This is a genomic window from Nonomuraea sp. NPDC050153 (genome assembly GCF_044460125.1).
Taxonomy (GTDB): domain Bacteria; phylum Actinomycetota; class Actinomycetes; order Streptosporangiales; family Streptosporangiaceae; genus Nonomuraea.
Genome location: NZ_JBITJQ010000036.1, coordinates 56,575 through 112,677 on the forward strand (window position 1 = coordinate 56,575; position 56,103 = coordinate 112,677).

General features: G+C 70.5%; 54 protein-coding genes, 1 other RNA gene and 2 pseudogenes (2 of these 57 cut by a window edge). 32 read left to right on the forward strand and 25 right to left on the reverse strand.

What is annotated here, in order from left to right:
• Nucleotides 1-133, reverse strand: partial view of a PucR family transcriptional regulator gene (locus ACIBQ1_RS50595; protein WP_397289214.1) — the beginning only. It extends 1,025 nt beyond the left edge of the window; the window shows 133 of its 1,158 coding nt (coding positions 1-133); its start codon is at nt 131-133; the stop codon falls past the left edge of the window.
• A 106-nt stretch (nt 134-239) separates the two neighbouring features.
• Here ACIBQ1_RS50595 and ACIBQ1_RS50600 point away from each other — a divergent pair, with 106 nt between their 5' ends.
• Both ACIBQ1_RS50600 and ACIBQ1_RS50605 read left to right on the forward strand, forming a co-directional pair.
• On the forward strand, nt 240-2,342 hold the full coding sequence (locus tag ACIBQ1_RS50600; protein WP_397289216.1) for a M6 family metalloprotease domain-containing protein: 2,103 nt from the start codon (nt 240-242) through the stop codon (nt 2,340-2,342).
• A 117-nt stretch (nt 2,343-2,459) separates the two neighbouring features.
• A complete protein-coding gene (locus ACIBQ1_RS50605) occupies nt 2,460-4,940 on the forward strand; it encodes an ATP-binding protein (RefSeq protein WP_397289218.1) in 2,481 nt (826 codons plus the stop codon).
• Nucleotides 4,941-4,974: 34 nt separating this feature from the next.
• On the opposite strand, the gene ACIBQ1_RS50610 is transcribed toward ACIBQ1_RS50605, so the two are convergent.
• Nucleotides 4,975-5,847, reverse strand: coding sequence for a hypothetical protein (locus ACIBQ1_RS50610; RefSeq protein ID WP_397289220.1), 873 nt, complete (start codon nt 5,845-5,847; stop codon nt 4,975-4,977).
• Between the two features lie 73 nt (nt 5,848-5,920).
• Here ACIBQ1_RS50610 and ACIBQ1_RS50615 point away from each other — a divergent pair, with 73 nt between their 5' ends.
• Entirely contained in the window at nt 5,921-6,703 is a 783-nt protein-coding gene (locus ACIBQ1_RS50615) for a tyrosine-protein phosphatase (RefSeq protein ID WP_397289221.1), read from the forward strand.
• A 27-nt stretch (nt 6,704-6,730) separates the two neighbouring features.
• On the opposite strand, the gene ACIBQ1_RS50620 is transcribed toward ACIBQ1_RS50615, so the two are convergent.
• Both ACIBQ1_RS50620 and ACIBQ1_RS50625 read right to left on the reverse strand, forming a co-directional pair.
• Complete coding sequence (locus tag ACIBQ1_RS50620; protein ID WP_397289223.1) at nt 6,731-7,771, reverse strand: Gfo/Idh/MocA family oxidoreductase; 1,041 nt, start codon at nt 7,769-7,771, stop codon at nt 6,731-6,733.
• Between the two features lie 193 nt (nt 7,772-7,964).
• Nucleotides 7,965-8,864, reverse strand: coding sequence for a proteasome assembly chaperone family protein (locus ACIBQ1_RS50625; protein ID WP_397289226.1), 900 nt, complete (start codon nt 8,862-8,864; stop codon nt 7,965-7,967).
• Between the two features lie 642 nt (nt 8,865-9,506).
• Between ACIBQ1_RS50625 and ACIBQ1_RS50630 the strand changes: the two genes are divergently transcribed.
• Complete coding sequence (locus tag ACIBQ1_RS50630; protein WP_397289228.1) at nt 9,507-10,427, forward strand: hypothetical protein; 921 nt, start codon at nt 9,507-9,509, stop codon at nt 10,425-10,427.
• A gap of 8 nt (nt 10,428-10,435) precedes the next feature.
• Here ACIBQ1_RS50630 and ACIBQ1_RS50635 read toward each other — a convergent pair whose 3' ends face one another.
• A complete protein-coding gene (locus ACIBQ1_RS50635) occupies nt 10,436-12,541 on the reverse strand; it encodes an ATP-binding protein (RefSeq protein WP_397289230.1) in 2,106 nt (701 codons plus the stop codon).
• Between the two features lie 649 nt (nt 12,542-13,190).
• On the opposite strand from ACIBQ1_RS50635, the gene ACIBQ1_RS50640 reads away from it, so the two are divergent.
• Genes ACIBQ1_RS50640 through ACIBQ1_RS50655 form a run of 4 tightly spaced genes read left to right on the forward strand, consistent with a single transcriptional unit; the run spans nt 13,191 to nt 15,698 of the window.
• On the forward strand, nt 13,191-13,502 hold the full coding sequence (locus tag ACIBQ1_RS50640; protein WP_397289232.1) for a hypothetical protein: 312 nt from the start codon (nt 13,191-13,193) through the stop codon (nt 13,500-13,502).
• Complete coding sequence (locus tag ACIBQ1_RS50645) at nt 13,435-13,947, forward strand: DUF6879 family protein (protein ID WP_397289234.1); 513 nt, start codon at nt 13,435-13,437, stop codon at nt 13,945-13,947. Before ACIBQ1_RS50640 ends, ACIBQ1_RS50645 begins: the two co-directional genes overlap by 68 nt.
• A 9-nt stretch (nt 13,948-13,956) precedes the next feature.
• The gene (locus ACIBQ1_RS50650; RefSeq protein ID WP_397289236.1) at nt 13,957-14,589 is read left to right on the forward strand and encodes a helix-turn-helix domain-containing protein; all 633 of its coding nucleotides are present in this window, start codon (nt 13,957-13,959) and stop codon (nt 14,587-14,589) included.
• The gene (locus tag ACIBQ1_RS50655; RefSeq protein WP_397289238.1) at nt 14,586-15,698 is read left to right on the forward strand and encodes a protein-L-isoaspartate(D-aspartate) O-methyltransferase; all 1,113 of its coding nucleotides are present in this window, start codon (nt 14,586-14,588) and stop codon (nt 15,696-15,698) included. Before ACIBQ1_RS50650 ends, ACIBQ1_RS50655 begins: the two co-directional genes overlap by 4 nt.
• Nucleotides 15,699-15,912: 214 nt before the next feature.
• Here the strand turns inward: ACIBQ1_RS50655 and ACIBQ1_RS50660 are convergent, their stop codons facing one another.
• A complete protein-coding gene (locus ACIBQ1_RS50660; protein WP_397289240.1) occupies nt 15,913-16,830 on the reverse strand; it encodes an NADP-dependent oxidoreductase in 918 nt (305 codons plus the stop codon).
• A gap of 155 nt (nt 16,831-16,985) precedes the next feature.
• On the opposite strand from ACIBQ1_RS50660, the gene ACIBQ1_RS50665 reads away from it, so the two are divergent.
• From ACIBQ1_RS50665 to glpK, 5 genes are all read left to right on the forward strand, one after another.
• Entirely contained in the window at nt 16,986-17,888 is a 903-nt protein-coding gene (locus ACIBQ1_RS50665) for a helix-turn-helix transcriptional regulator (RefSeq protein WP_397289242.1), read from the forward strand.
• A 74-nt stretch (nt 17,889-17,962) separates the two neighbouring features.
• The gene (gene cpt / locus ACIBQ1_RS50670) at nt 17,963-18,496 is read left to right on the forward strand and encodes a chloramphenicol phosphotransferase CPT (protein ID WP_397289244.1); all 534 of its coding nucleotides are present in this window, start codon (nt 17,963-17,965) and stop codon (nt 18,494-18,496) included.
• A gap of 94 nt (nt 18,497-18,590) precedes the next feature.
• Nucleotides 18,591-19,040 (forward strand): GNAT family N-acetyltransferase, encoded by a 450-nt coding sequence (locus ACIBQ1_RS50675; RefSeq protein WP_397289246.1) that lies wholly within the window; start codon nt 18,591-18,593, stop codon nt 19,038-19,040.
• Nucleotides 19,041-19,130: 90 nt separating this feature from the next.
• Complete coding sequence (locus tag ACIBQ1_RS50680; RefSeq protein WP_397289248.1) at nt 19,131-19,940, forward strand: MIP/aquaporin family protein; 810 nt, start codon at nt 19,131-19,133, stop codon at nt 19,938-19,940.
• A 25-nt stretch (nt 19,941-19,965) separates the two neighbouring features.
• Nucleotides 19,966-21,474 (forward strand): glycerol kinase GlpK, encoded by a 1,509-nt coding sequence (gene glpK / locus ACIBQ1_RS50685; protein WP_397289250.1) that lies wholly within the window; start codon nt 19,966-19,968, stop codon nt 21,472-21,474.
• A 3-nt stretch (nt 21,475-21,477) separates the two neighbouring features.
• On the opposite strand, the gene ACIBQ1_RS50690 is transcribed toward glpK, so the two are convergent.
• From ACIBQ1_RS50690 to ACIBQ1_RS50700, 3 genes are read right to left on the reverse strand one after another with little or no spacing between them, the layout of a single operon-like run.
• The gene (locus ACIBQ1_RS50690) at nt 21,478-22,365 is read right to left on the reverse strand and encodes an ABC transporter permease (protein ID WP_397289252.1); all 888 of its coding nucleotides are present in this window, start codon (nt 22,363-22,365) and stop codon (nt 21,478-21,480) included.
• Nucleotides 22,362-25,019 carry a CocE/NonD family hydrolase gene (locus ACIBQ1_RS50695; RefSeq protein ID WP_397289254.1) on the reverse strand — a complete coding sequence of 886 codons (2,658 nt, stop codon included), beginning with the start codon at nt 25,017-25,019 and terminating at the stop codon, nt 22,362-22,364. Before ACIBQ1_RS50695 ends, ACIBQ1_RS50690 begins: the two co-directional genes overlap by 4 nt.
• Before the next feature lie 60 nt (nt 25,020-25,079).
• Nucleotides 25,080-25,487, reverse strand: coding sequence for a PaaI family thioesterase (locus tag ACIBQ1_RS50700; RefSeq protein WP_397289256.1), 408 nt, complete (start codon nt 25,485-25,487; stop codon nt 25,080-25,082).
• Nucleotides 25,488-25,619: 132 nt separating this feature from the next.
• Here ACIBQ1_RS50700 and ACIBQ1_RS50705 point away from each other — a divergent pair, with 132 nt between their 5' ends.
• The 3 genes from ACIBQ1_RS50705 to ACIBQ1_RS50715 all read left to right on the forward strand — a co-directional run bounded on the left by ACIBQ1_RS50705 (nt 25,620) and on the right by ACIBQ1_RS50715 (nt 27,858).
• On the forward strand, nt 25,620-25,742 hold the full coding sequence (locus ACIBQ1_RS50705; protein WP_397289258.1) for a hypothetical protein: 123 nt from the start codon (nt 25,620-25,622) through the stop codon (nt 25,740-25,742).
• Between the two features lie 71 nt (nt 25,743-25,813).
• Nucleotides 25,814-26,602, forward strand: a complete 789-nt coding sequence (locus tag ACIBQ1_RS50710; protein ID WP_397289259.1) for a class I SAM-dependent methyltransferase — start codon at nt 25,814-25,816, stop codon at nt 26,600-26,602.
• Between the two features lie 74 nt (nt 26,603-26,676).
• Nucleotides 26,677-27,858, forward strand: a complete 1,182-nt coding sequence (locus ACIBQ1_RS50715; RefSeq protein WP_397289261.1) for a hypothetical protein — start codon at nt 26,677-26,679, stop codon at nt 27,856-27,858.
• On the opposite strand, the gene ACIBQ1_RS50720 is transcribed toward ACIBQ1_RS50715, so the two are convergent.
• The 5 genes from ACIBQ1_RS50720 to ACIBQ1_RS50740 all read right to left on the reverse strand — a co-directional run bounded on the left by ACIBQ1_RS50720 (nt 27,816) and on the right by ACIBQ1_RS50740 (nt 32,731).
• Nucleotides 27,816-28,847, reverse strand: a complete 1,032-nt coding sequence (locus ACIBQ1_RS50720; RefSeq protein WP_397289263.1) for a copper resistance D family protein — start codon at nt 28,845-28,847, stop codon at nt 27,816-27,818. The genes ACIBQ1_RS50715 and ACIBQ1_RS50720 overlap by 43 nt on opposite strands.
• Nucleotides 28,844-29,515: a copper resistance protein CopC gene (locus tag ACIBQ1_RS50725; RefSeq protein ID WP_397289265.1), complete on the reverse strand. Its 672-nt coding sequence runs from the start codon at nt 29,513-29,515 to the stop codon at nt 28,844-28,846. The genes ACIBQ1_RS50720 and ACIBQ1_RS50725 overlap by 4 nt, the downstream gene beginning before the upstream one ends.
• 173 nt (nt 29,516-29,688) lie before the next feature.
• The gene (locus ACIBQ1_RS50730) at nt 29,689-30,648 is read right to left on the reverse strand and encodes a diiron oxygenase (protein WP_397289266.1); all 960 of its coding nucleotides are present in this window, start codon (nt 30,646-30,648) and stop codon (nt 29,689-29,691) included.
• A 63-nt stretch (nt 30,649-30,711) separates the two neighbouring features.
• A complete protein-coding gene (locus tag ACIBQ1_RS50735; RefSeq protein WP_397289268.1) occupies nt 30,712-31,311 on the reverse strand; it encodes a TetR/AcrR family transcriptional regulator in 600 nt (199 codons plus the stop codon).
• 82 nt (nt 31,312-31,393) lie between these two features.
• Entirely contained in the window at nt 31,394-32,731 is a 1,338-nt protein-coding gene (locus ACIBQ1_RS50740; RefSeq protein WP_397289270.1) for a sensor histidine kinase, read from the reverse strand.
• A 159-nt stretch (nt 32,732-32,890) separates the two neighbouring features.
• On the opposite strand from ACIBQ1_RS50740, the gene ACIBQ1_RS50745 reads away from it, so the two are divergent.
• The 3 genes from ACIBQ1_RS50745 (at nt 32,891) to ACIBQ1_RS50755 (ending at nt 36,626) form a co-directional block, all read left to right on the forward strand.
• A complete protein-coding gene (locus ACIBQ1_RS50745) occupies nt 32,891-34,057 on the forward strand; it encodes an acyl-CoA dehydrogenase family protein (protein WP_397289271.1) in 1,167 nt (388 codons plus the stop codon).
• A complete protein-coding gene (locus ACIBQ1_RS50750) occupies nt 34,054-35,070 on the forward strand; it encodes an acyl-CoA dehydrogenase family protein (protein ID WP_397289273.1) in 1,017 nt (338 codons plus the stop codon). The genes ACIBQ1_RS50745 and ACIBQ1_RS50750 overlap by 4 nt, the downstream gene beginning before the upstream one ends.
• A 68-nt stretch (nt 35,071-35,138) precedes the next feature.
• The gene (locus ACIBQ1_RS50755; protein WP_397289275.1) at nt 35,139-36,626 is read left to right on the forward strand and encodes an AMP-binding protein; all 1,488 of its coding nucleotides are present in this window, start codon (nt 35,139-35,141) and stop codon (nt 36,624-36,626) included.
• Here ACIBQ1_RS50755 and ACIBQ1_RS50760 read toward each other — a convergent pair.
• The 7 genes and pseudogenes from ACIBQ1_RS50760 to ACIBQ1_RS50790 form a co-directional block, all read right to left on the reverse strand.
• Entirely contained in the window at nt 36,608-37,729 is a 1,122-nt protein-coding gene (locus ACIBQ1_RS50760; RefSeq protein WP_397289277.1) for a C45 family autoproteolytic acyltransferase/hydolase, read from the reverse strand. The genes ACIBQ1_RS50755 and ACIBQ1_RS50760 overlap by 19 nt on opposite strands.
• 35 nt (nt 37,730-37,764) lie before the next feature.
• On the reverse strand, nt 37,765-38,721 hold the full coding sequence (locus ACIBQ1_RS50765) for a helix-turn-helix transcriptional regulator (protein WP_397289279.1): 957 nt from the start codon (nt 38,719-38,721) through the stop codon (nt 37,765-37,767).
• A 17-nt stretch (nt 38,722-38,738) separates the two neighbouring features.
• Nucleotides 38,739-39,635, reverse strand: a complete 897-nt coding sequence (locus ACIBQ1_RS50770; RefSeq protein ID WP_397289339.1) for an NADP-dependent oxidoreductase — start codon at nt 39,633-39,635, stop codon at nt 38,739-38,741.
• Between the two features lie 9 nt (nt 39,636-39,644).
• A pseudogene (locus tag ACIBQ1_RS50775) lies at nt 39,645-40,538 on the reverse strand (zinc-binding dehydrogenase); the annotation flags it as partial.
• A gap of 57 nt (nt 40,539-40,595) precedes the next feature.
• Nucleotides 40,596-42,026 carry an Nramp family divalent metal transporter gene (locus ACIBQ1_RS50780; RefSeq protein WP_397289281.1) on the reverse strand — a complete coding sequence of 477 codons (1,431 nt, stop codon included), beginning with the start codon at nt 42,024-42,026 and terminating at the stop codon, nt 40,596-40,598.
• Nucleotides 42,027-42,092: 66 nt separating this feature from the next.
• Nucleotides 42,093-42,839, reverse strand: coding sequence for a GNAT family N-acetyltransferase (locus tag ACIBQ1_RS50785; protein WP_397289283.1), 747 nt, complete (start codon nt 42,837-42,839; stop codon nt 42,093-42,095).
• A gap of 42 nt (nt 42,840-42,881) precedes the next feature.
• Entirely contained in the window at nt 42,882-44,327 is a 1,446-nt protein-coding gene (locus ACIBQ1_RS50790) for a flavin-containing monooxygenase (RefSeq protein ID WP_397289285.1), read from the reverse strand.
• Between the two features lie 94 nt (nt 44,328-44,421).
• Between ACIBQ1_RS50790 and ACIBQ1_RS50795 the strand changes: the two genes are divergently transcribed.
• The 4 genes from ACIBQ1_RS50795 to rnpB all read left to right on the forward strand — a co-directional run bounded on the left by ACIBQ1_RS50795 (nt 44,422) and on the right by rnpB (nt 47,636).
• Nucleotides 44,422-45,222 (forward strand): Nif3-like dinuclear metal center hexameric protein, encoded by an 801-nt coding sequence (locus tag ACIBQ1_RS50795; RefSeq protein ID WP_397289287.1) that lies wholly within the window; start codon nt 44,422-44,424, stop codon nt 45,220-45,222.
• A 2-nt stretch (nt 45,223-45,224) separates the two neighbouring features.
• Complete coding sequence (locus ACIBQ1_RS50800) at nt 45,225-45,965, forward strand: zinc ribbon domain-containing protein (protein ID WP_397289289.1); 741 nt, start codon at nt 45,225-45,227, stop codon at nt 45,963-45,965.
• Entirely contained in the window at nt 45,962-47,212 is a 1,251-nt protein-coding gene (locus ACIBQ1_RS50805) for a bifunctional RNase H/acid phosphatase (protein ID WP_397289291.1), read from the forward strand. The genes ACIBQ1_RS50800 and ACIBQ1_RS50805 overlap by 4 nt, the downstream gene beginning before the upstream one ends.
• 36 nt (nt 47,213-47,248) lie before the next feature.
• Nucleotides 47,249-47,636: RNase P RNA component class A (rnpB, locus tag ACIBQ1_RS50810), an RNA gene on the forward strand.
• 29 nt (nt 47,637-47,665) lie between these two features.
• Here rnpB and ACIBQ1_RS50815 read toward each other — a convergent pair.
• Complete coding sequence (locus tag ACIBQ1_RS50815) at nt 47,666-48,292, reverse strand: site-specific integrase (protein ID WP_397289293.1); 627 nt, start codon at nt 48,290-48,292, stop codon at nt 47,666-47,668.
• 64 nt (nt 48,293-48,356) lie between these two features.
• On the opposite strand from ACIBQ1_RS50815, the gene ACIBQ1_RS50820 reads away from it, so the two are divergent.
• The 5 genes and pseudogenes from ACIBQ1_RS50820 to ACIBQ1_RS50840 all read left to right on the forward strand — a co-directional run bounded on the left by ACIBQ1_RS50820 (nt 48,357) and on the right by ACIBQ1_RS50840 (nt 50,331).
• On the forward strand, nt 48,357-48,488 hold the full coding sequence (locus ACIBQ1_RS50820; protein WP_397289295.1) for a hypothetical protein: 132 nt from the start codon (nt 48,357-48,359) through the stop codon (nt 48,486-48,488).
• Nucleotides 48,489-48,648: 160 nt separating this feature from the next.
• Nucleotides 48,649-48,894 (forward strand): annotated as a pseudogene (locus ACIBQ1_RS50825) (bifunctional DNA primase/polymerase); the annotation flags it as partial.
• Complete coding sequence (locus ACIBQ1_RS50830) at nt 48,798-49,652, forward strand: bifunctional DNA primase/polymerase (protein ID WP_397289341.1); 855 nt, start codon at nt 48,798-48,800, stop codon at nt 49,650-49,652. The pseudogene ACIBQ1_RS50825 and the gene ACIBQ1_RS50830, both read left to right, overlap by 97 nt.
• Nucleotides 49,649-50,011, forward strand: a complete 363-nt coding sequence (locus ACIBQ1_RS50835; RefSeq protein ID WP_397289297.1) for a hypothetical protein — start codon at nt 49,649-49,651, stop codon at nt 50,009-50,011. The genes ACIBQ1_RS50830 and ACIBQ1_RS50835 overlap by 4 nt, the downstream gene beginning before the upstream one ends.
• A 5-nt stretch (nt 50,012-50,016) precedes the next feature.
• A complete protein-coding gene (locus ACIBQ1_RS50840; protein WP_397289299.1) occupies nt 50,017-50,331 on the forward strand; it encodes a hypothetical protein in 315 nt (104 codons plus the stop codon).
• A gap of 146 nt (nt 50,332-50,477) precedes the next feature.
• Here the strand turns inward: ACIBQ1_RS50840 and ACIBQ1_RS50845 are convergent, their stop codons facing one another.
• Nucleotides 50,478-50,975, reverse strand: coding sequence for a hypothetical protein (locus tag ACIBQ1_RS50845; RefSeq protein ID WP_397289301.1), 498 nt, complete (start codon nt 50,973-50,975; stop codon nt 50,478-50,480).
• Nucleotides 50,976-51,386: 411 nt separating this feature from the next.
• On the opposite strand from ACIBQ1_RS50845, the gene tsaD reads away from it, so the two are divergent.
• From tsaD to ACIBQ1_RS50860, 3 genes are read left to right on the forward strand one after another with little or no spacing between them, the layout of a single operon-like run.
• Nucleotides 51,387-52,427 carry a tRNA (adenosine(37)-N6)-threonylcarbamoyltransferase complex transferase subunit TsaD gene (gene tsaD, locus ACIBQ1_RS50850; protein WP_397289303.1) on the forward strand — a complete coding sequence of 347 codons (1,041 nt, stop codon included), beginning with the start codon at nt 51,387-51,389 and terminating at the stop codon, nt 52,425-52,427.
• Nucleotides 52,424-52,948: a peptide deformylase gene (gene def, locus ACIBQ1_RS50855; RefSeq protein ID WP_397289306.1), complete on the forward strand. Its 525-nt coding sequence runs from the start codon at nt 52,424-52,426 to the stop codon at nt 52,946-52,948. The genes tsaD and def overlap by 4 nt, the downstream gene beginning before the upstream one ends.
• Before the next feature lie 14 nt (nt 52,949-52,962).
• Entirely contained in the window at nt 52,963-53,625 is a 663-nt protein-coding gene (locus ACIBQ1_RS50860; RefSeq protein ID WP_397289308.1) for a hypothetical protein, read from the forward strand.
• 127 nt (nt 53,626-53,752) lie between these two features.
• On the opposite strand, the gene ACIBQ1_RS50865 is transcribed toward ACIBQ1_RS50860, so the two are convergent.
• Together ACIBQ1_RS50865 and ACIBQ1_RS50870 are read right to left on the reverse strand one after the other, a co-directional pair.
• Nucleotides 53,753-54,898: a HoxN/HupN/NixA family nickel/cobalt transporter gene (locus ACIBQ1_RS50865; RefSeq protein WP_397289310.1), complete on the reverse strand. Its 1,146-nt coding sequence runs from the start codon at nt 54,896-54,898 to the stop codon at nt 53,753-53,755.
• Nucleotides 54,899-55,029: 131 nt separating this feature from the next.
• Entirely contained in the window at nt 55,030-55,878 is an 849-nt protein-coding gene (locus tag ACIBQ1_RS50870) for a MucR family transcriptional regulator (protein WP_397289312.1), read from the reverse strand.
• A 106-nt stretch (nt 55,879-55,984) separates the two neighbouring features.
• Between ACIBQ1_RS50870 and ACIBQ1_RS50875 the strand changes: the two genes are divergently transcribed.
• Nucleotides 55,985-56,103 carry the 5' end (the start) of an MFS transporter gene (locus tag ACIBQ1_RS50875; protein ID WP_397289313.1) on the forward strand. Its footprint extends 1,060 nt past the window's final position, so the window shows 119 of its 1,179 coding nt (coding positions 1-119); the start codon lies at nt 55,985-55,987; its stop codon lies off the right edge, out of view.

A 56,103-nucleotide genomic window follows, 5' to 3' on the forward strand; every position in this document is an offset into this window, starting at 1 on the left:
AGTCGCGGCGGATGTCGTCCATGGCGCCGTTCTGCTCGCTGTAGGCCACGACGCGTTGCACGCGGTCCTCAAGCAGGAGAGGGCGGCCGAGCCGGTCGGCGAGTTCGTCCACGGTCCGCTGGAGATCCGCCACAACAACACCTTTACGTGGATATTTCGACAATTGTCGGAAAGTCAGCTACCGCTCTTCCCTACAACTGATCGGTGATCTCCGTCAATATCGTCTATACCGTCAATCCGTGATTGCCCCGAAGAAGCTGCTGAAGGGTTTGCTGGCGGCCATCGTGCTGATCCCGGTGAGCCTTATGGCGACCCCTGCTTCCGCAGCACCCCCCAGCGATCCCGAGTATCCGTGGCGGCAGAACCACTGGCCGCAAACGCAGCCCTGGCAGCTCGACGAACCCGCCGACGCCCAGGCCCTGCGCTCCCGCCCAGCCGGCGGCATCAAGCCGATCGATCCGCAGAACTGGGAAAATCCCGACAACATGACGTGGGCGGACTACAAGCAGCCGCCCGGCACCAAGTGGAACGACCCCGCCGTCAAGGGGTCCAAGCGCACGTTCAAGGGCGCGCTCGTGCTGCTCGACTACCCGAACCAGCCGTTCGTGGTGACGCAGCCCCAGGGCTCGACGATCTACGCGAACCCGAGCGCCGAGGCCCACGACGTGCCGCGTGACCAGGTGGCCAAGTTCTACCAGGACTTCCTCAACACCCCCAACGCCCTCAACAAGGGTCACACCATCCACGAGTACTGGATGGAGGACTCGGGCGGCAGGTACGGAGTGGAGCTGACCGGGTTCGGGCCCTACACGCTGACGGGCAAGGATCACGAGTACGCGATGGAGTTCCAGGCGGGCACCGGCTGCCCGGCCGGCGACTCCTGCAACAAGAACCTGCGTACCGAGGGCAACGCGGCCTGGATCGCCGCCGTCGGCGAGGAGGTGGCCAAGCAGTTCGACTTCGTCTTCTACCTGAGCGCGGGCCAGGACGAGTCGGCCACCTGGCAGGAGTTCGGGATGATGAAGTTCCCGACCAAGGAGGACGTGCCGGACGAGTGGGGCCCGCCGGACCCCGCGCTGCCCAACTGGGTGGCCACCCGTTACGTCCCCTGGACCTCGTGGCAGGCCGGCTCCAACTTCTGGCCGAACGCCCGCTTCGGCGTCGACTCGGTCCAGGCCGAGAGCTCGGGCATGGCCGTCTACGCCCACGAGCTGAGCCACATCATGGGCATCGCCGACAACTACAACAACCCGTACGGCGTGCCGCCGCGCAGGGCGTACACGGGCGTCTGGGAGATGCTCAGCCGCGGCAGCTTCAACGGCCCGGGCGGCCCGCACTCCCGCTGGCTGATCCCGCCGACCGCCGGCGCGTCCATGGGAGCCCAGCACATGCTCCGCAACAAGATCAAGCTGGAGATGGTGGACGAGCAGAACGTCCTGCGCCTCTCGCGGGAGGCGCTCGACGAGTCGGGCCTGGTCACCGCCAGGGTTCTGGCCCGCGCGGTCCAGCCGGGCAAGAACGAGCTGTCCGGCGTCAACATCTCCTTCGACACCGGCGACAAGAGCCCCGCCTGCGACGTCAACACGAACGCGCTCTGTGACGGCGGCGGCTACGAGAACTACACGGTCGAGGTCGTGGACCGCGTGGGCACCGACTCCTTCACCCCCGACTCCGGCGTCCTGGTGGCCAAGACCAAGAACCAGGACCGGGCCCCGTTCGAGTGGGTGATCGACGCGAACCCGCAGGACATCGGCATGACCGACTACGTGCTGCCCGACGGGACGAAGGTGCCGATCACGATCGGCGACTACCGCCAGCTCTCCGATGCCCTCTTCCACGCCGGCACCGACTCCGGCAGCGAGTACGAGTACGTCGACCAGGCCAACCGCCTGCACTTCTACATCACCGACGTCAAGCGCGACCGCGCCGGCGAGCTCTCCTACACGGTGGCCGTCCGCTCGCTCGACGGCGCCGGCCCGCAGAAGCGCGGCGTCAGGCTGCTCCCCTCGGCCGGCCTCCCCACCGGCAAGAACATCTCCACCTGCAAGTTCCCGCTGTTCAACACCGGCAAGTCGGCCCCGGCGCAAGGACAGCACCCGGAGGACGTCAGCGCCTACCTGAACTCCGACGTCTACCGGCTCAAGGCCGAGGTCCAGGGCAGGGGCTGGACCGCCCAGCTCCCGAACGCGCTGGCCTCCGTCGCGTTCGGCAAGCAGGACCTCGTCACCGTGAACGCCGTGCGCGGCTCGGGCGGCGACCGCCTGGCCAGGGTCAAGCTCACCGCCACCTCGGAGAGCGACCCGACCAGGACGGCGACGGCCACCTGTCACGTGATCAGCTGACAGATGAACGATGGGGTACGGCTGGCGCTAGCCGTACCCCATCGGTTTGAATCACCCCATAGGGGGTGCTCGTTGACAGGGGAACTACCCGACAAACCACGTAAAAGACGTAGAAAGGTGCAATGGGTCGCGCCCGTCTCCGCGGGCCTCGCGGCCGCCGCGGCGAGCGTGCTGACCGCCTCCGTGGACTGGGAGATCCCGCCGGTGGCGAAGATCGCCGTGACCGGTGTGGCGGCCCTTCTCGTCGGGCTGACCACCTGGGCCACCACCGAGCCGCGCGAACCCCGGCGCAAGGCCCTCCCCGCGCCCGCCTCGCTCGCGCCCGACCAGTGGCCGCCCGCCCCCGAGCACTTCACCGGCCGAGTCGAGGCGCTGGCCGAGTTACGCGAGGTCTTCGCCGAGCGAAGAAACGCCTCCGACCTCTCACCGCCCCTCGTGGTCTCCGTGTACGGCCGGGGCGGCGTCGGCAAGTCGGCGCTGATGACCAGGTTCGCGCAGGAGGTGGCCGGCTGGTTCCCCGACGGCAGGCTCTACGCCGACCTGCGCGGCGGCGTGGACGCCCCGGTGCGCCCCGACGAGGTGCTGATCGGGTTCCTGCGCGCGCTGGGCGTGCGCCTGACCACCGACCCCGGCGGCCTGGACGAGTTACGCCAGCTCTGGCTGACCTGGACCAAGGGCCGCAGGATCCTCGTCGGCCTGGACAACGCCCACGACGCCGCCCAGGTCAAAGCGCTGATCCCGGCCGAGCCCGGCTGCGCGGTGCTGGTCACCTCGCGCGCTCCGCTGTTCCTGAACGGCACCCATGACACGCGGCTGAGGGTGTTCAGCGAGGCGCACGGCGTGGAGCTGCTGGCCAGGCTGGCCGGCGGCGACCGGATCGTCGAGAACCTCGAGGCCGCCAGGGACGTCGTCCGGCTGTGCGACTACCTGCCGCTGGCGATCAACATCTGCGGCGCCCGGCTGGCCACCCGCGAGCAGTGGACCATGCGCGAGATGGCCGCCCGGCTGGTCGACACCCGCCGCCGCCTCGACCAGCTCGAAGTGGCCCCGACGGTGGACAAGAGCGTGCGCGCCTCCGTGCAGCTCAGCTACGACGACTGCACGGGCATGCAGCGCCGCCTGCTGCGCCTGCTCAGCGGGCTCACCGCGCCCGACGTGCCCGGCTGGGTGGCCGGCGAGCTGCTCGACATCTCCGGGCTCGACGGCGCCGACCAGCTCGAAGCCCTCATCGACGCCCAGCTCGCCGAGTGCTCCGGCACCGACCAGACCGGCACGATGCGTTACCGGCTGCACGACCTGGTCAGGGTGTTCGCCGCGGAGCTGGCCGAGCAGGACGAGGCCGAGCGGCGCAGGGCCGCCATCGAGCGCGTGCTCCACGGCTACCGCCGCCGCGCCGAGGAGGCCGCGCAGAACCGCTGGCCGCAGGACTGGAGCAGGGGCGGGCGCCGCTCCGACACCGACAGGGAGGTCCGGGCCGGCGACTGGCTCAACGCCGAGCGGCTGACGCTGCTCGCCATGATCCACCTGGCTCGCCAGCTCCGGCTGTGGGAGCTGACCTGGGGGCTGGCCAGGGCGTTCTGCTCGCTGTGCCACTCGCTGCGCGCGTACTGGGCCGACTGGGCGGCCGTTGCCGAGCTCGGCTGCGAGGCCGCCGCGCAGAGCGGCGACCGGCGCGCGCTGGCCATCGCGCTGCTCGACAGCGCCTCCGTGCACGGCGGCCTGGGCCTGCGGGAACGGGCGCTGGAGGAGGCCAAGCGGGCGCTGGTGACGTTCGAGGAACTGGGGGAGTCCTGGTGGGCGGCCAGGGCCATGCGCACGATCGGCATGACGCTGTTCAGCGACGGTCACCTGGACCGGGCGCAGGACTACCTGATCGGGGCGATCACCGCGTTCAAGGGCGAGGACGACCTGTGGTGGATGGCCCGCACCCAGCGCAACCTCGCTGAGATGCGCATGTCGGAACGCCGTCCCGACGAGGCCAGGGAGCTGCTGGAAGACGCCCTGGAGATCTTCAAGCGGGACGGCAACCGCTACTCCGAGGCCCAGACCCTGCGCGTCTACGGCGAGGTGCTGGCCGCGCAGGCGCGCGGCGAGCACCTCGCGGGCGACCACCGGCTGGCGGCCAACCTGTTCACCAGGGCCGGGTTCAGCCTCGACCGGGCCTCCGAGATGTTCAGGCAGCGCGAGGAGTTGTGGGAGGAGGCCCGCTGCCTGCGGGCCGCCGGGGAGGTCGGCGACCCCGACAACGGGCTGCGCGAGCTGGACTTCGTCCAGCGGGCCGAGAAGATCCTGGTCGCGCTGGGCGACTCCTGGGGGGTGGCCAGGACCGCCGTGTCGGCCGGGCGGGCCCTGGCGAGGCTGGGCCGGATCGAGGAGTCGGAGCGGGAGCTGCGGCGGGCGGTGCGGGGGTTCGAGGAGCTCGAGGACCGGTGGTGGATGGCCCGGAGCCTGCGCTACCTGGGGGAGGCGCACCTGTACGCGGGCGGTCGCGACGCCGCGGTGCAGCCGCTGGAGCAGGCCAGGGACATCTACCGCAGCCTCGGCAACGAGGCCGGCATGCGCCGCACCCTGGAGCTCCTCAGACGCGCCGACCCCTGAGCCTCAGGCCCAGGGGCGTCCTGATCTTTGCGTCTCAGGTCAGGGGCGTTCTGATGAGCTCGCCCGCCGCCAGCCTGGCCTGCGTGATGCTCTCCTCGAACAGCTTGCGCACGTGCGCCGCCTGGTCGGCCAGCTCCCTGATGTGCTCGCGGGCCTGCGCGTCCCGCACGGTGTCGGCGATCAGCTCCTGGTATTCGGGCGTCTTGGCGGCCAGCGCCTCCAGCCGCCGGTGCGCGTGGTAGACCCTGTCCGCCTTGATCACCTGCTTGGCGTACTTCTCCAGGTGGCGGACCCGGTGCGACAGCGACGTCCAGGCGGCGTCCAGCGCGGTGGTGTAGGGCTTGAACGCGTCCTCCATGCCGGGCGGCAGCTCGCGAGGGATGATCTTGCCCTGGTCGGCGTGCATGGACGACAGCTTCCGCAGCCGCTGGGCGATCTGCCAGACCTCCTCGGGCAGTGACACCCGGTTGTCGATGCTGTCGATCAGGCCGTCCCGGTGGACCCGGGAGCCCATGATCGCCTCGACCGCGTTCTGCGCCCTGCGCAACAGCATCTGGCAGGGGTAGTCCAGGTCCTCGGGCAGCACGTAGTGGTTGGCGTGGACCCGGGCGGCCTGGATCCGCCGTCTGGTCGAGCGATAGGTGCCGTCCAACGCCATCCACCTGAACAGGACGATCAGCCCGAGACCCACACCCGGTACCAGCAGGAGGTTCGTGCCGGTCGCTATGGCGACCACCATCAGGAGGGCCGGGATCACGAAGAGGACGGCAGGGTTCTTCGTGGCGTCCACGCGCACACCGGACCGGGCCAGGCGGAGGATGTGCGGGCTGGACCGCAACTCGACCGAGACCTCAGGGTGCAGCGTTGGATCGATCACCAGCCGAGGCGGCAGACGTCGTGGATCCATACGTTCATGCTGCGTTATGAACCTCGAATCCGCTCATATTTGGCGGACATATAGGGTCGCAATGATGGATGAGATGACGAGGTGGATAGACCTGGAAGGCGCGGTCAACGCGCGTGACCTGGGCGGATTGCCTACTCGCGACGGTGGCCGCACCCGTCGCGGGCGGATCTTCCGCGCCGACAACCTGCAGAGCCTCACACAGGGTGACATGGCACTGCTGGTGGGTGAGCTGAACCTGCGGCACGTCGTGGACCTCCGCTCGAACGCCGAGGTCTCGATGGAGGGCCCGGGGCCGCTCACCCTGGCACCCGAGGTGCGCCATCACCACTTGACGCTGTTCGCGGAGGGCGGCACGCACACCGACGTCGAGGCCGACACCATCGACGCCGACCGGGTGCTGCCGTGGGCCGAGCGCGCGCTGGACGAGGAACTGCGGGTGACCGGCTTCTACTTCGGCTACCTGCGCGACCGCCCGGACGCGGTGGTGGCGGCGCTGCGCGCGATGTCGCTGGACGACGGGGCGGCGCTGGTGCACTGCGCGGCGGGCAAGGACCGCACCGGGGTGCTGTCGGCGCTGGCGCTGGAGGTGGCGGGGGCGACCCGCGAGGCGATCGTCGAGGACTATGTGGCGACGGGGGAGCGGCTGGAGCTGATCCTCAAGCGGTTGCGCGCGAGCGAGACGTACCGGGGCGACCTGGACTCGCGGCCGGCCGACGACCACATGCCCCGGGCCCGGTACATCGAGCAGTTCTTCGAGGTGCTCGACGAGCGGTACGGCGGGCCGACGGGCTGGCTGGCCCGGTACGGCTTCACCGACGCCGACACGGTCGCCCTGCGCGCGCGCCTGCGCGACTGATCCGCCGCGTGCCTTCGGGCGGGTGGGTCAGCTCAGGTGGGTGACGATGCGCTGGGTGGCCGAGAGGTGGGCGGCCTCGATGACGGTCAGCGTGTCGATCACGCTCTCCGGGTCCACGGGCGGTGGCGCGCCCTCGCGCAGCGCCGCCACCACCCCACGGTAGAAGTCCAGGTACGCCCCCGGCTCCGTCCGCTCGGCCCGGTGGGCCTCCTCCGTGCCGAGCAGCCCCCAGCTCCCCTCGTCGTCCTCCCCGAACTCGGGCGAGCCGGGCGACATCCCCGCCCGCAGCCGCTCCTCCTGCACGTCCATCCCGTACTTCACGAACCCCGCCGACGTGCCCAGCACCCTGAACCGGGGCCCGCGCCAGGCCGCCACCGAGCTCATCCACAGGTGCGACCGGGCTCCGCCCGCGTGCGTGAGCGCGATGAAGGTGTCGTCGTCGGAGGCCACCCCCTGCCGCCGCACGTCGCTCTCGCAGTAGACCTCGCGCGCGGGACCGAGCAGTTGCAGGGCCTGGTCCACGAGATGGCTGCCGAGGTCGTAGAGCAGCCCGCCGATCTCCTGCGCCCCCCCGGTCTCCCGCCAGCCGCCCTTGGGCACCGGCCGCCACCGCTCGAACCTCGACTCGAAGCGCAGCACCTCACCCAGCCGTCCCTCCCCGACCAGCCTGCGGACGGTGCGGAAGTCGCCGTCCCAGCGCCGGTTCTGGAACACGGTCAGCATGAGCCCCCGCTCCTTGGCCAGCCGCACCAGCCCGCGGCCCTCCTCGGCGGTCCTGGCCAGGGGCTTGTCCACGACGACGGGCAGGCCGTGGGTGAGCGCGGAGGCGGCGGTGGCCACGTGGGTCCTGTTGGGGGAGGCGACCACGACGAGATCGCACCGGCCCCACAGCTCCTCCACGTCGGCCACGGGGGTCGCGCCGTACTTCCCGGCCGCCTCGGCCCGGCGGGCGGGATTCCCGGTCACGACGGCGGCCAGGGACAGGCCGGGGGTGGCGTGGATGAGAGGGGCGTGGAAGTACGCTCCGGCGATGCCGTAGCCGACCAGTCCGACCCGGATGTCAGTCATTTCCTCAGGCTAACCGGCGGGCCCGGCGAGATCGTCCGGCTGTGCCCCTGTTCCGGGCGGCGCCCCGGCGTGCCCCTGGTTCGAGGGGCACGGAGGCGGCGGCCCGCCACGCGCACCTGGTGAGTGTCACCCTGGACAGGGGCCGGCCACGTGCGGCGGGTGGTGCCGGCTTGGGCCACCGTAAATATGGGGTTTACTCGTCGTCGCGTTCGGCGAGGAACCGTTCGAACTGGGCGGCCAGCTCGTCGCCGGTGGGCATCGGGGTCGTCTCGGCCATCAGGTTCTCGCGATCGGCGCCGCCCGCGAACGCGTCGTACTGCTGCTCCAGCCCCTTGATCGCCGTGGAGAGCTCGGTGGAGGCCTGGATCTGCTCCTCGATCTCCGTCGTCGTGCGGCGGGCCGCGTCCCGCAGCGCGTCCATCGGGAACACCAGCCCCGTGCCCCGCGTCACGGCCTCCAGGCCCGTGACGGCGGCGGTCGGGTACTCGGCCTGCGAGAGGTAGTGCGGCACGTGGATCGCGTACCCCAGCGCGTCGTGCCCCTGCGCCCCCAGCCGGAACTCCAGCAGCGCCGCCACGCTCCCCGGCACCTGGACCCGCCCGAACGCGCTCGTCTGGGAGTTGATCAATTCGGGCCTGCTGGCGTGCGTCGTGAGGCCGAGCGGCCGGGTGTGGGGGACCGCCATGGGGATGCCGTGCAGGGTCACGAGCTTGCTCACCTTCAAGCGCTCCACCAGGTCCGACACGGCCTTGGTGAACAGCTCCCACTCCCTGTCGGGCTCGGGCCCGCTCATCACCAGGAACGGTGTTCCCGTCGCGTCCTTCGCGACATGAACGGCAAGCTCCGGGCTCTCGCACTCCACCCATCGGTCGGTGTCGAAGGTCATGATGGGCCGGCGAGACCGGTAGTCGAGCAGCCGGTCCACGTCGAACGTCGCCACGACCCGGTGCTCCAGCTCGGCCAGCAGGTGGCCCAGCGCAAGGCGTCCGGCGGCCCCCGCGTCGACGAAGCCGTCGAAGTGGTACAGCAACACCGGATCGGGCAGCTCGGGCGCGTCGTCTGCGAGCTTGTAGAGGTCCTTCGGGTCGAACACGGTTGGACAGCCTTTCCCTAGGTACTCTTCACCAGAACCTACGGCGGGTCGGAACGATTCCGCGCACGGCACCTTATCTGGGGTCAATAGGACACATGGCCACGGATCCGGAACTCGGGGGGTTCTCCGCCAGGGTGTTCGGCCTGGCCAGGGGGGTGACGCCGCCGCCGCGACCGGCGTATGCCGAGGCAGGGGCCCCGATCGAGCCGACCGGCGGGAAAGGTGACACTTTGCTGGTGCTCGCGGCTTATTACGGTCACGCCGGGACTGATCGCCCGCTTGTAACATGCGACGCCGATCACCGCCGGGCCGACGGCGGCGGACGGAGGTCACGTGCCGACGTGGTCTTCAGGGAGGAATCCGCTGTGGTCAGAGCGTTGCCGGAGGGGAGGCGGCCGCGGTGCGGGTTCGTCGGCAGGCTTTGGGCTCGGTGCGAATGTTCGCAAATGACGCGTTTATCCAATGGTTCACGCAAAGCGATTCATAGTATGAAATAAGCATTAAAGGCCTCGAAGTTGCCGAGTGTGGCCTTTCGTGCACTCCATCGTCATGCTGGATTACGTGGCTACTTCTGCGCAAACCTTTGGTAGGCGACCACTCCACATCCCTCCGTTGCCATGTCCGTTCCCGAACGAGATCAACGTGCATGCCGCGGAGGTCGACGCGGAGAGCCACGCATGGCTGGCCGCCTCAAACATGCTCAGCGGCGCCGAGACGATCGAGCACTTCCAGCGCTCCAAGATCGGCCTGCTCTCGGCCCGGACCAACCCGACCGTGCCGCGTGACAGCCTCCGGTTGATCAACGACTGGTACAACTGGCTCTTCGCGTTCGACGACGCGTTCTGCGAGGGCGAGCTGATGGGACACCGGGCCTCCGCGCTCGCCCGCGCCCTGCCGCCGCTCCTTGAGATCCTCGACGGACGCAGGGAGCCGGACGCCGACGACGCGTTCGGCCTCGCCCTCAACGAGCTCCTGCACCGCATCTCCGAAGCCGCCACCCCCGCACAGGTGGACCGATGGCGGATCACTGTGAAGGAGTACTTGTTCGCCCAGATCTGGGAGGCGGCCAACCGTGAGGTCGACCTGATCCCCACACCTGAGGACTACGTGTTGATGCGCCGCATCACGGGGGCCACGTACACCTGCTTCGCGCTCATCGACGCGGGCGGCGGCTACCGGCTTGAGGCCGAGGAATGGCATCATCCCGACGTGCGCGCGCTCTCCGATCTGGCGTGCGACCTCATCGGCTGGGACAACGACCTGCTCTCGTACGCCAAGGAACGGGGGAACGACAAGGCCAGGCACAACCTCGTCACCGTGCTGGCCACGCACAAGGCCCTCTCCCTCCAGAACGCGCTGCGCGAGGTCGCGCAGATGCACAACGACGCGATCGCCGCGTTCGTCGAGCGGCGCGCCGTGCTGGAGCACTGGGCGTCGCTGCCGGTCCGCAAGTACGTACGGGGGCTCGAACACTGGGTGCGCGGGCACATCGAGTTCTCCCTCGGCAGCGCCCGTTACGTGCACGCGTGGCCCGACGACACCCGATGGCCCCAGGCGGTCTGAGGCCGGTTCTAGTCCGAGGCGTCCGGCTCGCCCCCGAGCGCGAGTTCGGACGCCTCGTCCAGGTCGAGCCTGGCGCCCTCCTCGAACGCGCTCTTGTAGGCCAGCTCGCCCATCCGCCGCGCGCACTCGCGCACGCAGGCGTTGTGGTCGTCGGTCAGGAACGGCGCGCCCATCTGCGGCAGGCCGGCCGACTTCCAGTTCTGCTGCAACGCGCCGAGCAGCTTGGCGGCCAGCGTCAGCTCGTCGCGCATGACGAAGATGCGCGCGGAGGTCTCCAGCGCCAGCAGGGTGCCGAGCGTGTCGTGGAAGTGCCGCTTGATCCGCAGCCCTTCCCTGGCGCTCTGCAGCGCCTCCTCCGGCCTGCCGGTCGCGAGCCTGGTGAACGCCAGCGCCCACTGCGCGTACGAGCTGACCCAGAGCTCGCCGCGCTCCCGGCACACCTGCAGGCAGTCCAGCAGCAGCGACTCCGCCTCGTAGAACTCGCCCTGCGACGACAGCACCAGCGACAGCTCGACGATGGCGGGCAGCAGGCCGGGGTTGAGCTCCTTGTTGTCGGTGTTGAACTCGATCGCCACGCCCAGCAGCGCGCTGGCCTTCTGCAGGTCGCCCGAGAGCAGCGCGGCCGTGCCCTGCATCTTGGAGGCCAGGATCACGGCCCTGGAGTCGCCGACCCGGACGGCCTCGGTGCCGCACTGCTCGGCCGCCTTCAACGCGCCCGCGTTGTCGCCCTGGGCACTGCGCACGTACGACAGCACCCACAGGGCCTTGCACCGCTCCTTGCTCGCGACGGGGTTGGCCTCCAGGGCCCGCTCCAGATAGAGCCGCCCCTCGCGGACGAACCCGCAGCACACCCACATGAACCACAACGACGACAGCAGCGTCAGCGCCAGCACCGACTTGCCCGGCGACCTGAGCGCGTGGTCGAGCGCCACCCGGACGTTGTCGTGCTCCTGCCGCATGCGGACGAACCAGTAGATCTGCCGCGGCCCGGACCAGGCGTCCTCGCTGCGCTGGGCCAGGCTCAGGTAGTACTCCAGGTGCCGCTGCTGCATCTGCTCCTTCTGCCCGAGCTTGTCGAGCCACTCCTCGCCGTATTCGGCGAGGGTGTCGATGAGCTTGTAGCGGACACCGGCGTGATTGCTCCTGATCAGCAGGATGGACTTCTCGACCAGCCCCGTGACCAGATCGGTGATGTCCTCCGACGGCAGCCGCCCGTCGGAGCACACGAACCTGGCCGCGTCCAGCTCGAAGTCCTTCGCGAACACCGACAACCGCGCCCACAGCAGCCGCTCCGCGGGCTCGCACAGCTCGTGACTCCACCCGATGGCCGCCCGCAGCGTCTGGTGCCGCGGCAGCGCCGTCCGGCTCGCGCCCGCCAGCAGGCTGAACCGGTCGGCCAGCAGCCCGAGGATCTGCTCCACCGACAGCGCCCGCAGCCGCACGGCCGCCAGCTCGATCGCGAGCGGGATCCCGTCGAGCCTGCGGCACAGCTCGGCCACCGCGCCGATGTTGTCCTCGTCGAGCTCGAAGTCGGGCACGCTCGCCCCGGCGCGCGCGACGAACAGCTGCACCGACTCGTTCGTGAACAGGCTCTCGCCCGGCTCCTCGTAGGGCACCTGCAGCGGCGGCACGGGCACCACGTGCTCGTACGGCAGGTTGAGCGACTGGCGGCTCGTGGCCAGCACCTTCAGATTGGGCGCCGCCTCCAGCAGCTCGTGCACGAGATCGGCGCACCCGTGCACCAGATGTTCGCAGGTGTCGATGATGAGCAGCATGTCGCGCTCGCCCACCCACTCCGACAGCGACTCGGACTCGGCCCGCGAGGACTGGTCGGCGATGCCGAGCGCGGAGGCGATGGTGTGCTTGACCATGCCCGAGTCCTGCAGCCGCCCGAGATCGGCGAACCAAACGCCGTCCGGGTACTGCGACCGGACCTGGTGCGCGAGCCTCAGCACCGTGCGCGACTTGCCCACGCCCCCGATGCCCGTCACGGTCACCAGGCGGGACTCGCCGAGGTGCCGTTTGAGGTTGGCGAGGAGCCGCGTCCGGCCGATGAAGCTGGTGAGCTCCGTCGGTAGATTGCCGTCTCGCTGCCAGCCTGTCGGGGTTGCCATGCGCAGCCTCACGGGGGATAGGCGACACCTGCTCTCGCATCGTACCGCCGCCGCCCCCGCCTGTCCCTGGACCTGCGGACACGCCGGGTACTGGTTTGTCAGCCCGAGTAGCATGTCCGACGTGAACGATTTTCTACCGGAGCAGACAGCTGACGACCGGGACGAGGGCTGGGGCGACTGGCCGGAGACCGACCCGGACGCCTTCTACCTGGACAACAAGCCTCCACACTGGGCCTAGAAACACGGCCCTCCACAACGGGGGCGCTTCGCGCTTCGCGGTTCCGGACAGCGCCTCCCAAGGGTGGCTCCGCCCCCCTTTCGATCCCCCCGAAACCCCCGCTCGCTCCGCTCGCCCAGCCCGCCCGTTGACCGGCGAAGCGGTGGGCCGACCGACGCCCACCCCGGACCGCGCGCCTTCCGGCCCATGCCGGCCGATCGCGCAGGACGCAGTTGACGGCAGGTTTCGCGTCAAAACCCTGTCATCCGAGCTCGTATCGAGGAAGATACCCGGGACGGGGACGCGCGAGCCTCCCTCCGCCCTTCTCTCCGGCGCAGGACCCCGCCAGCCGGCTTGGCTCAAACTTGACGCGGATCCGGCGCATCAAGCAGCCTCAGGGAGGCGATCCGCGACCTTCGGAGGTGCAATCTCATGCAACACCCCGGCACTGGCGGCGGCGTGCGGCTTACCTTCTACTGCAAGGACCCGGACTCCAAGTCCGAGGACGATTGCGCCGGCTTCTACCGTACGAATCAAGGAAGCTGGGTGGTGCAGGGTAACCGCCAGGACGAGAGTGTCGCGGTCCAGCTTCACGCTCTGCGGGACGACGAGACGTTCGTGGAGATCCCGGAGGGGCTGGCCGAGCGGTTCGTGCACATGTACGCCAAGGAGCGTTATGGAGTTGATCTCGGTCAAGCAGCGGTCGGAGCTGCTGGCAGGAAGCCGCCTTACCCTGAAGCTTGAGCTGCGCGACTTCTATGCGGTGGATGCCGAGGACCTGGAGTTTTTCCTGGCGGGTGATCTCGATGCGGTGGCCGCCTCGTATCAAACCTGGGCCGACACTGTCGCGGCGAAGGAGACGACGGGGAGGCACCTGCGGCGCGTCCGGGTGATCTCTGAGCCGCTGTCGGACTATCAGCGCATGTCCGTTCAGTTCAGCGGGCTTGCCGTGGACGCTGGGGAGGATCTGCGCTGGCTGCCGAGACGACTGACCTCGGCAATGCCGCTACCCGGCAACGATCTGTTTGTTCTGGATGGCCACACCGCCGTGTTCAACGTCATGGATGGCAACGGTGACCGCGCTGAGATCCAGCTCTCCGCCGAGCCTGATGTGGTCAAGTGGTGCCTGAACGTCTTCGAGGCCGCCTGGAAACTGGCCATCCCGCACCGCGAGTACAAGCCCGTCTGAGATACAGCCGTGCAAGACCGGTCGGCCGAGGCCAGGAAGGCGTTCGGCATCAGGCTGCGGGATCTGCGCCGCGACGCCGGCCTGAATGGCAAGCAACTCGCGGCCCGCACCGGCCTGCATCCCACCAAGGTCTCGCGTATCGAGCACGCTCGGCAGAACCCGTCAGAGGACGACATCCGTGCCTGGTGCAGTGCCTGCGGAACTGAGGCGCATATCCCCGAGTTGATCGCCGTCTATCGCGACGTGCAGCGGATGTGGACAGAGTACCGGGAGACCTTCCGCAAGAAACGAAAGGTGCGCCGGAGGTTGGATCGCCGTGCGCGGTGTCCTCATCGCCCTCGCCGGCGCCGCCTATCGCCAGCCCGTACGTACTCGTCGGTCACTCGCTCGATGGCGAGATCGTCCGCCTGCACGCCGCGCCACCCCGAACAGCCGTCAACGACATGTGCACCGGGCTACGAGCAGCGCGGCACACCCCCGCGCAAGAAACTGGGAACCCACCGAGGAGGCCCCATGGGTAAGCACGACGATGACAAGAAGCCAAGCGACGAGCCACTGCCCAAGCCGAAGGACCCGCCATCCAAGAACGGTCAGCAGCCAGGCGGCCAAGGGGATGGCAAGCACGCTGGTGGCAAGAAGTGAGTGCTCAGATCGAAGAGATCTTCGAGCCCCTGGGCATCCGCTGGGTGGACGCCCTGCGGGCCAATCCCCGAGCAGAGTTCATCCCCGAGCAGGCGTGGGCTCACCCAGACGGGGACGACACCGGCCGCCTGATCAACAGGAGCATTGATCCGGCCGACTGGGAGAAAGTCGTCGGATCCAACGTCCCGATCATCACGCAGATCGACGATGGCCGTGCCCCGATCAGCGTCGGCGGCGACGGGTTCTACACCTCCTCCTGCTCGATGCCGTCCATCGTGGCCGCCGAACTGGAGCTGCTGGGATTGAAACGCGACGACGACGTGCTGGAGATCGGCACCGGCACCGGCTGGACGGCCGGGCTCATCTCCCACTACGTGAAGCACGGCAGAGTCGTCACCATCGAGGTGGACGAGGAGATCCACAGCCAGGCGGTACGCAATCTGGCCCGCGCCAGGTCCAGCGCCCTGCCGGTCTTCGGTGATGGGATGCTCGGCTACCCCGACGGAGCACCGTATGACGCGGTACATGTGACGGTCGGCTCGACCTGCGCGTCACCGGCATGGATCGCCCAGACGAGGCCTGGCGGAACGGTTGTCTTCCCGTGGATGCCCGCATGGTCGTCTCACGGCGGCACGTTCGTCGCGTTGCGCCCGCTCGGCGACGGAACCGCCGTGGGCCGCTTCGGCCCGGGCTGCACGTTCATGATGATCCGCTCCCAACGTGACAAGGAGCAGTTCATCCTCGGCGAGGATTGGCGCGAGCGGCCCGCCCGCATCGACCCGCAGCGCCTTGTCGGCGAGTGGGCGGCCGTCATCGCGCTCGCGGCCACACTGCCTGGCGTCTCCTGCTCGGCCGGGGCGAACGGAGGAGGGTTCATCTTGTACGCCTACACGGATGCCGCTGCCGCACGCGTGGCCTGGAACGAGGACGCGGGCGACTGGATCGTCCGGTATGGAGGCGACCGTGACCTGTACGCCGAAGCCGAGGAGGCGTTCACACGCTGGCTGTCCCTCGGCAGTCCAGCGGCCCACCGCTACGGGTACACGAGCACACCGGACGGCGACACGATCTGGCTGGACACCCCCGCCCACGTGGTCGGCCCGTTCTGACAGAACACAGGACAAGCCCAGGGCGGCAGATCCGGCCGACGTCCAGCTCTGGTAGGCATGGCACTTGCGATGGCGACATGAATGGGCCGCGCGCCTTCCGGCCCATGCCGGCCGATCGCGCAGGACGCAGTTGAGGCCCGATCGAAGATCATCCCCCGTCCGTGAGGTCCCCACGTGCCGGGTACGGACCGCGTCGCGGCGAACCCCTTGGGCCCTACGGCCGGAGCACGATCTTGCCGTGGGCGTGTCCCCGCTCCAGCTCGCGGAAGGCGTCCCGCACCCGCTCCAGCGGGTAGGTGCGGGCGATCGGCACCTCGAGCTCCCCGCGCGCGGCGAGCCGGGCCAGCTCGCCGAGCACGACCGCGCACGCCGCCGCGCCCTCTCCGTAGGTCCGCGCACCGACCTTGGCCGCCGCCTGCCAGTCGCGGATCGTGTCGATCCGCGCGGGCCGCACGCCCAGCTCCATGGCCAGCTCCACGTAGCCGTCGCCGAACGTGTCGATGAACGCGTCCACGTTCCCGCCGCCGGCCTGCCGGATCCGCTCGGCCACGCCCTGCCCGTACTCGACCGGGATGACGCCGCGATCCTTCAACCAGGCGTGGTTCGGCTCGCTCGCCAGCCCGATCACCGTGGCGCCGCGCCTCCTCGCGAGCTGCACGGCAAGGGATCCGACGCCGCCCGCCGCGCCGGACACCACGACCGTGTCGGCCGGTCCGGGGTCGACCGCGAACACGGTGGCGTACGCGGTCGTGCCGGCCACGTACAGCGACCCGGCCGCGTCCCAGGACAGCCCCTCCGGACGCGAGGTCAGGTCCACGTCGTCGACCACGACGAACTCCGCCTGGCTCGCCCTGCCATGGGTGTAGCCGAGGACCTCGTCGCCCACCGCGAAACCGCGCACCTGCGGACCGGCCTCCACCACGACGCCGGCCAGGTCGCTGCCCTGCCCGGAGGGGAACGTCGCCGGCCACCGCTCGTGCAGCTCGCCGGCGCGGATATGGGCCTCGCCCGGGTTGATCCCGGCGGCCCTGACCCGGACCAGCACCTGCCCGGGGCCGGGCGCCGGGCGCTCCACCTCCTCGACCCGCAGGACGTCGATGCCGCCGTACTCGTGGAACCGCACTGCCTTCATCGCGTGATCACCGCTCTTCCTCGTTCGGATGTGCCCTGGACGGCCACGTCCCCACCATGCCCTCGCCCTCGGCGGCGCGGGAGCGGAGCGGTCTCCCTAGGATCGGCGGTCCCAGGATGCGTTTGGCGAACGGTGATATCACTACCGATATGGTGATGAACCGCGACGAACTCGCCGATTTCCTGCGCCGGTCCCGGGAACGGCTGGCTCCACGGGACGTCGGGCTGGTCGAGGGACCGCGGCGGCGCACGCCGGGACTGCGCCGCGAGGAGGTCGCGGCGCTCGCCGGGATGTCGGCCGACTACTACATGCGCCTCGAACAGGCCAGGAGCCCGCAGCCCTCGGTTCAGCTGCTGGCCGCGCTGACGCGCGCGCTGCGGCTGACCATCGACGAGCGGGACCACCTGTACCTGCTCGCCGGGCACCGCCCGCCGGAGGGGGCGCGCGCCGGGGAGTACCTGCGGCCGAGCATGCTGTACGTCCTCGACCGGCTGGACGGCGTTCCGGTCCAGGTCCTGAGCGATCTGGGCGACCTGCTGGCGCAGAACGACATGGCGCAGGCGTTGTTCGGGTGCGTGTGCACGGTGGCCAGGGAGGACCGCAACATCGTGCTGCGCTGGTTCACCGAGCCGGACGTACGCGCCCACTTCGCGGTAGAGGAGCACGAGGAGCACGCCCGGCAGCTGGTCGCCGACCTGCGCGCCGCGGTGGCCCGCCGCGGGGACGACGCGGCATCCCGCACGCTCGTCACGCGGCTCCAGGCGGCCAGCGCCGAGTTCGCGACGCTCTGGGACCGGCACGAGGTCGCGGTGCGCCGGTCACACCCCTACCGGCTCACGCATCCCGAGCTCGGCAGGATCGAGTTCGACTGCGAGGTGCTGGCGACGCCCGCGGCGGACCAGCGACTGCGGGTCTTCACCCCGCCGCCCGGCGGCGCCGAGGCGCTGGACCTGCTGCGCGTGCTCGGCCCGCGGCACCGGCACGACACCGCCGCGACGCGGGCGACGACGAGAACGGGCGCGGCGGCGGAAGGGGGCGGCGACCCGCGTACGCCGTGAGCACCGGCCGGGCGACGGGAACGCCGCGAAAAAGCCTTTCCGGCCTGGTCGGGAGCGCCCCTATTGTGGGGCCGGTGACAACTCAAGTGATCGTGCTCAACGGCGGCTCCAGCTCGGGCAAGTCCGGGATCGTCCGGTGCCTGCAGGCGGTCCTGCCGCGGCCGTGGCTTGCCTTCGGGGTCGACTCGCTGCTTGAGGCGATGCCCGCGTCCATGCAGGGGTCGGAGGCGGGCATCGAGTTCGCTCCGGACGGCGGGGTGAGCGTCGGGCCGGAGTTCCGGATGCTGGACGCGGCGTGGGCGGAGGGAATCGCCGCGATGGTCCGCGCGGGCGCCCGGGTCATCATCGACGACGTCTTCCTTGGAGGAGCGGCGTCCCAGGAGCGGTGGCAGAAGGCTCTGGCCGGGCTGGACGTGCTGTGGGTCGGCGTCAAGTGCGAGAGCGCGGTGGCCGCGGGCCGCGAGATCGCCCGGGGAGACCGGGTGCGGGGGATGGCCGAGTCGCAGGCGGAGATCGTCCACCAGGGCGTGACGTACGACCTGGAGGTGGACACCACGCACACCGAGTCGCTGGAGTGCGCGCGGACCATCGCCGCACGGGCCGGTTGACGGTCGCCGACCCGATCGACGCAAGAGCTGACGGCCACTGACCCGATCGACGCAAGAGCTGACGGCCACTGACCCGATCGACGCAAGAGGAGCAATGACCCCGTACGAGCTGCGCACCGCCACCCCCGCCGACTACGACCCCATCGCCGCCGTCGTCGACGACTGGTGGGGGCGGCCGATCCTGCCCTCCCTGCCCAGGCTCTTCCTCGACCACTTCCACCGGACGAGCCTGATCGCGGAGGGTCCGGCGGGCCTGGCGGGGTTCCTGATCGGGTTCATATCCCCGTCCGAGCCCGACGAGGCGTACATCCACTTCGTCGGCGTCTCCCCGGAGGCCAGGACGGGCGGCCTCGCGCGCACCATGTACGAGCGCTTCTTCGACCTGGCGCGCCGCCACGACCGCCGCGTCGTGAAGGCCATCACCTCGCCCGTCAACCGGACGTCCATCGCCTTCCACGGCCGCATGGGGTTCGAGGTCGGCGAGCCCGTCCCCGGCTACAACGGCCCGGGGACCGCCCTGGTGACCTTCAGCCGCACCCTCTGACGTCACTTTGCGTGACATATAGCGCACGAATCGTATGCATTCCTGGAAATCGGGAATGCCACACGACGATCACGTGCGCAAGGAGGAGCGGTGGCCGGACGTCGCGAGCGGATGGGGCTGACCGGCGAGCTGATCGCCGAGTTCGCCGGGACGATGGTGCTCATTCTGTTCGGGGTCGGCGTGGTCGCCCAGGTGGTCGCGGGCGGGCTCGGCGACCACGACAGCATCGCCTGGGCCTGGGGGATCGGCGTCACGCTCGGCGTCTACGTCGCCGGCCGGACCACGGGCGCGCACCTCAACCCGGCGGTCACGCTGGCGTTCGCGGTCTTCCGCGGCTTCGCCTGGGGCAAGGTCGTGCCGTACGCGCTGGCGCAGACGGCCGGGGCCTTCGTCGCGGCGCTCATCGTCCGGTGGAACTACACCGAGGTGCTGTCCATGGTGGACCCCGGGCACACGATCAAGACCCAGGGCGTCTTCTCGACCCTGCCCGGCAACGGGGTGCTGCCGGTGGACATGTGGGGCGGGTTCCGCGACCAGATCATCGGCACCGCCATCCTGCTGTTCGTCATCTTCGCCGTGTCCGACGTCGCCAACATGGCACCCGGCGCGAACCTCGGCCCCGTGGTCATCGGCCTGCTCATCGTGGGGATCGGCATGTCCTTCGGCACCGACGCCGGCTACGCGATCAACCCGGCCCGCGACTTCGGGCCGCGCCTGGCGAGTTACCTCACCGGCTACTCCACCGCCTGGCGAGATCAGCACGGCGACCCGTACTTCTGGGTGCCGATCGTCGGCCCGCTGTGCGGTGCTCTCGTCGGGGCGGGCCTTTACCAGGCGTGCATCGCCCGGTTCCTCCCGCCGAGCGAGGAGCGCGGCGTCGTGCAGCCGGTGGAGATCTGACCGGAATCTTGCAGAGGAGAATGACATGCCCGAGTTCGTGGGAGCCGTCGACCAGGGCACCACCAGCACCCGATTCATGATCTTCGATCACGACGGCGCCGAGGTGGCCAAGTACCAGCTCGAACACGAGCAGATCCTGCCGAAGGCGGGCTGGGTCGAGCACAACCCGATTGAGATCTGGACGGTGACGGCGGCCGTGATCCAGACGACGATCCAGCGTGCCGGGCTGCAGGCCAAGGACCTGTCGGCCCTGGGCGTCACGAACCAGCGCGAGACCACGGTCGTCTGGAACCGGCGGACCGGCCGCCCGTACTACAACGCGATCGTGTGGCAGGACACCCGTACCGACCGCATCGCCGCCGCTCTGGAGCAGGACGGACGCGGGGAGGTCATCCGCGACAGGACGGGGCTGCGGCCGGAGGCGTACTTCTCCGGCGGCAAGATCCAGTGGATCCTGGAGAACGTGGACGGCGTCCGCGAGGACGCGGAGCGCGGCGAGGCCGTCTTCGGCAACACCGACACCTGGACCCTGTGGAACCTCACCGGCGGCGTCAGAGGCGGCGTGCACATCACCGACGTGACCAACGCCGGCCGCACCATGCTGATGGACCTGGGGACGCTCGACTGGGACGACGAGCTGCTGTCGTTCTTCGGGATCCCGCGCCGGATGCTGCCCGAGATCCGGCCGTCGGCAGACCCCGCCATGTACGGGACCACGCTCCCGTACGGGCCGGTCGGCGGGGAGGTGCCGATCAGCGCGATCCTGGGGGACCAGCAGGCGGCCACCGTCGGCCAGGTCTGCTTCGCGCCCGGCGAGGCCAAGAACACCTACGGCACCGGCAACTTCCTGCTGCTCAACACCGGCACCGACCGCGTGCGCTCACGGAGCGGGCTGCTCACCACGGTCGCCTACAAGTTCGGGGACCAGCCGGCCGTGTTCGCGCTGGAGGGGTCCATCGCGGTGACCGGCTCGGCGGTGCAGTGGCTGCGCGACCAGCTGCACGTCATCACCTCCGCGGAGCAGAGCGAGGCGCTCGCCCGCCAGGTGGAGGACTCCGGGGGGATGTACTTCGTGCCGGCGTTCTCCGGGCTGTTCGCCCCGTACTGGCGCGCCGACGCCCGCGGCGTGATCGTCGGCCTGTCGCGCTACAACACCGACGCCCACCTCGCCAGGGCCACCCTGGAGGCGATCTGCTACCAGAGCCGCGACGTCGTGGAGGCGATGCAGCAGGACTCCGGCGTGGTCCTCGACGTGCTCAAGGTGGACGGCGGCGTCACCTCGAACGACCTGTGCATGCAGTTCCAGTCCGACATCCTCGGCGTCCCGGTCAGCCGCCCGGTGGTGTCGGAGACCACCGCGCTCGGGGCCGCGTACGCCGCCGGGCTCGCCTGCGGCTACTGGAAGGACGTCTCGGAGCTGCGGGCGCACTGGGCGGAGGACCGCCGCTGGGAGCCCAGGTGGAGCGAGGAGCGGCGGGAGGAGGCGTACGCGGGCTGGAAGAAGGCCGTGGCCAGGTCGTTCGACTGGGCCTAGCGCTCAGCTCACCACGTCCTTGCGCCGGAAGCGCCGGAACGCGAGGGCGATGAGGATGGCGGCGTACGTGACCGACACCGACGCCCCCTTCGCCATGCCGCTCCAGTCCAGCTCCGGCGCCAGCGCGTCGAGCCAGGCGTTGTTCCAGAACGTGGGCAGGAACTCGCGCAGCGACCCCAGCGCCTCCACCGCCTGCAGGATGTTGCACACGATCCAGAGCCCGACCGCCCCGCCGACCGCGCCGAGCGGGGAGTCGGTCATGGTGGAGACGAGGAACGCGAGCGCGGCCACCACGAGCTGGCTGACCAGCGCGTACCCGATCACGATGCCGAAGCGCGGCAGCACGTCCAGGGCCGGGATCGTCTCGCCCGTGCCGGGCACCTGGATGTCGTTCCAGCCGAACGCCAGCGTGCCCGCGAGCAGCGCCATCAGCGGCAGGCAGATCACCGCCGCCGCCGAGTAGCCCAGCGCCACGATCAGCTTCTGCCGCAGCAGCCGGTCGCGGGGGACCGGCGCGGCCAGCAGGTAGCGCAGTGACGACCAGTTGGCCTCGCTGGCCACGGTGTCGCCGCAGAACAGCGCGACGGCCACCACCAGCAGGAAGCTGGCCGACACCGACAGGGCGAACGCGGCGAAGTTCAGGCCGCTCGCCGTGGCCAGGTCGGAGATGCGCAGCGACGACTGCCCCTGCCCGCTGGACTGCGGCCCGAACTGGAACGCGATCACCAGGATCCACGGCAGCGCCAGCAGCAGCCCGAACATGACCAGCGTCCGCCGCCGCTTGAACTGCCTGACGATCTCCACGCGCAGCGGCAGCGTGCGATGGGGCGAGTATCCGGGTGCGTGCCCCGGCGCGTGTCCCGGTGCCTGCTCCGGCGCGGCGACGGTCATGACTTGTCTCCGATGAGGTCGAGGAACACGTCTTCCAGGCGCGGCCCGTGCCCGTTGGTGGTGACGGCGGCCGAGGTGAGCAGCCGCGACACCGGCCCGGCCGAGACCAGTCGGCCCCGGTGCATGACCACGACGTGGCTGCAGGTCTGCTCGACCTCGGCCAGCATGTGGCTGGAGACGATCACGGTACGGCCGTCGCGCGCGTAGCGCTTGAGCACCTCGCGCATCTCCCGGATCTGGGGCGGGTCGAGACCGTTCGTGGGCTCGTCGAGCACCAGCAGGTCCGGCAGCCCGAGCATGGCCTGGGCGATGGCCAGCCGCTGGCGCATGCCCTGCGAGTACGTGCGCACGGCCCGCTCCAGGGCCTTGCCCAGGCCGGCGATCTCCAGCGCCTCGTCGAAGTGCGCGTCGGCGGTGGGCCGTCCGGTGGCGGCCCAGTAGAGCTCGATGTTGTCCCGTCCGGACAGGTGCGGCAGGAACCCCGGCCCCTCGACGAACGACCCGAGCCTGGACAGCACGGGCGCTCCAGGCGTGACGCGGTCGCCGAAGATCCGGATCTCGCCGCCGTCCGGCTGGATGAGGCCCATCATCATGCGCATCGTGGTCGTCTTGCCCGCGCCGTTCGGCCCGAGCAGGCCCAGGACCTGGCCCTGCTCGACGCGGAACGACAGCCCGTCCACGGCCGGCTCACCGTTCCGGTACGCCTTGGTCAGCCCGCTGATCTCCAACGGGACCGCCGCGTCACCGGACCCACCCTGCGACTCGCCGTCGAGGGCCGGGCGGGGGATGCCGCCATCCACCGAAGCGTCGGGCGAGTCGCCGTTCCCCAGGGTGCTGGGCACGGGCCGGCGGCGCAGGCGGGCGCGGGACGGCGTGCGCCCCGTCGCCAGCAGCACGGCGGCCACGACCACGGCGGCCAGCGGCATCGCCCACACCCACCACGCCACCCCGGTCGGCGGGGCGGCCAGCGTGCGGACCGTCGGCACCGCCAGCGCGGGAGAGGCCAGGGACACCTGGTACGCGGCGGGCGCGGCGGCGGTCGCGAAACCCATGTCCGTCGTGGTCAGGACCAGGCGGAGCCGGTGGCCCACGGCGAAGCGGTAGTCCACGGCGGGCAGGGTGACGGTGACCTCCGCGCTGCCCGCGCCCTCCGGGATCGTCACCCGGACCGGCGCCACCAGCCCGGCGGGCAGGGCGGGCGGCTGGATGCCGTCGGCCACGTCGTACAGCTTGGCGAACAGCGTCGCCTCGCCCTTGCCCGACACCCTGACCCTGACCGTGGAGCTGCCGGTGAGCTGGAGCGGGGCGGTGAGCGGCCGGGACTCGAACGCGGCGCTCTGGCCCGGCATGTCGATGGACACGCTCGTGTTGCTCTGCCCGCCGCCCAGCAGGCCGCCGATGCCGGGCACCGTCGAGATGGAGGCGGGCGCGCCGCCGGGCGGGTTGACGATGTTCTGGGCGGGGCCGTTCAGCTGGACCGTGGTGGTGCCGGTGCCGGCCAGACCGGGGTAGGAGGCGGCCTCGGGGTGGAGGCGGATGCGCTGGCGGGTGCCGGGGTCGCGGCCGCCGTCGCGCGTCACCGTGAACGCGCTCACCGCGGGGGCGGACTTGTCGCCCTTCAGGTAGCGGGCGAACCAGGCCGTGGACTGCTCGAACACCCAGTCCGCCTCGCCGTTGCCGCCGTCGTGCCCGCCGTCGAACCAGGCCAGGCTCACCGGGGTGCCGGCGGCGGCGATCGCCTTGGCGTTGGCGTCGGCGTGGCCGAGCGGGAAGAGCGAGTCGCGCTGGCCCTGGATGAGCAGGGTCGGCGCCTTGATCTGGCCGGCCACGGTGATCGGGCTCGACTTGCGTAGCAGGGCGACGGCCTCCGGCGTGGCCTTGCCGTCCTTGGCGACCTGCTGGTAGACGTCGCAGATCGCGGGCTGGAACCTGCCGCACCGCGCCTGCTCGGCCGTCAGCGGCCCGGCGGCCTGCCGCTCTCCGCGCGCCGCGAAGCTGTCCAGCGAGACGCCCTGGCCGAAGAAGATGCCCGCCCACATGCGCTTGAAGACCCCATTGGCGGCGTCCTGGCCGATGGCGGCGGGGCCGCTGCCCTGCGCGGCGGCGTTGGGGAAGAGCGCGTCGGCCAGGTCGGCCCAGGTGATCTGGGGCACGATGGCGTCGACCCGCTGGTCGTAGGCGGCCGTCATCAGGGCGATGGCGCCGCCGTACGAGCCGCCCGCGATGCCCACGCGCGGGTCGTTAGCGGCGTCGAGCTGGACCTCGGGGCGCTTGGCCAGCCAGTCGATCAGCTGCTTGACGTCCTTGACCTCGTAGTCGGGCGAGTTGAGCGCGATCTCGCCGGTCGAGCGCCCGAACCCGCGCGCCGACCAGGTCAGCACGGCGTAGCCCTGCTGGGCGACGCGGATGGCCTGCTCTCGCACGCTCTGCTTGCTGCCGCCGAAGCCGTGCCCGATCAGCACGGCCGGCGCCTTCCGGCCGTCGGGCGGCGGGAAGAAGGTCGTGTCGAGCTCCACCCGTTGGTCGTCGGACGGTCCGTCGACGACGCTGATCCTCTGGTCCTGGCCCCGCACCTTGGGAGCCGACGGCCACACGAGCCACGTCGTCACCCCGATGAGGGCGAGCGCCGCTACCAGCGCGGCCACACGCTTCATGGCCGTGAGCTTACTTTCCGCACCTGAGAGATCCCTGAGATCAGGTCCTGTGCTGCGGGATCACGCCAGGATGGCATAGACGGTCGTCGCATGGGCGACGCTCTCGGAGCTGCCCGCGGCCGTGAGGGTGACGTCGGAGAAGGCCAGGGTGCGGCCCAGCTTCGTGATGCGGACGTCGATCAGGACGTCCTTGCCCATCACCGGCCGCTGGAACGTCGTCGACTGCTGCACCGTGGTCATCGGCACGAACGTGCCGCGGGCCGAGGAGATGGCGATGACCGTGGCGGTGTCGGCGGCGGCCATCATCGCCTGGCCGCACAGCCCGCCGCCCTCGCGGGCCAGGTCGTCGGACCACGGGAGCCGCACGACGGCGTGGCGCTCGCCCACCTCCTCCACGCGCAGCCCGAGCCGCTGGATCCAGGGGGCGAAGTATTCCTGGAGGATCGCCTCTGCGTCTGCTGGAGTCACGCGCTCATGATGCCCCCAGGACCGCCCCGCCGCTCCTGGCCCGGTCGCTTGCATCCTGTCCGGGCGCCGGTATAGGGCGGAAGTACGACTTTCTGCCTCGGCGCCCACCTGGCTCGCGCGCAGTTCCGCTCGGTGTTCACGGAGCTGCTGCGCGACTGGGACGTCGAGCCGGTGGGCACCCCGCGCCGGCTGACGTCCAACTTCCAGAACGGGCTCAAGCACCTCCCGGTACGCCTGACGAGCAGGCGCCCCTGACCGGACCCGCCCCGCTGCCGGGCGGAAAAACCGGGGGCGGCGGGACGGGAGGCTCGCCTACGCTCCCACCCATGGACTACTTGGACGTCAACAGGGCCAACTGGAACGGGCGGGTCCCCATCCACGTCGCCAGCGACTTCTACGACGTCGAAGGCTTCAAGGCGGGCCGGAACGCCCTGCGGGGGTTCGAGCGGGACGAGGTCGGCGACGTGACCGGCCGCCGCCTGCTGCACCTCCAGTGCCACTTCGGCCTGGACACGCTGTCCTGGGCCCGGCTCGGCGCCGAGGTGACCGGCCTCGACTTCTCCGGCGCCGCCATCGAGCAGGCCAGGGCCATCGCCGCCGAGTGCGGCCTCCCGGCGGAGTTCGTCACCGCCGACGTCTACGACGCGGCCGAGGCGCTCGGCGGGGCCACGTACGACATCGTCTACACCGGCCTCGGGGCGCTGGTGTGGCTGGCCGACCTCACGAGCTGGGCGCGGACGGTCGCCGCGCTGCTGAAGCCGGGCGGATTCCTGTATCTCGCGGAGTTCCATCCGTTCGCCGACATCCTGGACGACGAGACGGGCACCACCGTCACCCACGACTACTTCGATCGAGGGCCCCACGTCTGGGAGTACCCGCACACCTACACCGGCAGCGAGATCCTGGAGCACCAGACCTCCGTGCAGTTCCAGCACGGCCTCGGCGAGGTCGTCAGCGCGGTGACGGCGGCGGGGCTGCGCGTCGAGTTCCTGCGCGAGCACGACCGCACGTTCTTCCGCCGCTTCGGCACCCTGGTCGGCGACCAGGGGAGCTACCACGTCCCGGAGGGCGCCCCGAGGATCCCGCTCCTGTACTCTCTGCGGGCCTCGGCGTAGCTCGGACCTGCGGTTACATTGCCTGGCATTACCCCAGCAACACCGCAACGTGCGGAACCGTAAGATTCAGTCCCGTGAAGTCTCCAGCATCTCTCAAGAGGGCCGCAGCGTGGGCCCTGCCGTACTGGACCAGGGGCCAGGCGGGGCGTGAGACGCCGCAGGATCTGTTCAGGGTGCTCTATTTCGGCTGGCTGGTGGCGTTCACGCTCAAGCTGCTCGGCTCGGCGTGGGACGTTTCATGGCACTTCAAGTGGTTGCGGGATGACCTCGCCCCGCCCCACCTGCTCAACTCCGCGGGCACGGCCATCGCCGTCGCGCTGACCATCATCCACGGTTACACCGGCTACGGCGTGGACAAGGCGGCGCTCCGGCTGATCCAGTGGGGCACCGGGATCTTCCTGGTCGCGGTCCCGCTCGACCTGATCAACCACCGTGTCAACGGGCTCGACATCACCTCGTGGAGCCCGTCGCACATCATGCTCTACCTCGGAACGTTTTTCATGATCGCGGGCGTGGTCCGCGGCTGGTTCATGGGGGCGCCGCCGGGCCGGGAGCGGACCGTCGTGCTGGGCGCGTTCCTCGCGTTCTTCCTGGAGAACGTGCACTTCCCCGAGCAGCACCAGGAGTACGGCATCCTGTCGATCGGCGCCTGGGACAACCATGCGGTCTACGCCGAGCCGATCCTGCTCGAGTTCGCGGCCGACCAGATGAAGCGGCCGATCGACCGGGCGATGATGGAGGCGTTCTCGCTGCCCGTCCCCGACTTCCTCTACCCCGTCTACGCGGTGGTCGTCGGGGTCTCGGTGCTGGTCGCGGCCAGGGCGCTGATCGGCAGGTTCGGGGCGGCCACGTTGGTGGCGGCGGCCTACGTGGGGGTTCGCACGGTGCTCTGGCCGTTGCTGACGTTCACCGGGTTCCCGCCGTCGGCGGTGCCGTTCTTCCTGGTCGTCGCGGGGCTGGTGGTGGACCTCGCGTTCCTGGTGCGCCTGCCGTACGTGCGGGCCGTGCTCGGCACCGCCGGTGCCACGGCCGCCGCCTACGGCGCGCTGATGGCGCAGAACGCGATCATGGGCGGCGTCTACAGCGCGATCAAGGACCAGAAGGGGCTGCTCGGAGCGCCCCCGCTGGCCACGTCGTCGGCGCTCTGGGCGGGGCTCGGCCTGCTGGTCGCCTGGCTCGCGGTCGAATGGCTGGCCGGCAGGCGGCGCGAGGCTCAGCCGATCGAGGCCCGGGTGATCGCCACCGCCACGCCGTAGGCCAGCCCCATCACGCCCACCTCGGCCGCCGCCCAGCCCACCAGGGCGGTGGCCCGGCCTTCGCGTACGGCGGGCATCAGGCGGAAGCGGATGTGGGCGGCCAGCGGCACCAGTGCGGCCACCAGGACCGTCTTGATCACCACCAGCACGCCGTAGTGGCTGGTCAGCAACGCGTCGGGGAGCGTCACGCCGGGGGTGAGCGCCATCGTGCCGAGCCCGTTGACCAGCCCCGACAACCCGACCAGGAGCAGGCACACCGTGGCGATCCTGGAGAACCTGGGCAGGACCACGGCCAGCAGTTCCCGATGCGGCGCCAGGAACACGGCCGTGGCCACCAGCCCGCCCGTCCACGCCGCCGCGCCCATCACGTGGATCTCCATCGAGACCATGATGGGGTCGTGCCAGATCGAGTTCACGGCGTGCCCGGTGACGGGGATGGGCAGCAGCCCGAACAGCGCCACGATCACCCGCAGCTCGGCGGGCACCTTCTCGCCGAAGCGCACCGCCATGAGCCCGATGCCCGCCGCCGCCAGCGCGCACGCCGCGCTGAACAGCAGCCCCTGACCGGTGCCGACGGTCTCGACGTAGGCGGCGATCATCCCGAACGTGGGCACGCTGCCGGGATTGAGCTCGGCCGTCTGGAACACGATGGTGAGCAGCGCGCAGATCGCCCACGCCCAGGCGGCGAGCACGGCCAGCGGACGCACCCTGAGCATGACGGGCTCGGTCCGCTCGGGCGCGTCGAACCCGAGCAGCTTGGGCAGCAGGCTCAGCCCGACCACGGCGACGGCGGCCAGGTCGAGCAGCACGCGCACGACCGGCAGCCCGACGGACACCAGCGGGCCGGGCATGGGGATGCCGGGGACGGCCTCCTGCGCGGTGAACGTGCTGGCCGCGACGGCGGCGACGACCGCGCAGACGCCGAACGCCCCGACGACCAGCCCCCCGCCGACGCGCCGGCGGGGGAGGGGAGGCGCGGCGACGCTCATGCCCGGGCCCCTTCGTCGGAGGCCCCGGACCGATCTTCGTCGGCGGCGGCCGGGACGGGCGCCGCCTCGGGCGGGGCTCCTCCGGTCGTGACCGGGACGGGCGTCGCCGCGGCCGGGCCGGAGCGGCGCAGGGCCACCACGGTGCCGGCGGCGAGCAGCAGCAGGGCGCCCACGATCCACACCATCGCCATGCCCGCGCCGCCGTTGGCCGCGGCCTCGGCGGCCTCCGCGCTCATGTCGCGCGCCGCCTGCCCGGTGGCGCTGTCGGCCGGGGCGCCTGCGCCGGTGGCGCTGTCGGCCGGGGCGCCAGCGGAGAGGGTGAAGGTGATCTTGCCGGTGACCGGGTGGCCGTCGGCCGACAGGATCCGGTAGCCCACCGCGTAGGCGCCCCCGGCCGGCAGCGGCTTGACCCGTACGGACACCCGCTCGGCGGCCACCTCCGCGGACCCGTCCGCCCACGAGGACCCGTCCGGGCCCGTCACGCCCACCTGCGCGTACCCCTGCCGCACCGCCTGGTCGAACACCAGCGTGATCCGCGCGGGCGCGGCCGTCAGCGTGGCCCCGTCCTTGGGGTCGCTGGAGACCAGCACGTTGTGCGCCTGAGCCGCGGGAACAGCGATCCCAGCGGCGGCGAAGGCGAGCAGCAGGACCGTGAGTAGCCGCCTCAAAGATCCGAACCTTCCAGCAACGACGACATCGAACCCGTATATGGTCCCATCCATGACGGACCTGTTCGGCGGCGCGGCCCCTACTACGCCAAGCACCGCCCGGGCCACGGGGACTCGGCCATCGAGCAGCTCGCGATGACGTTCGGCGCTCCTGCGGCGCCCCGGCCGAACGGCTAGATGCCCATCGCCCGCCAGATCCGCCGGGTGAACCGGTTGATCAGGCCGATCTCCGCGCACAGCTCGCGCGTCCTGCCCACCGAGTCGCGGATCTCCCGCTTGGCGGCGGGATTGCGCAGGTAGACCTCCGCCACCACGTGGGGCGGGATGCGGAAGCGCCGGATCATCGGCCCCGGGGGCGCCAGCATGATCCGGGCCATCACGCCGAGGATGACGGGCGAGATGATCCCCAGCAGGAGCCGCCGGTACGCGGGCATCCGGGGCACCCGGTTACGCAGGTAGTGCCGGGCGAAGGAGATGTGCCTGGCCTCCTCCGCGATGTGGATCCGTATGATCGTCTCCTCCAGCGGGTGGTGCGCCCGCTCGTCTTTCAGCACCTTGCGCTGCACGTGGTCGATCGGGTCCTCGCCGCCGAGCACGAACACGAAGAACAGCTCCGTCGAGATCAGCGGGATCCACGGCGCCACCTGCGCGATCACCGACAGCGGGCCGGGCATCCCGCGGATCGGTAAGCCGGTGCGGTTCACGAACTCCTGGAACATCATCCCGTGATGTCCCTCTTCGATGGTCTCGTGATACACGTACCGGAACTCCGGTGACCCGTTAGGCAGCCGGTAGGCGTAGTTGAGCAGCCCGCGCTTGAGCAGGTTCTCGAACTGCAGCCCGACCTTCATCGCGGTGGCCACCCGCCACAGCCCGATCGCCGCCCGCACCTCGGGCGGGCGGCTGCGGTACCACGGGTGGCCACCCAGCTTGTCGACCTCCGGCAGCTCCCAGCGCGGATCGGCCGGGTCCACGGCGAACTCGGGGTCATCCCACGGGATGTCCCGGTACGGCTCCCAGTGCTTGTCGACCGACGCCTTCGAGAGGCGTTCGATGACCGCTCGGTAGGCGCTCCTGCCGGCGACCTGCTCGTCGCGCTCGCGGGCGGTGGCAGAGCTCGGTGCGGATGCCATCGCGTGCTCCTCTCCTCGCCGCTAATTGTACGGAGCATCCAATAGCGTCGGAAGAGGGGAGGGTCACAGGTTTTCCGGGGAGAGCCCGAGCTCGGCCGCGGTGGCCGCACGGATCAGCGTGTTCACCTTGCGCCTGGTCAGCACCTTGGGATGCACGTGCGTCTGGATCGCGAGCCCGTCCACAAGCGCGAGAATCCGCCACGTGGATCCGTCGGGGTCCTCGCACTTGAACTCGCCGCCCGCCATGCCCGCCTCGATGATCGCGCGGAGCACCAGCCGGCCCCGGGAGTCGATGCGGCGCGAGATCGCCTCCAGCTCGGGGTTGCGCATCGCCTCGGGCCACGCGTCGATCCACAGCCGCCATCCCTCGGTGGGGATCGCCGGGGAGGAGAGCTTGAGCAGGGTGCGCAGCCGCTCGAGCGGCGGGCCCTTGGACTCGTCGATGTGTTCGAGCGAGTGGAGGTGCTGGCGGGCGGCGTAGGTGAAGGCCTGGGCGAACAGCCGATCCTTGGTCTCGAAGTGGTAGAACAGCAGCGCCTGGCTCACTCCGGCGGCCCTGGCGATGTCAATGGTCCGGGTGTGCCCGAACCCACGTTCCGCGATGACCTCGCAGGCCGTCTTCAGTAAATCCTCACGCCGTAATCGGCTGAACCCTGAAGTCACAGCGAGTAACTCACCTCCGGTGTCCGGTAATCGTGCGCGCCCATGGGTCCATCAAGGGGCGGAAAATTTCTCATACCCACAATCACTCCTTTCGTATCGGCAATCGCAGCACGAAGCGCGCGCCGGTGTCGGAGTCCTCGATCTTGAGGGTGCCGCGGTGGGCCTGCGCGATCTCGCGGGCGATGGGCAGGCCCAGCCCGGTGCCACCGGCGTCGCGGCTGCGCGAGGCGTCCAGCCGGGTGAAGCGCCGGAAGACCACCTCGCGCTGGTCCTGCGCGATGCCCGCGCCGTCGTCGAGCACCTCCAGCACGGCCTCCTCGTTCCTGCGCAGGGTCACGATGATCGTGCTCTCGGCGTGCCGCTCGGCGTTGTCCAGCAGGTTCGTCAGGAGGCGGGCCAGCTTGAGCCGGTCGCCCGTGACGACCACGCCGGGCTGCAGCGCGGTGACGATCTTCTTCGACCGCGGCCGGGTGGTCTCGGCGGCGACCAGTTCGGCCAGGTCGACGGACTCGAGCCGCGAGGGGGCGCCCGCTTCGAGCCTGGCCAGCGTCAGCAGGTCGGCGACGATGTTCTGCAACCGGTCGAGGCTGGCCATCAGCTTGCCGCCGGTCTCGCGCCAGTCGGTCTCGTCGGGGGCGAGCATCGCCGACTCCAGTTCGGCGCGCATGGCGGTGATCGGGCTGCGCAGGTCGTGCGAGGCGTCGGAGGCGAACCGGCGCTGCTGGTCCATCGCGGCCTCCAGTCGGGCGAGCGTGCGGTTGGCGGCCTCCGCGAGCGCCTTGATCTCCTCGGCCTTCTCGGGCACGGGCACGCGCATGGTCTCGTCGCCGTAGTTGATCTCGGTCAGCCTGTGGGTGATCTGGTTCACCGGCGCGAGCGTCCTGGCCACCACCTTGGACACGCCGAACCAGGTGATCGCGACCAGCGCCGCGCTCACCACGGCCAGCACGGCGAGCACGTACGGGTGGATGTACCAGGGCACGGTGGCGTCGTAGGCGTAGACGAACCAGTCGCCGCTCTCGTCGAAGATCCGGACGGCGGCCGTGATGTGGCAGTCGTTGTCGAGCTGGGGCAACCGGCACAGCACATCGGTGCGGCTGGGGCTGTTGGGGTCGGGCGCCACGGTGGTCAGGCGCGGCAGGCCCTCCAGGTTCGGCGACGAGGCCACCACCTGGCCGGTCGAGTCGATGACCTGGAGGCCTTTCAGATCGAAGCCCGTCAGGGAGCGCACATGGTTCCGCTGGACGTCGTGGCCGACGTGCAGCGCGGCGCTGGTCACCTCTTTCGTACGGATGTCGACGGCCATCCTGTGCCCCACCCACAGGAAAAGCGCGCCTGCCGCCAGGCACAGCAGTGCCATGGCGACGCTGGCGAACAGCGCCAGGCGCGCGCGAATGGACCGGCCCAGCCGTTCGATCACACCCAATCCCCCCGTGATCAGATGATCACAGTACGTGGCTCCGCATCCAATTAACGGAGATTCACAGACAAATCACGCTAAAAGAGCTGCGGAGAGGTGCTCTATGCGGCATCCGGTCGCCTGACTAGAGTAAGTGGGCACTGATGCCAAGGAGTCGATGTGAACCTTGCTGAGTATCGGCGGTCCGCCAGGGCCTGGCTGCAGGACAACGCCCCGGCTGACGACCAGCCCGGGGAGGACGCGGTCTCCCGGGCCAAGGAATTCATGGCCAAGCTCCACGACGCCGGCTACTCCGGCATCACGTGGCCGGAGCGGTGGGGCGGCCAGGGGCTGACGCAGGCGGAGGAGCGCGCGTTCGCCGCCGAGGCCCGCGGCTTCACGCTCCCCACGTACGTCTTCTCGATCGGCCTCGGCATGACCGGGCCCACGCTGGTCGACCGGGGCACCGACGCCCAGCGCGAGCGGTTCGTCCGGCCGCTGCTGCGCGGCGAGGAGATCTGGTGCCAGCTCTTCTCCGAGCCGGGCGCGGGCAGCGACGTGGCCGGCCTGCAGACGAAGGCGGAGCGGGACGGCGACCACTGGATCGTCAACGGCCAGAAGGTGTGGACCTCGGTCGCCCACCACGCCGACTGGGGGCTGCTGCTGGCCCGCACCGACGTGGAGGTGCCCAAGCACAAGGGGCTGACCATGTTCGTGGTGGACATGCGCCACCCCGGGGTCACGGTCAGGCCGCTGAAGGACATGACCGGCAGGTCCAACTTCAACGAGATCTTCTTCGACAACGTCCCCATCCCCGACGAGCACCGCGTCGGCGAGGTCAACGACGGCTGGAGCGTGGCCGTCACGACCCTGCTGCACGAGCGGCTGTCGATCTCGGCGGGCGTGGGCATGAGCGGCCAGAAGGAGGACCCGGCCTCGCTGGAGGCGCTGCGCCGGGTGGTCGACACCGACGACCCGCTGGTCCGCGACGAGCTGGTCGAGCTGCACATCCGCAGCCGCGCCCTGGCGCTGTTCAACCAGCGCCTGGCCCAGGAGGCCGAGGCGGGGATCTTCCCCGGCGCCCGGGGCAGCGCGGCCAAGCTGCTGCTGGCCGAGCTGACCATGTTCCGGGCCGATCTGGCCACCCGGCTCGTGGGCCCGGAGGCCGTCCTGGGCGACTCCCCGCTGGCGCACGCGATCTCGCTGGCCCCGGCCATGGCGCTGGGCGGCGGCACCAACGAGATCATGCGCAACATCGTGGGCGACCGCGTGCTCAACCTGCCGCCGGAGCCCCGGGTGGACAAGACCGTGCCGTTCAAGGATCTGAAGGTGGGGACGCAGGGGTGAAGCTCGTACTCGATGAGGAGCAGCGGCAGCTTCGCGAGGCCGTGCGCGCCTTCCTGCGTGCCGCCTCGCCGCTGCCCAAGGTGCGGCAGGGCTACGACCCGCAGGTGTACGCCAGGCTCAACGGCGAGCTGGGCCTGTCGGGCCTGATCGTCCCGGAGGAGTACGGCGGCGCGGGCGCGGGCCTGGCCGAGCTGGCGGTCGCGCTGGAGGAGACCGGCGCCGCCCTGCTGCCCGGCCCGTTCCTGGCCACCGCGTTCGCCGCGATCGCCCTGACCCGCGCGCCCGACAAGGAGCTGCTGGCCGCCGTCGCGGAGGGCCGCACCACGGCCACGCTCGCCCAGGCCCCGCTCGACCTCGACGGCCCGGCCGCGAGCGGCACTCTGGCGCAGGTGCTCAGCGGCATGGAGGCGGACGTGCTGGTGGCGCCCGCGCGCGCCGGCGACGGCGGGGTCCTGGTCGCGGTCGAACTGGCGGGGCCCGGAGTCACCAGGACCCCGCTGGAGACGCTCGACCTGACCCGCGGCCAGGCCCGGGTGGTCCTGGACGGCGCGCCCGCCCGCGTGCTGGGCCCGGCCCCGGAGGTCGGCGACCGGCTCTGCGTGGCGCTGGCGGCCGAGCAACTGGGCGTGATGCGGGCGGCGCTGGACGCCATCGTGGCCTACGCCAAGATCCGCGTCACCTTCGGCCGCTTCATCGGCTCCTACCAGGGCGTCAAGCACAAGCTGGCCGACATGCACTGCAAGCTGGAGCAGGCCGAGTCCATCGTCAGGTACGCCGCCTGGGCCGCCGACGAGTCGCCGGACGAGCTGCCCGGCGCCGCCGCCCTCGCCCAGGCGTACGTCGGCCGCGCCTGCTTCGAGGTGGCCCGCGACCACCTGCTGCTGCACGGCGGCATCGGTTTCACCTGGGAGCACGACGCGCATCTGTTCTACAAGCGGGCCAAGGCGGACGAGGTGCTGCTCGGCCCGCCCCGCATCCACCGTGCCCGCCTCGCGCAACTGCTGGAGCTGTGATGGATCCGCAGCGCAGCGAGGACATCCATCACAGCGCTCCGAGCGCAGCCCGGCAAGGAGGCAGGTAAATGGACGTCAGCCGGCTACCCGGCTTCTACGCCATCGGCGCCGCCGACCCCGACCGCCTCGCGGTGATCGACTCCGACGGCACGAGGACCTCCTACGGCGAGCTGCTCGCCCGGGCCAACCGGGTGTCGCACGGCCTGCGGGCCCGCGGGCTCGGCACCGGCGACGTGGTGGCGGGCGTGCTGCCCAACGGCATCGACGCCATCGTCATGATCCTGGCGACCGCGCAGATCGGGCTCTACTACGTGCCGATCAACTGGCACCTGACGGCGTCCGAGGTGGCGTACATCCTGGCCGACTGCGACGCCAAGGTCGTGGTCACCGGCCCCGGCTTCGCCGTGCCCGGAGGGGAGATCGGCACGGCGGGGCTGGCCGAGGGGCAGCCCGCCGACGCGCCCGGCGAGCGCACGTCCGGGGCGGTCATGTGGTACACCTCCGGCACCACCGGCTTCCCCAAGGGCGTGCAGCGGCCGCTGCCGGGCGTCGAGCCCGAGCAGATGGTGCCCGCCTACCACTGGTTCCTCGGCGAGGTGGTGGACCTCAAGCCGGGCGACGACGTCCACCTGGTGACCTCGCCGATGTACCACTCGGCGCCGTGCGCGCACACGCAGTTCGCGCTGCACTTCGGGCACACCGTGGTCGTCGCGCCCAAGTTCGAGCCGGAGATCATCCTGGAGCTCATCGAGCGTCACCGGGTCAACAACGCGATGATGGTGCCGACCATGTTCCACCGCATGCTGCAGCTGCCGGAGGACATCAGGAGCAAGTACGACGTGTCGAGCCTGCGCCAGGTCATCCACACCGCCGCCGCCTGCCCCGTCGCGGTCAAGCAGCAGATCATGGACTGGTGGGGTCCGGTGCTGTACGAGTACTACGGCTCCACCGAGTCGACGATCGCGTTCGCGGTCAAGCCGCACGACTGGCTGGCCAGGCCGGGCACGGTGGGGCGGCCCGCGCCCACGTTCGAGGCCAAGATCGTGGACGAGGACGGCGCGGAGCTGCCGGTCGGCGAGCCCGGCCTGATCTACGTCAAGTCGGCCATGGGCACGTTCGAGTACCGCAAGGACCCGGAGAAGACGGCCGCCAGCATGCTGGGGGAGTGGTACTCGCCGGGCGACATCGGATACCTCGACGAGGACGGCTACCTGTACCTGTGCGACCGGCGCACCGACCTGATCGTCTCCGGCGGGGTGAACATCTACCCCGCCGAGATCGAGGCCGCCCTGCTCGAACATCCGGCGGTGGCGGACGTGGCCGTCATCGGGGTGCCGGACGAGGAGTGGGGCCACAACGTGGTCGCCCTCGTCCAGCCCGTCGAAGGGGTCAGGCCCGGCCCCGAGCTCACCGCTGAGCTGCTGGAGCACTGCGGGCCGCGCATCGCCAGGTTCAAGCATCCGAAGACGATCGAATACCGCTCCCCGCTGCCGCGCACGCCCACGGGCAAGCTGTCGCGCTCCAGGGTGCGCGAGGACTACCTGTCGGAGGAGTGAAACACCAGCTCGTCGCTGTAGCGGCGGCCGTCGCCCAGGTAGAAGCGGACCGACAGGGTGCGGTCGGCGGTGTCGAAGACGGTGGTCCACAACGTGCGGAACGGCAGGGCCGGGTCCTCGGCCTGCCGGACCGCGCGCAGGGTGTCGCGCAGCTGCCGCGGTGACACGGTGGCGCCCTTGCTGCGCTCGTACAGCGTGCGCAGCCGCCCGTAGGTCCTGAAGCTGCCCGGGGTGTCCTCGGGCAGGTTCATCGGGTCGGGGTGGCGGTGCAGCAGGTGGTTGGTGACGCAGAGCGGGCCGTCGCCGAGCTCGACGATGTGCTCGCCGCTGTCCCTGCCGCGCTCCCACACGAACGCCCGCCCGTTCGCGTCGGCCACCAGGTAGTGCAGGGACGTGCCGTGGTCGTACTGCTTGGCGCCCAGGAGCGCCTGCTTGGCCTGCTCGACGTTCTCGCAGGTGTCGACCAGGAACCTGGGCAGCTGCACGCTCCCCACCCCGACCTGCGGCGAGACGTCCTCCGGTGGCGCGGCGGTCTCGAAGTCGGCCACCAGCAGCGTGACCGCCAGGCCGGCCGAGTTGATGCCGTCCATGCAGCCGTCGAGGTCCGACATGGTGATCACGGTGGAGGCGAGCCCTTCGTCGGGCACCGTCGTGATCACGTAGGGGCGCGAGGCCATCGGCAGCTCGTCCGGTCCGGGCGCGGTGCCCATCACCTCGCTGGTGGTCAGGGGGAAGAAGTCGTAGTTGCGGCCCACCCGGCCGTGGCCGTCCGTGGCGGCCGACGGCGGGATCCACAGGGCCGAGCAGCCGGAGCCCTCAGGGACGTAGTTCAGCCCGTCGAGGGCCAGGTCGTCCTGGTCGGGGTCCAGGCCGAGGGCCGCCGCCGCGCCGTCCAGGCGGGCGTGGTGCTGCGGCCAGTGCCGCTCGAACCACGTCCTGCGGGCCCGGTTCACCGCCGGGTCGGCCGGCGTGGGGGCCCAGCCCAGCCGGCGGGCCTCTTCGGTGAGCGCCCTGCCGATCTCGTACTGGCTGCCCTTGAGGGTGAGGTGGTGCACGAGCTGGAAGTCGTCCTTGCCGCCCGCGACCCGCGTCATGTTCTTCATGCCCCCGAGCCTGGGGCCGCCCGCTGACCGTGGCCCTACCGTCCGCTGACCGCCCGCCTGTAGCGCTCGGAGAGTTTCAGTACGGCCTCGGCCAGCTCGGGCGGGTCGAGGACCTCGAAGTCCGCGCCCATGAACCCGATCCACGCGGCGATGCCGTCCAGGTCGTCGCCGCCCAGCCGGACCAGGCTGGTGGCCTCGTCCACCGGCTCCACCTCCAGCCCCAGCGGCAGGCGGCCCAGCTCGCCGGCCGGGGCGTGCACCAGCACCGTGGCCCGGTAGCGCCACATCGCCGTGTTGACGCCCTTCTCCACGTACGCCGCCACGTCGCCGTCCTCCGGCGGCTCGCGCGGGGTGAAGCGGGGCCCGGCCGGCGTGCGCGGGCGCACCCGGTCCACCCGGAACGTGCGCCAGCCCTGCCGCTCGACGTCGTATCCCACCAGGTACCAGCGGCTGCGCCGGTGCACCAGGCGGTGCGGCTCCACGTTCCGCACGGTCGTCCCGCCGTCGTGGCCGGTGTAGTCGAAGCGCAGCCGCTCGTGGTCGCGGGCCGCGTTCGCGATCGTGGTCAGCACCTCGGGCGGCACGGCGGGGGCGTTGCCCGGGATCTGAACGGTGTAGGAGTTGAGCGCGTTGACCCGGCGGCGCAGCCGGGACGGGAGCACCTGCTCCAGCTTGGCCAGGGCCCGCACGGAGGTCTCCTCGATGCCCTCGACGCCGCCGCCCGCCGCCCGGCCGAGCCCGACCGCCACCGCGACGGCCTCCTCGTCGTCGAGCAGCAGCGGCGGCAGCGCCGCCCCGGCGCCCAGCCGGTAGCCGCCCGCTACCCCGGGCGTGGCGTGCACGGGGTAGCCGAGCGTGCGCAGGCGTTCGATGTCGTTGCGGATGGTCCTCGTGGAGACCCCGAGCCGGGACGACAGCTCGGGGCCCGTCCACTCCCGGTGCGCTTGGAGCAGGGACAGGAGCTTCAGCAGGCGGGCCGAGGTTTCCAGCATGGGGACCAGTGTGCCCGCTATCGCGGCAAGGTTCCTTCCGTGTTCACCACGATCTTGCCCAGGAAGTGGCCGTCCTCGCTGAGCCGGTGCGCGTCGGCGATCCGCTCCAGGGGGAACGACTCGGCGATGGGGATCCGCACGTTCTGGTGCCGTACCGCCCCCTTCGCGCCGCCGGACGAGAACCGCACGCCGAGCCTGGCCGCGCCGGCCCGGTCGGCGATGGTGATCACGTTGGCGGGGTCGCCGGCCAGCTTCACCGACAGCTCAAGCTCGCCCCGGCCCGAGGCGTCCAGCACCCGGTCGACGGGGCCGGGGAGGCGCTCCGCCAGGCCCTCGCCGTAGGTGACCGGGTGGACGCCGAGGCTGCGGAGGAAGGCGTGGTGGCGCTCGCCGGCCGTCCCGACGACCCGGGCGCCCCCGGCGAGGGCGAGCTGCGCGGCGGCCAGCCCGACGCCGCCCGCGACCGCGTGGATCAGCAGCGTGTGGCCCTCCTCCAGGCCCAGCCCGTCCAGCGCGCGCCGGGCCGTCTCGACGGCGACGGGCAGCGCGGCGGCCTCCTCGAACGTCAGGTCGTCCGGCTTGGCGGCCAGGGCGCTGGCCTCCGCGATCGCGTGCGTGGCCGCGGCCCCCGCCTCGACCTGCCCGAACACCGGGTCCCCGAGCCGCCACCCGGTCACCCCGGGGCCGATGGCGTCGATCGTCCCGGCCAGTTCGAGCCCGGTGCCCTGGGGCTCGTCGAGGGGCGCGCCCATGAATCCGCGGCGGAGCTTCCAGTCGATGGGGTTCACCCCGGCCGCCTTGACCGCGATCCGCACCTGCCCCGGGCCGGGCTGGGGGAGCGGGATCTCCTCCAGATCCAGCACCTCCGGGCCGCCGTGGGCGCGGTAGCGGGCGGCCTGGGCGGTGACGAGCAGGACCGCCTTGCCGACCAGTTCGCGGTTCAGGAGGGCGTCGTGGGTCTCGCGCGCCCGTTCCAGCGGCACCGCCAGCCCCACCACGGTCGCGAGCCGGTCGTCCTCCAGCGCCTGCCGGGCCAGCCGCCGGAACTCGTCCGGGGCGAACTGGACCTGCTCCATGCCCACCACCCGCGCGGCCCCGGGCTCGATCCGGGCGGTCGACCCGCTGGGCACGCCGTAGGCGAAGAACGTGCCGCCGGGCTCCACCAGCCGGTACGCGGCACCGCCGACCTCCCCGCCCACCCCGTCGAACACCACGTCGAAGGGCCCGCCGAGCTCGTCGTAGCCGACGGCCCGCGCCGCGCCCATGTCCAGGGCCGCCGCCCGTTTCGCCGCGCCGTGGGCGGCGGCCGTCACCTGGGCCCCCGCCGCACTCGCCAGCCCCACGATCGGCAGCCCCAGCGCCCCGCCCGCCCCCGTGACCAGCACCCGCGTCCCGGGCTTCAGCTCCGCCGCCGCCACCAGGCTCAGAGCCGCGGGCCCGACCTGGAGCAGCGCGGCCGCCCGCCACAGGGGCACCGCGCCCGGCACCTCGACCACGGTCTCGACGTCGGCGACGACCCGCTCGGCGTACGCGCCGCCGCCGGGCAGGAACGCCGCCACCCGCCGCCCCACCCACGAGCCGTCCACCCCGTCGCCCACGGACAGCACCCACCCGGCCACGCCGGTGCCGGGCACGAACGGCGGCTCGCCGGGGAACCACTCCCGCCCCCACCCGGCCCGCAGCTGCGCGTCGAGCGACATCACATCCACCACCGACACGCCGATGAGCACCTGCCCCGGGCCGGCCTCCGGCTCCGGCGCCCGCCGGAGCTCCAGCACCTCGGGACCGCCGAACCTCGTCACCTCGATCACGTTCATGCGGCCGAGTCTGTAACCTCAAGTCCGGTTGAGGTCAACCTCGGGGCAGGCCATCGATCAGCCGAACAGCTTCTGCGCCTGCTGGATGACGACCAGCACGGTCAGCGTCCCGAAGAACGCCACCGACCAGATCAGCGCGCCCAGCCGGTACGAGCGCACCTTGATGGGCTCGGGCAGCGACCGCCGGTTGAGGACGATCAGCAGGATCGAGTACACGAACATCATCACGGCCGCGAAGCACGCCGAGAACACCAGCAGGATGAGCGGCTGGTCGAAGCCCGCCAGCAGGACCGCGATCCCGATCAGCGCCATCGCCCAGACCGTGTAGAAGTAGACCCGGTTCACCGAGACCGGCCTGTCACGCAGGTAGACCGTCTTGATGGTGTCGGAGGCCAGCCGCGAGGTGTAGTCGACGATGCCCATGGCGGAGGCGAACAGCGCCAGCGCCCCGATCACCCAGAACAGCACCCCGAACCACGGGCCGACGGTCTCCTGCAGCACCTTGCCCTCGACCTGCAGGAACTGGATGCTGTTGGCCAGCCCCTCCCGGCCGAACACGGTGGAGTAGGCCAGCATCGACATGAACGCGATCGTCAGGAACGACACCACGGCGAACGTCCAGGCCTGCTCGATGTTCGCGAAGCGCCACCACTGCCGCCACCGCGCCAGGTTCTCCTTGGTGGGCGCGAACTGGAAGCCGGTCGAGGCGGCCGCCTCCTCCTGGCCGGTCACCGGGCTGACCAGGCGCGGCACGTACTGGCCCATGCCGAAGCCCTTGTCGCGGATCCAGTTGCTCTGGCAGAGGTTCTGGCCGCCGCCCGCGCCGGCGTAGGCGATGGCGCCCATCAGCACCGAGAACTCCAGCGGCGGCACCGGGATCCGGGCGCCGACGGTCAGGCCCTTGCCCAGCTGGACCCAGCTCTCCGCGTTGATCGCGAACAGGACGGCGACCAGGATCAGCGTGGCCACCAGGATGATCTTCACGAAGATGACCCGTTCGAGCGCGGTGTAGATCACCGGCGCCAGCGTCAGGCCGAGCGCGATCACGAGGAGCATGCCGATGGCGATCCACCGCACGCTGCCCGCGCCCGACCCGGTCAGGTACGTCACCATCGTCGCGGACGTGGTGACCCAGCCGGGCCAGAGGTTCGAGCAGAGCGTCATCACCACGAAGACCAGGCCCCAGTGTTTCCACATCCGGCTGAACCCGGTGAGCGCCGTCTCGCCGGTGGCCAGCGTGTAGCGCTCGATCTCCATGTTCAGGAACCACTGCGTGATGATGCCGATCGCGGCTCCCCAGATGAAGATGAGCCCGACTTGGGAGGCGATGTACGGCCAGAGAATGAATTCGCCCGACGCCAGCCCCACACCCGCGCCGACCAGTCCGGGGCCGATGATGCGCCAGGTCGATCGGGGTGGGTCGGGCAGGTCGCGGACGGTGACGGGCGGTAGGACTCGCGCAGGAACGGTCGGGGTGAACTCCGCCATGCGGATCTCCTTGCTCAGCGTTGCCTAACCGCCACATTACAGAGACCCGAAACTATTGTGGAATACCTAGTTAACCTGCGACAGCACGTATTCTCCCCGGTCCGTGAAACCCACGACCCGCCAGCCCGTTCTCATGAGCCTGCCGAGCGAGCCGCGCACCGCCAGCCGCCACGCCGCGGCCGCCGCCGGGTCCTCGCGGCGCAGCCGCTCGACGTCCGCAGGCGTCCCCACGAGCACCGTGCCGCCCCGCGCCTCCTTGGCCACGGGCCGGCCGTCCTCGTCCGCCAGGAGCACGTCGGCGGCCGGTGGTTCGTCGCGTTTCGCCGTGTCCGTGATGCGCCACACCGCCAGCAGCCGGTCGGAGGGGTCCCCCTCGTTGATCGCGTCGGCCATCTTCCCGTAGAAGTCCTCCAGGTACTCCTCCGGCAGGGCGCCCAGCTTGACCAGGTTGAAGCGCGCGTTCCTGCGCACGAGGGGGTCGAACGTCCAGGTGATCCGCTCCAGCCCCTGCTCCAGGCACCACTCGCGCTGGTGGGACTTGAGCGCGTGGCCGATGCCCCTGCCGATGACGGCCCCGGTCACGTGCGAGTGCAGCGTCCGGTCCGCCGCCCTGAACCCCACAGAGGCGCCCACGAGCCTGCCGTCCTCGTACGCCCCCGCCACGTAGTTGCCCGTGTGCGCGAACCCGATCATCAGCTCCACGGTCACGGGCGGGTTGTGCGGCGCCGGGTGCCAGATGTCGTCGAAGAGCCGGTAGACCTCCTTGAACTCGTCGATCTCCCGCAACTCCCTGATCTTCACGTCACCGTTCACCCCTCCATTTACGCACGGGACGCCTGATGCGAGCCGGCGCGGCTACGGCGTCCGCAGGCTGACGGGCCGGTAGGCGGGGGCCGGGGGTCTTGCGGTGAGCCGGCGGTAGAGGGTGGTGGGGCCCGGCCAGTTGTTCGTCACGCGGCCCTCGGCCGTTTTGTACCAGCTCTGGCAGCCGCCGCCCCACACCATCCGCGCCATCGCCGCGTCGAGCTGCCCGCGCCAGGCCGCCATCACCTCGGGCCGCACCTCGATCGGCCCGTTGGCGGACAGGTGCGGCAGGCAGGACATGATGTGCTCCACCTGGCACTCGATCATGAAGACGATGGAGTTGTGGCCGAGGTTGGTGTTGGGGCCGTAGAGGAGGAACAGGTTGGGGAAGCCCGGCACGGAGATGCCCAGGTACGCCTCGGGGCCGCCCTTCCACTGCTCCGCCAGCGTGCGGCCGTCGCGCCCGGCGATCTCCATGGGCGCCAGGAACTCGGTGGTCCTGAAGCCGGTGGCGTAGACGATCGTGTCCACCTCGTGAAGGCCCTCGGTGGTCTCGATGCCCGCGGGCCTGATCCGTACGATCTTGTCCGTCACCACGTCGACGCCGGGCCTGGTCAGCGCGGGATAGAAGGCGCTGTCGATGACGACCCGCTTGCAGCCCGGCGGGTAGTCGGGGGTGAGCTTGGCCCGCAGCGCCGGGTCGGGCACCTGGTCGTGCAGGTGCCGCAGGGCGCGCTTCCTGAGCAGGTCCGCGCTCCAGCCCTGGGCGAGCGCGGGGTAGAGGGTGGCCTCGGCGTAGCGGTAGAGCCACTCGCGGTAGGCGCGCTGGAGGCCGGGGACGAAGTGGAAGGCGAGCCTGGCCAGCGGTCCGAAGGTGGCGTCCGGCTTGGGGATGACCCAGTTGGGGGTGCGCTGGAAGACGTGCAGGCGCTCGGCCCGCTCCGCGATGCGCGGGATGAGCTGGGCCGCCGACGAGCCGTTCCCGATCACCGCGACGTGGCGGCCGGTGAGATCGTGGTCGTGGTTCCAGCGGGCGGAGTGGAAGGAGACACCCCCGAAGTCCGACATTCCCGGAATGTCGGGGAGGCGAGGGCGGTTCAGCTGGCCCATGCCCGCGACGACCACGTCGAACGGCTCGGTCCGGTCGCCGGCCGTCACCTGCCACCTGGTGCCGTCGAAGTCGGCGCGCCGGACTTCTGTGCCGAACCTGATTTTTCGCCTGACGTCGTATTTATCGGCGCAATGCTCAAGATATCCAAGAATTTCGGGCTGTTCTGGGTAACGGCGGGTCCAGCTCGCGTACTTCTCGAACGAATACGAGTAAAGATGCGAGGGAATGTCGCACCCCGCCCCGGGATAGCTGTTGTCGCGCCACGTGCCCCCGAGGTCGTCCGCCTTCTCGAAGACCGTGTACGAGCGGATCCCGGCCCGTTCGAGCTGGATCGCCATGCACAGTCCGCCGAACCCCGCTCCGATGATCGCGACGCTTGGTGACATGCCGTCCTCCGCAGGTCAGGATTCACTTACAGTACGCCGAACGCCGTTCCACCGACACCCTCTCCCATGCCGATAGTCTGCGCAGGTGGCTGCTGTGTCGTTGACGAACGTGATCGAGGTGCTCGAGGCGGCCTACCCGCCCGCCCGGGCCGAGTCGTGGGACGCCGTGGGGCTGGTCTGCGGAGATCCGGCCCAGGAGGTGCGCCGGGTGCTGTTCGCGGTCGACCCGGTGGCGGCCGTGGCCGAGGAGGCTCTGGAGTGGGGGGCCGACCTGATCGTCACCCACCATCCCCTCTACCTGCGCGGCACCACCAGCGTGGCCGCGACCACGCCGAAGGGTCGCCTGATCCACACCCTGATAAAACACGACATCGCCCTCTTCACCGCCCACACGAACGCCGATGTGGCCAACCCCGGCGTGTCCGACGCCCTGGCCGGAGCCGTGGGCCTGACCGGCGACCTGGTGCCGCTCCAGCCGTTCCCGGACGACCCGTGGCGCGGTCTGGGCCGCATCGGCGAGCTGCCCTCGGAGATGACGCTGGGCGAGTTCGCGGCGCAGGCGGCCAAGGGCCTGCCCCGCACGCCCGGGGGGATCCGCGTGGCGGGCGATCTCACCCGGCCCGTCACCCGCGTCGCGGTCAGCGGCGGCGCGGGCGACTCCCTCCTCGGCGTGGCCAAGGCCGCCGGGGTCGACGTGTTCCTGACGGCGGATCTGCGGCATCATCCGGCGAGCGAGTTCGTGGAGGCGGGCGGGCCCGCGCTGATCGACGCCGCGCACTGGGCGACCGAGTGGCCCTGGCTCGACGGCGCGGCGTCCATCCTGCACTCGAGTGGCGTTACCGTTGAAACGCGCGTCTCCGCCACGGTCACCGATGCTTGGACAAAAGGATATTGATCATGAAAGCAGCCCCTGAGGCCCAGAAGAGACTGCTCGACCTGGCAGAGCTCGACTCCGTGATTGATCGGCTGGCCCACCGCCGCCGCACCCTGCCTGAGCTGGCCGAGATCGACGAGCGGTCGAAGTTGTTCGCCAAGGTCGCCACGCAGGTGATCGAGGCCGAGACCGAGGCCGGCGACCTGGCCCGCGAGCAGGCCAAGGCGGAGAGCGACGTCGACGCCGTGCGCACGCGTGCCGATCGTGACCAGAAGCGCCTCGACTCCGGCGCCGTGACCTCCCCGCGCGACCTGGCCGGCCTGCAGTCCGAGATCGCCTCGCTGCAGAGGCGCCAGGGCGACCTGGAGGAGGTCGTTCTGGAGATCATGGAGCGCAAGGAGGCTGCCGACACCAAGGTCACCGACCTGGTGACGCAGCGTGACGAGCTCGCCACCGCCCTTTCCACCGCCGAGGCCCGCCGTGACGAGGGGCTCAAGGAGATCGACAAGGAGGCGGGGGAGGTCCAGGGCCGCCGTTCCGGCGTCTCCGGCGAGATCCCCGCAGACCTGCTCGCGCTCTACCAGAAGCTCAAGGACCAGTACGGCGTGGGCGCCGCGATGCTGCGGGGCGGCCGGTGCCAGGGCTGCAAGGTGGCTCTGTCCATCGCCGAGATGAACCGCATCAAGGCCGCGCCCCACGACGAGGTGCTCCGTTGTGAGGAGTGCCGGCGCATCCTCGTACGTACGGCAGAGTCCGGCCTGTGACCTCCTACGTCATCGAGGCGGACGGCGGCTCGCGCGGCAACCCGGGGCCCGCCGGCTACGGCGCGGTGGTCATGGACGCCTCCGACGGCCAGGTGCTGGCGGAGGCGGCCGAGGCCATCGGCGTCACGACCAACAACGTCGCCGAGTACCGCGGTCTGATCGCCGGCCTGCAGGCCGTGCTCCGGCTGGGCGGCGAGGGCGCGTCGGTGGCCGTACGGATGGACTCCAAGCTGGTCGTCGAGCAGATGGCGGGCCGCTGGAAGATCAAGAACGAGGGTCTGCGGCCGCTCGCGCTGGAGGCCGGAGCGCTGGTCAGGCGGCTGCGGGTGACGGAGTGGACCTGGATCCCCCGCGAGCGCAACAAGCACGCCGACCGCCTGGCCAACGAGGCCATGGACGCCGCCGCCAAAGGCCTGACCTGGAAGGCCGGCGGCACCGCCCAACCGGACGCACGGGAAGAACCGGCGCCAGGGGGCCAGGCCGAACCCCCACCCACCGCCCGCCAGACAGACCTCCTCGACATGGGCACCATCACCGAGATCTCGGCCCCCACCGCCTCCATCGCCACGGCCCAGCAGCGGACCGCCACGGGCAGTGCCAAGGGCACCGGCTGGGCCCCGCCCACCCGCGTGGCCACGTCCCTGCTCCTGCTCAGGCACGGCGAGACCGCGCTGTCCGTGGAACGCCGGTTCTCGGGCAGGGGCGACGCCGAGCTCACGCCCAACGGCCTGGCCCAGGCCGCGGCGGCCGCCGAACGGCTGTCGCGCGAGCCGTACCGGCTGGATGCGATCGTCAGCTCGCCGCTCAAGCGCGCCAGGCAGACCGCGGAGGCGGTCGCCCGGCGGACCGGGCTCGACGTCGAGGTGGACGAAGACCTCAGGGAGCTCGATTTCGGCGAGTGGGAGGGCCACACGTTCACCGAGGTCCAGCGCCGCTGGCCCGCCGAGCTCTCCACCTGGCTCGCCGACCCGGAGACCGCGCCGCCGGGCGGCGAGAGCTTCGCCACGGTCGCGCGCCGCGTCCAGGCGGCGGGGGAGCGGCTGGTGGAGCGCTACGAGGGCAGGACCGTCCTCGCGATCTCCCACGTGACACCCATCAAGATGCTGCTGAGGCAGGCCCTGCTGGCCCCTCTGGAGTCCCTCTACCGCATGCACCTCGACGTGGCGTGCCTGTCGCTGATCGAGTACTACGCGGACGGCCCGGCCGTGGTGAAGTCGTTCAACGACACCTCGCACCTGCGCCGTTGACGGGGAATACCGCGGAGCTTGGTACAGTTCTGCAGACGAGTCGGCCGGGCGACCGCGTCGGGCCATCCGGCCCGCCGAGGAAGGTCCGGGCTCCACAGGGCAGGGTGGTCGGTAACACCGACCCGGGGTGACCCGCGGGACAGTGCCACAGAAAGCAGACCGCCTCCCGGCTGACGGGAGGTAAGGGTGAAAGGGTGGTGTAAGAGACCACCAGCGCCCACGGTGACGTGGGCGGCTAGGTAAACCCCACCCGGAGCAAGGTCAAGAAGGGACGCTCCCCGGAGCGTTCCGCGCGCGACGTTCGAGGGCTGCCCGCCCGAGCCGCGCGGGTAGACCGCTCGAGGCCGCCGGCAACGGCGGCCCTAGATGGATGGTCGCCCCTTCTCACGAAGGACAGAACCCGGCCTACAGGCCGACTCGTCACACACACCCCTCTGACCAGGGGGTTGGGGTTCATGCTTCCTTCTTGTTCCGGCTCTGTTCCGCCAGGTCTTTCTCGATCTTAGCGTCGATCGCGCCGCGTCCGAGATCCTCGTCATCCGGGAACAGGTGCCCGTACGTGTCGAAGGTCTCGCTGATGGTCGCGTGGCCGAGCCGACGCTGGATGCTCTTCGGGTTGAGGTTCGCCGCGATCAGTGTCGAGGCGTAGTAGTGGCGGAGGTCGTGGAACCGCGTTCCCTTGGGCAGGCCGGCCTTCTCGACGGCCTCGCGCCAGCAGTCCCCGAACGACGAGCGCCGGGGGATCTTGCGGATCCGGTTGGTGATCAATACCCCCTCGGGACCGCGAGGGTAGAGCTGCATGTGCCTGGTGATTTCCTCCAGTACGCCGTCATCGACGGGCAGGGTCCGCCGTGATGCTTTCGTCTTCAGCTCGACCAAGGCGCCCTTCTGTGCCTGCTGTTCGATGCGGATACGCCGTTTGAGGAACTCCACCCTGGCCTCGGTGATGCCGAGCGCCTCACCTTCTCGCAGGCCGAGGCCGAACCCGAGCCACACCGCCAGGCGGTACCTCGGCGTGATGGCGTCGGCGAGCGCCAGGATGGATTGGGTCGGCAGAGGCTCGACGACGCGGGCTTCCACTCGGGGGAGTGGCACCCGCAGGCAGGGATTGGCGGGTACGACCCCATCGTCCACGGCCGCCTGCATGAGCGCACGCAGGACGGCGAAGACCGTGCCGACCGTGGAGGGCGCGAGGGAGCCCTTCAGAGTGGCGACGAAGCTCTTCATGTCGGTGCGGGTGAGCGAGCCGATCCGCCGGTCGCCGAACGCCGGGTAGATGTGGGTGTTGAGATGCGACCGGTACTGCCTTGGTCTGGTCCTTGCCGTCCGGGCCGATCCAGACGGCCAGCCAGCGCTTGCCGTTGCCGTGGCGGCTGGTGGGTTCCTGCCTCTTCTCTCCATCAGGGCCGATAGCGGTCTTGGTCCAGAGTGAAGGAGTGGCTCACCGGGGGGCGGGTCCGCTCGCAACGGACCCGCCCAGAAGCTCAGCACCCACCAATGGCACGAGCGCTAACAGACTACAGGCAGGCCCGCCGCAGGGCGCGGGCGATCAACTCCGGTATGCCCTGGCCGCCGCCAAGCGCGGCTGGCACGTCTTCCCGCTGACGCCGGGCGGGAAGCGCCCGGTCAAGGGGTTCACGAACTGGGAGCGGAAGGCCACGACCGATCTCGAACTGATCCGCCGATGCTGGTCGCAGGGGCCGTACAACATCGGCATCGCCTGCGGGCCGTCGGGTCTGGTTTGGTGGACCTGGACACGCCCAAGACGGACGAACGGTCGCCGACACCATGGGATCAGCCCGGGGTCAACGAGGGCGCGGACGTGCTGGCGCTGGCCTGCATGGAAGCAGGGCAGCCTCTGCCGTTCGACACATTCACCGTCCTCACCCGGCGCGGGGGCACGCACCTGTACTTCGCCGCGCCTGCCGACCTGTCCCTCGGTAACACCGCCGGGCGGCTCGGCTGGCTGATCGACACCCGGGCACAGGGCGGTTACGTCGTCGGGCCGGGCAGTTTCGTGGATCTTCCGGACGGAGTCGGCTCGTACGAGGTCATCAACGATGAACCGGTCGCGAAGTTGCCTCGCTGGCTCGGCGAACGGCTGACCACGGCCACTGCCGAGTCGAAACCGGACCACCTCTCGGCGCGCCGGATCTTGGCCGCGCTCAATGGGCGTGCCGCGGGCTATGCGACGGCTGCGCTGCGCGAGGAGATCCAGAACGTGCTGGACGCCGTCCCGGGCACGCGCAACCACGCGGTGAACTCTGCGGCCTTCGCTCTGGGCCAGCTTGTAGCGACGGGGCTGTTGCCACCTCTGCTGGTCGAGGAGACGTTGCGCGCCGCCGCGCACGAAATCGGCCTGCCGCTCCGTGAGACGGCTTCCACCATCCGCTCCGGCCTGGAAGCCGGAGCCCGCCAGCCACGCCGGAGGGACGCATGACACGGCGACGCGACGCCGCCAGCCTGCTGGGCGAGCACGACGCCGAGGCCCGAGTCGAGGCGTTCCACCAAGAGCGGGCCAAGGGGGCGAATGGCGCACTCGCGACGCCGCCGCCCGTTGCCGATGGCGCCATGTTCTACGGCCTGCTCGGCGAGTTGGTGGCCGCCGCCGACCCGAGCACCGAGGCCGACCCGGTGGGCGTGCTCGCCTCGGCGCTGGCTGCGTGCGGCGCTCTCATCGGCACCAACCCGTTCGCCCAGGTGGGCAACACCCGTCACCCGTTGCTGATCTGGCCACTGCTCCCGAGTACCGGGAGTTTCGGGAGGCCCTTACACGCGCACGCGCGCGAGCCTCTGTAGACCTCTTGTCAGCTGCCTTCGCCGATGCCATCGGTGGCACTCTGATCCGCGAGGTCACCCGGCCGGACGGAACCCGGGAACGCGCGTGGGCGCCTCCCAACGGTCGGGTCGCCCACGAACTGCTCGCCCGGATGTACCCGGAAGAATGGCGCCCGGTGAAGGCCGTGGAGCTCTCAGGTCACCAGGGTGGCGCGATCGAGGTCGGCCATAACACGGCTGTCGTCGAGGGCATCGTCAAGCGCATCGCCGAGGTGAAGCAGCGTCGCCATGCGCAGAACAACGCCCAAGGACTGTCAGCGGGTGAACCGGCCGCCGGCTAACAGCAGGTAGTCCTGCGGCCCGCACGAGGTGCCGCCAGCGCCAGACAGCCCGCGCCCTGACGGAACGGGCGCACGGACTTGCGAACCGTTGCCCGGGTCAAGGTCGACCCCACGGAGGAGGGGTGGCTCGCACGATGCCGCACCAATCAAGCCAGCGTGCTTTCCAGCCGCGTCATCGTCAGCGGCGCCAGCTCTTCCAGGGCCATGGCGATGGGCGGATGGTGCAACAATGCGCGGCGGACCACGGCGTCCGTGGCCATCAGGAATGCCAGGTGGCGGATCGCGTGGCTGGCGACGTTGATGATGTCGATCCGCTCCGGCGTGGGCGCTGCCGGCGCGCTGCCTTGGGCGATGTCCAAGGCGGGCAGCTCTTCGGCAGGCAGGTGCGGCGCCGGGTCGGGGCACACGGCATAGGTGAGCACCACCTGCCCTTCCGGCCGATGGCGCCAGCTCGTGGAGTGCACGACGGTGAACGGATCATCTGCGGACAGCCCACTGATCCGGCGGGCGACTTCGTCGGGGCTCTCACTCCGGCCGGGTACTGCGGCGATCTGCCGATAGAGCCAGCGGCCGTCAACACCTACGCGGAACAAGAGCGTCTCCACGGAGACTGGCGCGAGTCCAGCGTCGATCTGATCGTCCACAGGCAGTCCCGTCCTCGTCGGCCCATCCATTGCGACTGATACGCAGGGGCAACGTGATGGCGTATCCGTGCCCCGAGAGCGGGCGGCATGCGTGGCACGGGCGCCCATCGATACTTCGCCTCCCGCCACCAGCCAGATGGCCGGTGATCAAACCTTACTGCACAGTTATTGCAACTACTCTCAACCTGCATCCATGAGTGCAGGTGCCCCCGAGCCGTGTACCGGCGGTCGACGAACACCAGGTTCGTGTCGTTGGCGCGCTGCGGACGATCTCATGACCTGCCGCCTTGAAGTGGGCCTGACCGCTGCCGCTCGCATCGTTCATCTCCGGAATCCGTAACCGCCGACGGCGTCCATCGATATTGCCTAGTATTCGTAGTTGCAAATAGATGGCAATTAGAGGAGGTGGGTATGGCGATCGTTCTGGGGATCGAGACCTCGTGCGACGAGACCGGCGTCGGGATCGTCGCGGACGGTCGGCTTCTCGGGGCCGCGCTGTCCTCCTCGATGGAGGAGCATGCCCGCTTCGGCGGCGTGGTGCCCGAGATCGCCGCCCGGGCCCATCTTGAGGCGATGGTGCCATGCGTGACAGCCGCCTTCGAGCAGGCCGGAATCGCCCCGTCCGACGTGGACGCCATCGCGGTCACCTCAGGGCCGGGACTGGCCACCGCGCTGCAGACCGGGCTCGCCGCCGCCAAGGCGTACGCGCTGGCCCTGGGCAAGCCGCTGTACGGCGTGCACCACCTGGCCGGGCACGTCGCCGCCGACACCCTGGAGCACGGGCCGCTGCCCCCGCGGTCGGTCGCGCTCATCGTGTCGGGCGGCCACACCTCGCTGCTGCTGCTCGGAGATCTGGCCCGCGACCCGATCGTGCATCTCGGCGACACCCGTGACGACGCCGCGGGTGAGGCGTTCGACAAGGTCGCGCGGATCCTCGGGCTGCCCTACCCCGGCGGCCCCGCCATCGACCGGATCGCCCGCGACGCGAACCCTGAGGCGGTCCCCTTCCCGCGCGCCATGCTCGACTCCGGCTACGACTTCTCCTTCTCCGGGCTCAAGAGCGCCGTCGCCCGGCACGTCGAGCAAGGATCCCGGCAGGCCGTGGTCGACATCGCCGCCTCCTTCCAAGAGGCGGTCATCGACGTCTTGACCCGCAAGGCCGTCAAAGCCTGCCTCGACCACGGCGTGGACACCCTGCTGATCGTCGGCGGGGTCGCCGCCAACAGCAGGCTCCGGCAGGTCGCCGCCGAGCGATGCGCCGCCGCAGGCATCACGCTGCGCGTGCCCCGTCCGCAACTGTGCACCGACAACGGAGCGATGATCGCGGCTGTCGGGGATCTCCTCCTCGCCGCGGACACGCCGCCGTCGACGCTCGCCCTGGCGGCCGACCCATCGGCCCCGCTGACCAGAGCCTCGCTCAACCCCCACGAAGAACAATGGAGCCGCTCGTGACCGACGCCCTGCCCATCACCTTGGTGGGAACGCCGGTGCTGCATCAGCCCTGCCGGCCCGTCGAACGCTTCGACGACGATCTGGCCCGTCTGGTCGAGACCATGTTCGCCAGCATGTACGCCGCCCGCGGCGTCGGCCTGGCCGCCAACCAGATCGGCGTCGACCAGCGCGTCTTCGTCTACGACTGCCCGGACCAGGACGACGTCCTCCGCAAGGGCGTCGTGGTCAACCCGGTCCTGCGGCTCCCTGGGATCAAGGACCGCCGACTGGATGAGGGCACCGAAGGCTGCCTGTCGATCCCCGGATGCTCCGCCCAGCTCGCCCGCCCCGACCGTGCCGTCTGCGACGGCTTCGACGCCACCGGCGCACCGGTCACCGTGCACGGCACCGGACTCCTGGCCCGGTGCCTCCAGCACGAGACGGATCATCTCGACGGGTTCCTCTACATCGACCGCCTGCCCGCCGCCGCCCGCCGTGCGGTGCTCGCCGAACACGACCAGCGTCGCAAAGCCTCCACCTGAACCGGGAGACCGTCATGGAAGATGCCCGCATCCAGATCACCCGCGCCCTGCTGGAAGGCACCGACTGGGTGGTCAGGACCCGCGGATTCGCCCGCACCCTCCGCACGGCCGGACACCAGGCCGGAGACCTCCTGGTAGTCGGCACCCCCACCGACGAGCCCTGGCACATGGCTGCGCACCTCTCCGACGAGGCGCAGTTCGCGGGTATCCCTGAGCTGGCGCCCACGCTCGTTCGCCATTACGTCCCCGCCGGCGCGCCCGCGCATCTGTCGGTCGGGCTGAGCAGGCTCGAAGCAGCCAGGAAAGGGCAGACGCTGTTCGTCGTCGCTCCCGGGGCGAGCGACGAGCATGTCCTGGAGCGAGTGGCGGACGCCCGCCGGTCGGGCGCGGTGATCCTCGCTATGGAGAACGGCGACCGCGACCTGCGCGACCTGGCCCACGACGCGCTCACCATCGCCGACGGACGGCCCGCCCTGCCGCGAACGGCCCTACGGCCTGACGGTCTGCTGATCCCCCAGACGATGGCCTTCGAGACCGCCCAACACCTGGTCAGCCTCGCAGCGGGAGAAACGCCCGTGACACTGGACGGACGCCGCGGATTCCGCGACAAACTGGCACGCTGGCTGGAAGTCATCAGCGGCCCCGCAGAGGCGGAGGATCGCCTGGTGAGCAGCTGACGACCCACAGCATGGTGACTGCGCCTGCTGCAGAACCCAGCGCGCGGTCGCACGGCGGATGGCGTCCGAGGAGGCTCCCCGAACCGGGAGCCTCCTCGCGTAACGTCACGCACGGAGAGTCGCCGAGCTACTCGGTGGCGGGCAGGGACTCTGCCTTTCCTGTGCTGTCGGACCACTTCTCCTCGATGCGGCCGAACTTCCACACCGCCAGCGCGATGACCCAGGTCAGCAGGAAGAGCCCGACGATGCCGAAGCCGACGTAGTCGAGGTTCAGAGAGGCGATCCAGGCGAGCGGCCCGGTCTCGATGCCGAGTCGCTCGACGATCAACCCGACGAGGACCACACCGCCGATGACCAGGGCGACGGTCACCGACAGCACGGTGACGGTCAGGTTGTAGAAGACCTTGCGGATCGGTTTGAGGAACGCCCAGCCGTAGGCCCGGGACATGAAGACACCGTCGGCGGTGTCGAACAGGCTCATGCCGGCGGCGAACAGCACCGGCAGCACGAGGATGGCATACCACGGCAGGACGAACGTCGCCGAGCCGGCGGCCAGGACGAGCAGCGCGACCTGGGTTGCGGTGTCGAAGCCGAGGCCCATGAGCAGGCCGACGGGGTACAGGTGCCACGGCTTGCTGACCCGCCTGATCACCCTGGCGAGGAGGCGGGCCAGGAAGCCGCGGCGGTCGAGTTGCCGTTCGAGTTCGGCCTCGTCGTATTCGCCGGTCCGCATCCTGCGGAAGATCTTGGCGATGCCGATGACCGCGACGAGGTTCATCAGGCCGATCAGGATCAGGAAGCCGCCGGCGACGAGGGTGCCGATCAGGCCGAGTGACTGCGCGATCTGCGATTCCTCGTTCTGGACGACGCCGGCGACCGCCCGGACTCCGAGGGCCAGCAGCAGGCTCGCGACGAAGACGACCGAGGAGTGGCCGAGGGAGAACCAGAAGCCGGTGCTGACGGCCGGGGTGCCTTCGCCTACGAGCTTGCGGGTGGTGTTGTCGATGGAGGCGATGTGGTCGGCGTCGAAGGCGTGGCGGACGCCGAGGAGGTAGGCGGTCAGGCCGAGGCCGACGCTGAACACCCCGGCGCTGCCGAGCTGGTAGCGGTGGGGAGCGACCGCGAACACGAGCACGGCCCAGCCGACGACGTGCAGGAGGAGGACGATCCCCGTCATGCTGCCGAGAGATCGCCATTCTTTGGGGGTGAAGGCGTTGCGCAGCCCTGTCCTGCGTTCCGCGGTGCTGCCTGGGGTCGGTGTTGGGGAGTTCATGTGCCCCTCACTGTCGTGCGATGCGGGATAGTAGACGTTGAGGCCAACCCGCAATAGGTACGTTGTTGCAAGCAAAGTGCAACAACTACCGGTGATGGTACGACGGCGGCGGTAACGACCTCCTCGCTGGGTCAGGTTCGGACAGCCCCTGCGCTCTTGACGTGGTCCGGCGGCGCGGGCTCGGCCAGCCGGGCCCGCACCCAGGGGATGCTGCGTTTGAGGGCGGCGGCCAGTCTTGCGAGCGTCCATCCTTCCGCTCGCCGTTCGGTGAGCCAGCGATGCAGGTCTGTGGTCCCCACCAGGGCGGCCGCCGCGGCGATGTTCGCCTGGACTCTGGAGTGCTTTCCCGCGTCACTGTTCACGCCCGTGTGGCGTACCTCGATGCCGTGGTCGGTCAGGCTTCGGCGCACCACGGCGCGGCTCACCCGTAGCAGGGTGGCCAGTTCCTCGATCCCGTTCTGCTGCTCGATGTAGAGCTTGACCAAGCCGTCGCGTACGTCGGGGAATCCGAGCTCGCGCAGGTTGTCGCGGAGCCTGGCCTCGGCCGTCGCGGTTCTGGTGCGGCGGCCGGCGGCGAGTTCGCGTAGTTGTGCCGCACGTCGTTGAGGGCTGATCGGGCGCTGCCGGGAGGCCAGGTCGGCGAGTTCGCCGGAGCGGGCCATCCGGTGGCCTTGCCCGAGATCGGTTCTGGTGCGGGCCGATCGCCGGTAGAGGCCCGATTGGGCGGCACGCCGGGCTTCCGTGTGCCCGCGGGAGGAAAGCGCCTTGCTGGCGAACAGCCCGAACGCCTGCCGGTAGGCGTCGGCGGTCAGCCCATGGACCCGGACGTGGCTGCCCAGGGCGCGGTACCAGCGCCCGCACACGTGGCACAGGACGAGGTCGTTGTCGGTGTCACGGACCAGCGTGCCCATGGGGGCGTGGAGCCCGTCGTGCGACGGAGGAGAGTTCATCATCCACCGGCCCAGGAGAGATCGCTGCATGTAGCTTGCAAAAGCATATTAGTTGCAGGAATGTCATTTGGAGGTAAATGTGGCCGCGGGTCGGTCTGGGGAGGTGGTTCACATCGAGGTGCCCGTTCAAGCACCGATGGACGTCGGACGCGCGCCATATCCGCGGGTGCTGGCCGCAGCGGCGCTATCCAATCTCGGGGACGGGGTCAGGCTCGTGGCCTTACCTCTGCTCGCTGCGGCGCTGACTCGCGACCC

Excerpts from the sequence above, each read along its gene's own strand:
- ACIBQ1_RS50610 (WP_397289220.1), bottom strand. The coding sequence starts at position 5,847 with ATGGATCCACGACGTCTGCCGCCTCGGCTGGTGATCGATCCAACGCTG.
- ACIBQ1_RS50615 (WP_397289221.1), top strand. The coding sequence starts at position 5,921 with ATGACGAGGTGGATAGACCTGGAAGGCGCGGTCAACGCGCGTGACCTG.
- ACIBQ1_RS50620 (WP_397289223.1), bottom strand. The coding sequence starts at position 7,771 with ATGACTGACATCCGGGTCGGACTGGTCGGCTACGGCATCGCCGGAGCG.
- ACIBQ1_RS50635 (WP_397289230.1), bottom strand. The coding sequence starts at position 12,541 with ATGGCAACCCCGACAGGCTGGCAGCGAGACGGCAATCTACCGACGGAG.
- ACIBQ1_RS50640 (WP_397289232.1), top strand. The coding sequence starts at position 13,191 with ATGCAACACCCCGGCACTGGCGGCGGCGTGCGGCTTACCTTCTACTGC.
- ACIBQ1_RS50645 (WP_397289234.1), top strand. The coding sequence starts at position 13,435 with ATGGAGTTGATCTCGGTCAAGCAGCGGTCGGAGCTGCTGGCAGGAAGC.
- ACIBQ1_RS50660 (WP_397289240.1), bottom strand. The coding sequence starts at position 16,830 with ATGAAGGCAGTGCGGTTCCACGAGTACGGCGGCATCGACGTCCTGCGG.
- ACIBQ1_RS50665 (WP_397289242.1), top strand. The coding sequence starts at position 16,986 with ATGAACCGCGACGAACTCGCCGATTTCCTGCGCCGGTCCCGGGAACGG.
- ACIBQ1_RS50675 (WP_397289246.1), top strand. The coding sequence starts at position 18,591 with ATGACCCCGTACGAGCTGCGCACCGCCACCCCCGCCGACTACGACCCC.
- glpK (WP_397289250.1), top strand. The coding sequence starts at position 19,966 with ATGCCCGAGTTCGTGGGAGCCGTCGACCAGGGCACCACCAGCACCCGA.
- ACIBQ1_RS50690 (WP_397289252.1), bottom strand. The coding sequence starts at position 22,365 with ATGACCGTCGCCGCGCCGGAGCAGGCACCGGGACACGCGCCGGGGCAC.
- ACIBQ1_RS50695 (WP_397289254.1), bottom strand. The coding sequence starts at position 25,019 with ATGAAGCGTGTGGCCGCGCTGGTAGCGGCGCTCGCCCTCATCGGGGTG.
- ACIBQ1_RS50710 (WP_397289259.1), top strand. The coding sequence starts at position 25,814 with ATGGACTACTTGGACGTCAACAGGGCCAACTGGAACGGGCGGGTCCCC.
- ACIBQ1_RS50720 (WP_397289263.1), bottom strand. The coding sequence starts at position 28,847 with ATGAGCGTCGCCGCGCCTCCCCTCCCCCGCCGGCGCGTCGGCGGGGGG.
- ACIBQ1_RS50730 (WP_397289266.1), bottom strand. The coding sequence starts at position 30,648 with ATGGCATCCGCACCGAGCTCTGCCACCGCCCGCGAGCGCGACGAGCAG.
- ACIBQ1_RS50755 (WP_397289275.1), top strand. The coding sequence starts at position 35,139 with ATGGACGTCAGCCGGCTACCCGGCTTCTACGCCATCGGCGCCGCCGAC.
- ACIBQ1_RS50760 (WP_397289277.1), bottom strand. The coding sequence starts at position 37,729 with ATGAAGAACATGACGCGGGTCGCGGGCGGCAAGGACGACTTCCAGCTC.
- ACIBQ1_RS50765 (WP_397289279.1), bottom strand. The coding sequence starts at position 38,721 with ATGCTGGAAACCTCGGCCCGCCTGCTGAAGCTCCTGTCCCTGCTCCAA.
- ACIBQ1_RS50780 (WP_397289281.1), bottom strand. The coding sequence starts at position 42,026 with ATGGCGGAGTTCACCCCGACCGTTCCTGCGCGAGTCCTACCGCCCGTC.
- ACIBQ1_RS50790 (WP_397289285.1), bottom strand. The coding sequence starts at position 44,327 with ATGTCACCAAGCGTCGCGATCATCGGAGCGGGGTTCGGCGGACTGTGC.
- ACIBQ1_RS50800 (WP_397289289.1), top strand. The coding sequence starts at position 45,225 with ATGAAAGCAGCCCCTGAGGCCCAGAAGAGACTGCTCGACCTGGCAGAG.
- ACIBQ1_RS50820 (WP_397289295.1), top strand. The coding sequence starts at position 48,357 with ATGAGCGCACGCAGGACGGCGAAGACCGTGCCGACCGTGGAGGGCGCG.
- ACIBQ1_RS50835 (WP_397289297.1), top strand. The coding sequence starts at position 49,649 with ATGACACGGCGACGCGACGCCGCCAGCCTGCTGGGCGAGCACGACGCC.
- tsaD (WP_397289303.1), top strand. The coding sequence starts at position 51,387 with ATGGCGATCGTTCTGGGGATCGAGACCTCGTGCGACGAGACCGGCGTC.
- ACIBQ1_RS50860 (WP_397289308.1), top strand. The coding sequence starts at position 52,963 with ATGGAAGATGCCCGCATCCAGATCACCCGCGCCCTGCTGGAAGGCACC.
- ACIBQ1_RS50865 (WP_397289310.1), bottom strand. The coding sequence starts at position 54,898 with ATGAACTCCCCAACACCGACCCCAGGCAGCACCGCGGAACGCAGGACA.
- ACIBQ1_RS50870 (WP_397289312.1), bottom strand. The coding sequence starts at position 55,878 with ATGCAGCGATCTCTCCTGGGCCGGTGGATGATGAACTCTCCTCCGTCG.